Raw genomic sequence first — 47228 nt, 5'->3', positions numbered from 1 at the left:
GGTCTTGCCAACTTCGCTGCCATTGCCCAACCGGGTGCGATCGACGGCCGTGTCCGGCTTGACCTCAGACTGGGCTGGATCACCTGCCCCCGCCGCGCCGCCAAGTCCCTGCGCGCCATTGCCAAGACCGCCGCTAGGTGGCGTCTCAGTCCCTGCTTCCTGTGCCTGCGCGACACCGACAAAGGCGGCAGACAAGTCAAAAGATCGCTCTTGTGACCCTGTCGACAAGACAAGCGAAACCGTGGCGGCCAAGGCCGCAAAACCGAGCAAATTGTGACGCATGGACTCCCTCGACAGAACGCCGAATCTCAAGAATAGAGCCGCAGGTTATGAGAGCAAAAAATCGAAATGCAACTGCATCTCTGATGAAATCCACGGCTGTGTTTATATTAGCAATGCAAGCTGTGGATAGGGACGGACCAGCGCGCGCTCGAAGTGCTCACATTCCGCAAATGTCGAAGCTGTCTCCACTCCGTACACGGCATTCAGACTCCGAGCACCGAAAGCGCCGACGGCGGACGCTGTACGGCTCCAGGCATCCGCAGCGGGGGCAATAAGGTTTTCCGCCATTGTCGGCCCAGCGAAAGTCTACACAGCCCATAGGCGTCGTCTTCGCTGAGCGACCAGACCTTCTCAGGATCGAGATCGCGTCCATCCGGACGCAACAGTGGATGCTGTCCGAAGCCTTCCTTCGGGTCAGGCCAGGCGCAGTCTGGATGGCCTTGAGAACCAGAATTTGAGCGAGCCGCCCTTTTTGGCCTTGCTCCATAATGCCGGACAGTGCATCGGCTTGCAAAGCCAAGTCGATCAAGGTGCACCAGGAACGCATCGATAAGGTAGTCGGCATAAACCAGTGTCATCGGCAACATCGCATCCTGGAAAAAATGATTGTCTATGTAGTCGCCGGGGTCCCACTGTTTGCGGGTTAGCGTTTCGTTCTTAGGTTCGACCCGATCGACCACCTTTTCGAACACGCGGTTGGCTATTTCGATGAGCGCAGTTCTCTCCGCCCCGGTTAAGGGCAGGGCTTCAATCACGGCATGGGACTCCATGTCGAGTTATCCTTCGAGGAATGGCGGGAACTTGTCGTCAGCACTTTCGGTCGCCAACCGATGCTGGTTCTTAGCTACGCGGCCCATCTCAAGACGCCAGGCGGCCGCTTTATGCTCACATGCGTGACGGTAAAGTACGATGTGTTGTCGAAAACGCAAAGCGTCATGCCGATTTGTCCACTGTTCCGAACCCCGAGATCGCCTGCGGTGGGACACCGACCGACGGCAACGCAAACGGCCTTATATTCCCATCCGCCCGGACCGAGCTCAATCCTCGCGGTCAACTCGGTGTTAAGACTGGTTTTGGTATCGGAGCAGATGCGGGCGGGCGTAAACCTGACAAGCGTCCTACCAAACTGACTCAATCCAGATCTGGGTTCACTCGAATTGGTTTAGCAGAATCGGACGATGCTGCTGCCGGTCCGACAGGCGAATTTGACGATGGAATACGCACGACATCCCATCACACGGAACTTCGCCAATCAGCCATCGCTTTGAACTGAAATGGCGTGGAGGACATTTCGTCCGGCGTACTGACGATAGGGCAAGATGCCCTCCACGGCCAAGCAAAGGAGTTCGGCAGGGTGAGGAAGATGACAGCGAAAATCGTGCCTGTGGATTTTTCCGGCCTCGCGAGTCTATGCTGAAACACGAACCCGGCACGGGCCATCGAACGAGATATCGCGTGGTCCCTTTCCCACGGAAACTGGCGGTGTATCTACCAAGACGATCTGGCGGCCGCTGAAATCGCCCTCATCGAGAGCCTTGAAGCCGAATTTCGCGGCGCAAGAGAATGACGACGAACGTGCAGGAAGCTATTGAACGAACCTCGGAATTCCAATTTCAAGATTTTGGATTGACAGGTTGAACTGCCGATCGGCGTCTTGCTCGATCTGCTCAATGCTGGGATCAGCTTCGGTGATTTTCTTCTTAAGCGCTTGGAACTCGATCTCGTCGAATTGAGGCGTATAGCGCTCTACGAAATAAGGTACGGCCGCACAGTCTTTGCAAACCGGCTTGTATTGGAACGCCCAACGGGGGCCAAAACGATAGACCGCAGCATACATGATCTTCGCCTGCGTAGAATTGACACCATTGGCCATCATCCCGTCGAAGAACATGCGGTGGACTTCCTTCCAGTCCTTCGACTTCATCTCGCAATAATAATCATGGGTAACGGACGCCTCCCGGTAGAGACCGGTCCAGGGGCTTCCGATAACGCTCCATAGGCTCCAAGGGATCGATGCTCCGTCAACGACCGTTCCGCCAGGCACCTTCCAGACCACGCCCTTCGCGTCTTCGAAGCTGAATTCTCCTAAAAGGGTGGCCGTTCGCCCGTCCCCTGCCAACCGCAGATCCAGCGGCGAAGAAAACCTGCCGTACTCGGGTCTTGGTTCAGCGTGGGCCGATGAGAAAAGTGACAACCAGGCGAATAGAACGATACCAAGCTTGCCCGTCATTTTAGTCCCCGACAACGACCGCGAGTGCTACTATAAATTTATAGTATATAATTTCTGCACCCACTCAAGGGACGGCGATGCAGCTTTTCACTGTGATATCGGTAATGTTTGCCATTTTGGGCTGCAGCGGTTTGCTTTCGGCGGCTGCGAAGGACTTAACGACGCTGCGGCAACTCAGTTTCGACTTTCGGGGCATACTGGTTGAAAACTGCTTCGGGGAGACCGTCAGGACGTCCTGGAGGGTCGGACTACAGCTGCTCCCATCTGCGAAATGCTCCGCAATGATTGTCGAAAGTACTGAGCCAGAACTAACCTGCGTCAACCAGTTGGAAGTCTTCGAGGTCGCCTTCGTCGGCGGCTCAGCATCGGTCCTCGCGGAAAGCGTGGCGGCGAACAAGGAAGGCGTGGTGTTCGTCGATACGTTCGAGCCATGGGCGCGCTCCGCCGGAGACATCGCCGGGGTGCAGTCGATCACCAAGCGCCGTGTCTGCCGCGATTTGGTACAGGCGGCAGCGCGTGTCCCCGCGAGCTATTGCACCGAAAGCAGGATGCTAGCCGTAAACTTCAACTTCGAGACCCCCCTGAATAACCGGATCCTCACCAATGGCTTCTCTTTTAAGATTGTCGAGAACGGGATTCCACCAGCTCGTTATAAGCGTGAAGAGTTCGCATCCGAGGTTCGCAATGGCTTCCAGGGAGCCTTGACGCAGTGGTCCGTAGCGCTTGCCGACAATGATGCACTACTGACCCCCGCGGTTCGCCACTTCGTCGCATCGCGCACGAGTAGGAGTGATGGCGGATACACAATGCTCCTGCCCCCTCAAGTCGTTCAAGTCCAATGCACCCAAAACGCGACCTTCATCATACGACTTGAGTTCAAGAACAGCCCGATCCTGCCGCAACGGCCACTTATGCTCGCGCGCGCGAAGATCGAAGGGCGGACGATCGCTTTAAATATGGCTCAATTCAAGTGCTACCGGTCGGAGATGAAGTTCGACGAGAAGTCCAATCTACGCTTTGAACTGGACGACGGTTGCTTCAACATGCTGCCGATCCTGACACACGAATTGGGCCACGCTTTTGGGATGAGCCACCATGATCCCGACCCTACAGTACACGCGATCATGGATCCTTCATTCTCCCGAGATGCCCTTTCACCTCGCCCTCGTGACGTTGTCAGCTTGGTGAGCGCACTTGAAAGAACCTTAACCGGCGCCACGCCGGGCGAGCTCGACTTTATGGAAAGCAACGGAGTTGCGCCGCCGGCGGGGGTGGTGGAATATCGTGAGCCATAGGTCTGATCGAGGCGCAAGCTTCACCGGAATTATGTACCAAATGCCGCAAGCGCCAGATTGTTATTCGCCCTTCCGAGCTTCTCTTACGAGCCGAGTGGCTTCTTCCACTATCTCGATCTCTGTGGATTCCGCATTGGGTCCGCCGAAACGGTGCTCTGAGGCTATTTCCAATGCAGCTTTCTCAAAACGGGTACGCGCGGCGGCGGCTTGGCGCTTCCTTTCTGGAGAATCTAATACGGTCTTGTCCGGCACCGTTCTTCCTCGCCCCTAACGAATTGCCCAATCGCCATCCTAACCAGTCTTGTAGCATTTGCTAGATAATTCCACGCTTCACATGACGGCCGACCGCCCGCCCCCCCTGCGCGACTCATCGTACGGTTGCAGATTCGGGCAATCGTCACCTTTGGGAAAGAATCAATGGCAAGAGCTCAATACGTGGTCGTCCTTCATGGCGGGCAATGGAAGATCAGCTTCAACGGCAAGCACTACGGGCCTTACGATACCCAAAAGGCTGCGATTAAAGAGGCCGTGGACACGGCGCATAAGGCGGGAAAAGACGGTCATGACGCGCAGGTGCTCGTGCACGGACAAGACAATAAGTTCCGGACTGAATGGACTTATGGCAACGACCCGTATCCGCCGAAGGGTTGACGCCGCCCTGCCGCCTGCCTGACGCACGATGAATTAGCCCCCGAAAGGCCCGGACATGCTCCACCACTTAGCTAAGTGGGTAGGAGTAATGTTGGTAATATGACTAGCAGCAATTTTAAGATGGAAGTCCTCTCCGGGCCGGAACGTCGGCGGCGCTGGAGCACGGCAGAGAAGCTGGCGATCATCCACGAGACCTATGAGGCGGACGCGACGGTGAGCATCGTCGCGCGTCGACACGGCATTCAGCCGAACCAGTTGTTCGCATGGCGCAAGCTGGCGTCTCAAGGGGCGCTGACGGCGACGGCCGCCGAGGAGGAGGTCGTTCCGGCTTCCGAATACCGGGCGCTTCAGGCCCAGGTGAAGGAGCTGCAACGCCTGTTGGGCAAGAAGACGATGGAGAGCGAAATCCTCAAGGAAGCCCTCGAAATCGCCGGCGGCCCAAAAAAACATCTGTTGCGCTCGCTCTCTCTTCCGAGGGGAATTTTGGAATGAAGACCGTCTGCGAAACTCTAGGTGTCGCCCGCTCGAATATCGCCGCGCGTGCCGCAGGCTCCCCTTCCAGAGCCAGAGGACGTCCACCACTCCCGGATCGGGAACTGGTGGAGGAAATCAAGGCCATCATCGCCGACATGCCCACCTACGGCTATCGGCGCGTTCATGCCATCCTGCGTCGGAATGCCCGGAAAGATGGGCGTTCGTGGCCCAATGCCAAGCGCGTCTACCGGGTGATGAAGCTGCACAATCTGCTGTTGGTGCGCCACACCGGAGCGGCCGATGATCGTCTCCACGACGGTCAGGTCGCCGTCGAGCGTTCGAACATCAGATGGTGCTCCGACGGCTTCGAGATCGGCTGCGACAACAAGGAGAAGGTCCGTGTCGCCTTCGCCCTCGACTGCTGCGACCGTGAAGCAATCGCCCATGTCGCCACCACCGAGGGCATCAAGAGCCAGGACGTGCAGGACCTCGTGATCACCGCCGTCGAGAACCGCTTCGGTCGCATCAACATGCTATCCGAGCCCATCGAATGGCTCACCGACAACGGCTCCTGCTTCATCGCCAGGGACACCGCATCCTTGCTCCGCGAGATCGGCATGGAACCTTGCACGACACCGGTGCGAAGCCCACAGTCGAACGGCATGGCCGAGGCGTTCGTCAAAACCTTCAAGCGCGATTACGTCTCGGTGAATCCAACCCCCGACGCTGAAACCGTCATCTGCCGTTCTGGTTCGAGCATTACAACAATCTTCACCCGCACAGTGCTTTAGGATACCAATCGCCGCGCGAGTTCATCAGCTCGCAATCTCAAACCTGAGCATGTCCGGTCTTTTGGGGGCAACTCCACCTGCCTGACGCACGAATGACAATGGATGCAAGGCGACAGCCAGTCGGCGCAGTCCGTACTACGCCGCGGGGCGAACGCCGGAATGATGTGGTCGAAGCAGGTCGCGGCGGTTGGAGGAAGATGAGCATCAGGCGAAACCAATGTACGTCGATAGAAACGGGTCACGCGCCCTTCAGGACGGGAATTCCGCTATCGTAGCGTGCGTCGCTTCTCGATAGCTGACCTACAGCATCTATCCGGGCCTATTTCTGCCTTGAAGAACCTTGCGTTTTTCTGGGTTGTCCAGAAGTGGATGCTTCGTCAGGTCTGCAGGTTGGGCATCGATCAATGCCAAAGGGCGATTCTTAAGGCATTCCCGGCGCTCGAGGTAAGCAGTTCTGAGCTCGTCATTCATATAATGAGGGAATCTGGACCCGGTCGGCGCAGGTGGCTCGCTTCAAAGCGCCGCGAGCCTCCGTCGGTACGGCTCGGCGCAACGAGCTGGTCGCGCGACGATACACCCCACTATACCAAAGAAGGACTGGCTCCACGCAATAACGGAGCTTGGGCCCTTCTTCTGTCGCGCGAACGCGCCCTGCCCGAAATTTCGTTAGGTTAATCCTGCAGTAGCGTTTTTCAGGCGCGGTACTTTACACCTCCACAGGAACCCACCAACGCACCCACCAACGCAAGCCGAACGACTTAGCACTTCTGGGAGTAGACACCGAACTCCACTGGTAGCAACTTCGCCAACCATCGCGACTCACATCGGAGGTGACATCATGACTAATCCCAAGTCCCCAAACGAAGTCGACGTAACCGTCGGCCGCAACGTCAAACGTATCCGAAACATGGTCGGCATGTCCCAGGAGACGCTGGGCGCGAAACTCGGGCTGACGTTCCAGCAGGTTCAGAAATACGAGAAGGGCACCAACCGGATTTCGGCAAGCAAGTTGGTTGCCATGTCCCAGGCGCTCGACTGCAGTATCGGCCAGCTCTTCGCCGACGTTGATGTGAGCACTAACACTGTGCCCCTCCCCAACGTCAGCGCCGCAGCACTGAAGCTGGCGGGCGAGTTCGACAAGATAACATCTGGTACTCAACGTGGTGCCGTCGCCAAGCTGGTCGAGTCGTTGGCGCGTGACGGCGGCACGCGTCCGACACTCGCGGAAGAATGAAAGCAGTCTCGGCCGGCGGTCCGGACATCTCGGGCTACCTGGTCAAAGATCAGGAGGTCGCAACAGACCTGATTGTGGTCAGCAGTGGTCGCTGGCCGCAAACAAGGTCCCATTAACGCGATTAGGCTAGTTTATTCGCTGCCTCAGGTTGGGAAGTACACATCCTTGGTGGCTCTCAAAGCAAAGCAGCTCCATAATGTTCGCGGGATCCAGCGCACGCCAGATATCGCCTGCCTTCAGGTCAGTGCGATCGGATGCTCCCGTTGAGAGGTCGCGTTCGGTCAGCAGGCAGAGAAAGCGCGTTTCGATGAGGCAGTTGGCGGTTTATACGCTTCACGACCCGCTAGGTCGCTCAGCAAATTACGCCGCAGCCTCATTGAGGTACAGCGAGACAATCACCGCATAGTCGTTAAAGGTAACTTCGTTCTCCGCGAGTTTCCTCGCCGCAAATATTTTTGGCAGCTGCGTGGTGAACTCAGTGAACTCCTGATGGAGGACGGCGCCACCTGCGATTACAAGCGCAGGCTCTTGCAGCCTAAGCCAAGCCGATAATTTTGTGATTAGAACTTTAATGTCTGCAGAGTGTTCATGCACATCCTGACCCGCAATATCGGAGATAAATTGACGATATCGATATTCGTGGCGGTCGAAAATGATGCACGATTTAGTGAGGTGACGCTTGCCTCCAAATCTCTTCGCGCCGAGGAACAGCCCGAGTTCCAACGGCATGTTGAAGCGAGGAAGCGGCGGATCGCCGTTTGTCTCTGTCCTCGATACATCATGCACGCCGAGGCCGCACTCCGAGATAATTCGACAGATCTTGTCGAGGCGGTTGTCAGCCCCGTTGTCGGCTTCCAGGCCGCACCTTGCGCGAAATCCGCACCGAATTATAGTGAACACGATCGCGTAGAAGAACTCTCTATAGTCCTCATCGAACGGGCAGTTTACGAATACATCGAGATTGGCTTGCGCCATGAAGTCTCGTGACCTCTAAACTTCTAAATCTGAGTTTTTACGGAGGGCTTTAATCGTGGCCGCCATTTCAGCCTGAGTGAAATGCGTTGCCTTATGCTTCGGGGATAAAATCCTCGTGCCATCCGATGCCGTACCCACTAAACGATATCCCTTCAGGTTGGCGTTGCGCCGTTTTGCCTGAATAGCGTTCTTCATACTGGTCGGGGTGCTGCGCTTTGCCATAGACCATATATGGCCTAGTTTGCCGTTATGGACAAGTGGTCACTCGGAAAGTGCGGGAGCCATTGGACCATCATCCAGACAGCCTCTCTTCCGCAGTCTGCTTGATGCTACAGCAGTAGCGAACATAAATGTGCACTTCCTGAATAGAAGACATAAACCCGGTTGCGCTTACGCAAACTTGTGATTGAATTCGCAATCTTTTGTGGAGCGCGCTAAATGGCCAAGACCAAGGTTTTTATCAGTTTCGATTACGATCACGACGAAATTCTCAAGAACTTCCTTGTGGGACAAGCAAAGCTGCCGGACAGCCCCTTCGAACTCGCTGACTGGTCGATCAAGGAAGCGATCGACGTGCGATGGAAAGACAAGGCCAGAACGCGGATACGCTCGGTTGACGTGGTGGCAGTAATCTGCGGAGAGCACACCAACACAGCCACGGGAGTTAGCGCAGAAGTCAAAATCGCGCAGGAAGAAGGAATGCCCTATTTCCTACTCAAGGGATACTCCCAGAAGACCTGCATCAAACCTCTGGCAGCTCTTTCCAGCGACAAAATCTATGCCTGGACTTGGGACAACCTGAAAATTCTGATCGGGGGCGGCCGATGAGTAAACGGGCCCTGATTGTCGGTATCGACGCCTATGAAAGCTCGCCACTTAGCGGGTGCGTGGCAGACGCAGCAGCGATGGCAACGTTGTTGGAAACCGATGGGAATGGCGACCCAAATTTCGGCGTCAAGTTAATCACCAGCGATGACATGGTCGTCTCGCGAAGCGTCCTTAACGAAGCCATTCCCGCACTCTTCCAAGGCGATGCGGACATGGCGCTGTTCTATTTCGCGGGACACGGCGTCATCAACCCGGACACCAACAGCGGTCACATAGTGGCGCAGGATGGCGAACCAGGCGCCCTCGGATATTCGCTATCTGATCTCCTCGGACTTGCGAACGGCGCCTACCCCAAAATCAAGTCGACTGTAGTCATCCTTGATAGCTGTCATTCAGGGTTTGCTGGTCAGGTAGCAGCCATAAGATCGGAAGTTTCCGTGATTGGCAGCGGCGTGACAATCCTGACCGCTTCTCCTCGCGATGGCACTGCTGAAGAGACGGGCGGACATGGCGTTTTCACATCCCTCCTCATTGACGGATTGCAAGGCGCAGCATCCGATATCTGCGGGCGTATAACACCCGCGGCTCTATATACCCACGTCGACCAAACACTGGGAGATTGGGCCCGGCGGCCGAACTACAAGGCGAATGTGCAGACGTTCGTCATCCTGCGGAAGGTACCACCCAAGGTTCCGCTGGACGCGTTGCGGAGATTGCCGGAGTACTTCCCCGACGCGACGATGACGTTTCGCCTCGATCCGACATTTGAACCGGAGCGAGGCGAGGAGGCGGAGCGCTTGAAGGACATCCCAGTCAATCCGGACCATGTTCGGATTTATCGAGAGCTCCAGGCATTCCACCGTCACGGGCTGATTGCGCCGGTTGACCATCCGCATATGTGGCATGCCGCGATCAATTCGACTGGCTGTCGCCTAACTGCGTCAGGAGCACATTACCGTCGCCTCGCGCTGTTAAAGCGGATTTGAGCTGGCTTCCTTAGGCGATGCGCAGGTTGCTCGACATATCACGACGCGCCAGCGACGCGTCGAGATGCTGGCAACGGGGCAAGTCTTCGGCGCTCCGAGTGGCCGATAGATCAGGCCCATCGTCGCAAGGCAGGCCGTTGCTCACTTGTTGGACTATCCTCTTCCGGCTGCGACTATGGGTTCAGGAGAGACAGTACGAAGAATTGGATTGAGAACTATCACGGGGATGTCCTGGTCCTTGCAGTACCTGACGATATCCGCTGTCCCCCCACGACCTTTCGCGTTCTCCTCATCCCAAACAGCGATCATCAAATCAGAATGCGTGGCGACGTAAATGCCAGCCGCCATAAAGCACTCTTCAGGATCCTCGGAGGACACAAGATCGATCCGTTCGGCATGACGCAGTATTTTCTGGTAGTTCGCTAAAGCCGCCGGCTTAAAAAAACGCTCGTAGCCGACAAGGGGTATTACGGCACGAACTTGTGCCCCGTGATCCAGCAAACATCCTGCAAAAACCTGGTCAGAGCCCGCGGCCAGCGAGGAGTAGCCGACCAAGGGTTCGTCCACGCTTGTGACAATTTGATCGATCTCGGATCTGACCCAGTTCCAGTCGATACCGTCGCGCTCTTGGTGGCCTGTAATACCCAATCTCATGCGGCTTTGATTTCTCACGACTACCCAAACAACATAGTCCCACTCTCGTGATGTTCAAGCGCCGGTCAGGTTTAGGCGCGAGAAGTGCCGCGCAGAGCGCCACGAAAGGGGTACACTCGGAAACACTGGATCTCCGATATGCGTCGGAAAACCGTTGCAATCGGCGTTGCCGATCGATGCCAATTTCGTGCCTTACTATCCTTCGCCGCACACCTCTGTCCATTTTTCGCCGGGAAAATTGCGGCTCCTGGCTGCTGCAAGGTCACGTTTACCTTCAGCCCTCATGCGCGACGAGACTTTCCTGCACCAAGTAAAGCATTTCGTCAGAACTCCTCGCTAGACCAAGTCCAGATGAGGGAACGACTATGGATGCAGTAGCGATTGGCGACATACACGGTCGGGCAGACCTGCTCGAGCGACTGCTTGAATACATATACGTGCACCTTCCGCGCTCACGGATCGTTTTCCTCGGCGACATCATCGACCGCGGCCCGGATTCTCGGCAAGCCATGAACCTTGTCGAACACGAGCTCCGACGTCAGCCTACGTCAGTTCTCATACAGGGCAACCACGAGGAACTTCTGCTCCGCTTTCTTGACAATGGCCCGGCGTATTCGCGTGGCTGGCGTTACAACGGCGGCGACGCCACCGTCGCCTCGTACGGGCTTCAGGGTTACGAATACGAGGACGACGAAGGGTACGGTCACTTCACAGACGAACTGGCGACCCGATTTATCGAAGAGCATCCCACCCACGTGGCCATCCTTCGGAAGGCGCTGCCCTGCCTACAAACTGAAGACCACTTCTTCGTTCATGCCGGGATCGTTCCAGGGGTATCACTGGATGAGCAGGACCCCTACATCATGCGCTGGAAAAGTCGGCCGCTTGTTTCCCATACTGGGCATCTTCCGAAGATCGTAGTTCACGGCCACCACATCACCGAAAGTCACCGCCCCGAGGTCTTTAAGTCACGCGTTGGCCTCGACACGGGCGCATACTACAGCAACAAGTTGACGGCGATGCTGGTGCCCGATACCGGGGCAGCGCCTATTTTTCTCGTGTCGTCGGGTGCCAAGGATGAAGTTTACGCCGTGAAGGAGGTCCAACCCCGCGTACTGAGCGACAAACACTTGGTTGCGGTATGAGTACTCGTGCCTGACGCCAGTGCGTGCGCGAGAATGCTCAGCTTGTTCTTTTTGACACGTACTCCAAGTAGCCGCGGCTTGCGTTCTGGGCACCTTGCACAGGATGTGGAACGTTGCGCGCCCGGTCCCAAAACCTTGTCCCCTAGCGTTTGCGGTGCGATGGACCCTTGCGGCGATTTTGGAGCGCCGTCAAACGTTTAGTTGCGCTTCGAAACTGGACAAGGTGCATGAATCATCGCAACGTGCCCCTCGAAACGAGGACGACTAAAGAAACGCGTCCCGAAATACCGTCAGCGATTAAAGGGGGCGAGCGTGGGGGTGAATTACTGCCTCTCGATCGGAGTTCGAAAGAGTGGCAAGCTCCCGGAGCTTCCGAGTGCTGTCCCCGACGCCCAGAAGTTCGCTGCCTGGGCTGAAGCATGTCGGGACAAATATCGTACCACTCTTCTTACAGACGAACATGAGCCGGTGACGATCGCCGGGATCAAAGCAGTCATTCGGGCCATCGTTGAGGAGTTCCCTCAGCGTCTAATCATCTATTACTCTGGTCACGGCATCTATAGCCAGGTTGGTGATCAGTGGCTCTTGAGCGAATTCGATCGCGATGGGAATGAGGCAGTGAACCTCACCCCGTCGATGCGAAACGCGAGGCGGCTGGGCATCGGTCAAGTAGCTATATTCTCCGATGCGTGCCGTTCCTCGATTGCGACTGCCGGGCTAGTCGACGGCAGCAACATATTCCCGTTACCGACGACCGGGAAAGCGCCTGTGGCACCCTTTGACGAGTTCTTTTCCACAGACCTCGGCCGACCTGCGCAAGAAATAGACGGCGATGGGTCCGCCGGCTATGGCATCTTCACCAAGTGCCTCCTTGAGGCGCTCTCGGGGCTAGACCCCGGCGCCGCCGAAGTGCGAGACGAGAAGCTGGTGGTTTCATCGGAGGCTCTCGCGACGCGCTTGGAGAAAAGAGTACCCTATGAGAGCGGCCTAATCTCTAACGCGGCGGTGCAGTACCCGTCCATCACCCCCAGCTGGCGGCGTCCTAACGATACCTACGCGGAACTCCGACGATCGACCGCGACTAAGACGCGAGGCGGATTTTTGTCGCTTGGGGTCGGCCACAAAGATCCAGAGGTAATGCTGCAGGAGGCTATGGCGCGCCAGCGCGTTTCCGCTGGGAGGGCGGACCGTGAAGAGTTAATCGAGGAACGTACTCGAGCATTTGCGTTGGCAAACAAGATGAACGCTCCTGCGGACATCTTGCAGGGTTTTAGGGTGATAGGGCAGGATGTCCGAAGGATCGTCCCGGAGGATGTCGCTAGCAAAAGCGAGAATAACCCTTCTTACTTCAACATCATTAGTAACGCCACAACCGTCGCAGTCCAGACTGTAGACAATCAATGGATTGGGCTGCCCATCTTCCCATACTTTGTAGCGACTGTAGTGGTCGGTGAAGAAGGGGTGGAAAACATCAGCTATGCCCCAAGCAAATCTTTGGGCCGTTGGTCCGACCCCAAAGTCCAAGACGTCATTTCCGAATGGAACGCACTACTCAGCGTCGAACGCACGCCGGACCGCGGCAGACTGGGTAAGTTCGCCGACAGAATGCGCCATTTCAAACACGACAATCCCGCATTGGGGATACTCGCCGCTTACGCGTACGAGCGCGCGGGCATGATTGACGAACTGGCAAGCGTCGCCTGGTATCTGGCAAACAGGAACCAGTTCGTGCCTTACGATCTGATTTTGCTACTCGAAGCGTACGGTGAAAGCCGCCAGCTCATCGAGAGTATAGGCGAGACCGACGAATACAAGGTTATTGGCAAGTTCCCAATGCTGACTCGCGGTTGGTCGATGATCGATTACAGCGAAGCAAAAGAAACCTCGCACCTGCTCAATCTGCGGCGTGGCCTTCGCAATAGCGTTTGGACGAGTTTTGATGCCCGGGCCGGGAAACGGCTCGCAACGATTATCGGAGATTGATTGATGCGTTTAGTATTTGTGCACGGCATGCGCCAGGAGGGCAAAGAACCCTCGTCGCTTCTGTCGGAATGGAGCGACGCACTGTTCAAGGCGTGGAAAAAGTTGGACCTGCATGCGTTGAATGTGCGCCCGGAGATGCCGTTCTATGGCGACGAGCTGGATCGTTTGACACAAGAGGGCGGGTCCGCGCTCACAATTCGCCTACGCGGCGGCGAGGGTTTGGACCCTGACGAAGCTGATCTCCTCAAAGAGATCGCGGCGGCCAATGGAATTTCCGAAAGCGATGTCAGGCGCGAGGCGGGCGTCCAAGTACTAGAACGCGGGCCGTTAAACTGGGATGCGACACAAGCGCTGGTACGTCTCCTGGAGACTAAGGTCCCCGCGTTCGGGCGATTTGGACTCAAGTTCGTGGTGCAGGTGAACGCATACTTGCGCCGCCCGAACGTGACGGAGGCAGTTGATGGAATAGTGGCTCCCTTCCTCGCAGGCGACCCTGCTGTCGTCGTCGGTCATTCACTGGGAAGCGTGGTTTCATATCGCTTGCTTACCAGACTCGGCACCCCAAATGTGCCGCTGTTCATGACTCTAGGCTCTCCCTTGGGGTTCGGCACCGTTAAGGAATACCTGAAACCACCGAAGCTAGCGCGTCCCGGGCAGGTCGGCGCGTGGATCAACGGCACGGACGATCGGGACTACGTGGCCACCTTTTCGTCATTGGATGCGAAAACATTCTGCGACGGCATTGAGAATTGGATTGATATCAAGAACCGGCAAGAAGACGCCCACTCGATCGTCGACTATCTCTCAAACGAGAAGGTGGCTCGCAGCCTCCACGACGCGCTAAAATAGACATTTGTTGGGAAGGGCTGGCCGACGAAGACGAAGAAAAGCGATCAATGGCAGCCCTTTTTCACTCGTTTCGCTGGTAAAGAAGGGTCGATCTATGACGCAGATACTGTGCCCGGCTTTCCAGGCGGGGACAGTGCCTCGCGTGAAGTCGCAATGAACTCAGTGACTGTAAAGCTCAAAGGTGGCTCGCTACTCGGACGCAAGTCCCACCATCTTTCAACGACAGCGAGCTCTTCTCGACCGAGAAGCATGTAATTGTTCCGCCCTGAGGCACCCCAACTCGTCGCCTTTTCCAACAGCGACGTACGAAACCGTATCCAATCATCATGCTCTGTGACGACGTTAAACAACGCTGACCAATGATCGCCGCGCTCGATCAGAAAAGGCTCAGCAGCGGGCAGGAACTGTATAGCAGCTAGCTCCTGCGGAATTTCATCTGGATCGGTTTCCACCAATCTGACAGGCACGATGCGCTTCTGGAAACCGATAGCCTGATGCAGTTCCCAAGTGCATGTTTCAGACTTGGCGGAGTCAGGGCTGATAAACCACAGAACAACGTCGCAGGATCGGATAGCGAAAGACAGTTGCTGCTGCCACTGGCGGCCATGGGGTAAGACCCGCGTATCTATCAATGGCACCAATCCGACCTCTTCCAATCGGTCGGCGATCGCCTTGACAACACTTTCGTCCCTTCGCGAATAGCTGAAGAACACACGGAGCCGGCGAGCTTCGCTTACAGGCGCTGAATAGCCTGGTCGCCTTCCCGCCATGAGCGACGTCCAAATCATCCCGACAACGATGTAACTTGAAATTAGGTTAGCTGCAGAAAACGAGATGAGATCGGATACACTGAGTATTGGCAATATAACCAAAACCATCTCAGATGGCGGCAACATAATTTTGATATACTCTTTTGCCGATCCAACACTACCTGTCTTATAGTAACCAAAGACCAGCAATATCGCCGCCTTCACTAAAAATAGTACTGTGACTGCTACAAACAATAGAGCCGCACCATCGCCGATTGACTCTAAGTTCAAATTCCATCCGAGAAAAAATAAGAACAGACCGGCAAAAATACCAACGATCGGTTCGATAAACTTAATGATGTCGATGTTGTATGGCGACCTTCCTAGCGAAACTCCTGCTACGAGGAATAACATCTGCGGCGACACGCCGACGAGATGCGCAAAAAACAGTATCGCCAGCATGGAAGCGATGACTATCGCCAACAGAAGATCCTTATTATCCGTACCGACGGCATATGGTGTTATTGATCCGATCAATCCGTAAAAAATAATGATTATCAAAGCGATTGAAAACATCAGCACTGTCGCATCCCGAAGCACGTCTTCTAACTTAATCTCCTGACCAGAGAGATAATTCGAGAATATGAACAAGGATGAAAATATAAATAGCTGGAATATCAAAGAGAAAATCGCGAATTGACCGCCAGTACTCTTCATATTCTTAGATATATCCTGCGATTGGAAAGCTACCAACTGCGAGGAAAAGGCCATTGCCATGGAAACAGCGACGGTGGCTTTCATCGAGAACATGTCTACTGAGTATATTATTATAAAATATATCACCGAGATCGCGGCAAATGAGGCGAAGGCAGCGGAAGCGAACCTCTTGGAATTCCTGATCAGAAATACGGGATCGACTCTAATCCCCACCGAGAATAGCAGCATCAGAACGCCGACTTCGGCGAAATCTAGGAACTCTTCTCCTTCGACCACTATTCCTAAGACAGGCCCAGCTAGAATTCCGGCTGCAAGATATCCAACAACATTTGGTAATCTAAAATAGGTTGTCACCGATAGACACGCAGCTATCGAAAGAAAGCAATAAAGTATGGTTGTCAGCGCACCTTGCATTAAAAATTGTCTTCGACCTAATGACACCTTGGGGACGTCCGAAACCTAGCGTTGTTCGCCATACTAAGCAAATCGATGCGGCCCGTGCCATCGAGTTACTCAAAAGCGCGGAAGTCGGAGACCGGAAAACCGCCACTCCAGGGTAGCTTTAAATGGTCCTGAAAGCCTTTCGAGTGCGCTTTCCGTCACCGTTGGCACCCCGGTGAGGCGGCGCTCGGCCTACTGCATCGGTGTGCACCGGCGGACCGGGCAACCGCTCCCATCGACGCTTTCCCTATGAAAACCGTTCGCGAGACTGTCAGGCTCGTTGGCGCTCACCGCCCCCTCCCACTCCTCGGTGGAGGGCGCCGCATACTTATAAATACAATAACGCTCCAGCGCCTGACCCGGTTGAGGGCCTCATGCCCAAGCGCGTATTCGAGGCTCTGAGCGGCCCGCTATTTTATTGGAACGCAGTCTGCTAATATACCATTGGTAGAAAGCGGGGGCTTTTATGGACGAGTCGCCTTTTTCGAAACCTTCGCCCGATGCGAAAGCGCGGCCAGGGTTGATTGATAAACTAACCGGGCATGCCGCGAAGCTTACACTTCTGGTGGCAGCGTTGGTAGGGCTGATGACTGCCGCTTTGAGCGGCATACCTCGAGTAGCGCAGGAGTGGGAAAAAGCTCACTGCTCCTTTTTTGATTGTTCCGCTGTCGTCGATACAAAACGTCCCGGCCCTGAGCCAACTGATACTGCTGAGGCTGCGAGCCCGACTAGCGGCTCATCGATAAAGCCTGCTACCCAAACCGCATCTTCTGATCTTCCCGATGCCACCGCGGAACCAATTACGCCAGCTACACAGAGTCCCCAGACTCTTCCTGAACTGGTGGCGGCCATCGACGATAACGATGGCGACTCACAGCAGAAAGCAAAGTATCAGCTGCAGGCCCGCCACCTCGTGGCCGATCAGTTTTCGTTTGGGACCCTGAATATCCGCTTCGCCTCGAGTGTGGAGCGCTGGACAGGACGGATTGGGTTTATTTCCTACGAGCCGGAGACCAACGTCCTTAAATTGGAGCAAACAAAGAAGATCGAAGAAAACTACACGGGCTCCTGGACGTTCGAATACGAATGGGTCGCCACAGTAAAAATCGACCTGGATGGCGTGCGCCATCTTTACTACGATGAAGCACAGGGGGAGAATTTCTGGATCAAATGCGGCGGCGGGAGAAATGCATGTATACAGTACTTTGTGACGGTGGAGGACTGTAGCGGGAAATGCAGAACGCCAAGTGACGGGATCATGGAATTCCGGTTTATTGACGATGCCTCGCGCGCGAGGGCGCTGAGAGATACCTTTTCATACCTCATATACGACATAGGCCAAGCAGAGCGCGCGCCTCGGTAGAGGGCGCCGGTACCAGGCTTTGGCGATCTTTAGGTTTGAGGCTGCAACATCTCTTTCGAGGCTCTGAAGACGACCTGAACAACGTCGAGTACTCCAAACCCCTTTTTATCGGACGATGCCGTGCGCATCTGATGGCGTTCGACAGGTCAATCGTCCCTACCCCATCTTCGGTGCATTAGTAAAACGAACGACGGTCAGGAAGTTATCGAACGAATCTGGGGACGCCAATTTCAAGGTTTTAGATCGACAGGTTGAACTGCTGATCGGCGTTTTGCTCGATCTGCTCGATGCTTGGATCAGTTTCGCGCCCCGAACTCGATCTCCGCATGTGCCCCCTGCAAGAGCTCGCCCGCGCACGCGCAAGACGTGCTTCCGTCTCGCAACCCCCACTTGTCTTTGGTGCGCGGTTGCGTCAACTGTGGCATGAGCAACTGACCGGGGAATCAATGTTACAGGCGATTGTCAGTGGAAAGGCGGGCCGGCTGCCCGCGAGCGACGACACCATCAGCTGGCGGTCAGCCTTCCGCATGTCGGAGGATCTGCTTACCGCTTCGGTGTTCGGTCGCCTTGCCTACTTCAGCGGCCCCGTTTTGTGGCGGATTCTCAGGCGGACCTTTGGCCCTACGCTGCCGGATTTCAGTGTGGCCGAGCTCGATGACATCAGCTTCTGGCCAACCTGGGATGAAAGCGGGGAAATTAACGGCACCGTCGAACCTGACGTGTTCCTCGACTTCAAACTCGGCGACCCCGCAATTTCCATGCGGTTGATCGTAGAGGCGAAGTTCGGCACCTACCCTACGCAATATGCAGACCAATGGGTTCGGCAGTGGACGGCATACCGCGAAACCAATGGCGACGAGGGGAACAGGGTTGTCTTGGCCGCCATCGGAGGGCTGGGCAAAAATGTCGAGGCTACCGTGGAGAAAATCGTTGGGGAAATCGCTGCGTCAGGTCACGATATCTTAGTGGTCGCCGCCGGATGGGATCGTCTGCTGACCGCGATCGAAGAAGAACGGGCTAGGCCGATGGATCGGTCGGCGACCCGCGTTCTCGACGACATTGTAACCGCCCTCGGCCTAGCCGGCTATCAACACCTTCGGCTTCTGGGGGAGCTGCCCTATAGCACCCGCCCCTGGAACCCGATCACGAGCGTTTCGCTCAGAGATTTCAAATGAAGGTTGCGCCAATGTCCCTCGATGAACGCACCTTGTCGGCGTCTCTTGTCGATGTCCGTCATGCATATCGTCTCCTTTGGGATTTCCAGAGGAGGTGTCTGGACACGCTGAAACACGTGGCTCAGCAGTTCCCCGAAAGGCAGTTTTACCAGTGGCAGAACAACGTCGTCGGTGCTGTTCCGCCTGCGAGATCCGATCCCATGGACAGTTGGGCGTGGTCGTTCCTGCCTTGCTACAACATGTCGGTCCTCTACGCTCGTGGCGGCGACGGACGCGCCCATCCCAAGGTCGGTGATTGGCTGCTTGAAGTCAGGATCGTCACCGATACGGGTTGGGACCTCGCCGACCAGCGCATCGAACCGGACCCTTCACGGTTCATTTCCGTCGAGAGCGCCGACAGCAAATTGTCGATTATCGCTTTCAAATGCGTTGCAGATGTCGATCCCAATGACAATTGGTTCCATCACGTATGGGGGAATGCCTCCTGGCCAGAGGACGAGGTCGATCAGGACGGCGATGGTATCAGGTATTTAGCCGAGGACCCGCTCGTCGCCTGCCAACTCGACATTCCCTTGTCTAGCTTGACAACGAAGGATGCAGTCAGAGCATTTTGTGATCGCGCTAAACAAGCGATTTCAGACAAGCTGTTGATCCGGCTTGAAGCGGTCCGGTGATGCAGCTTCGGACAGAACTTGCTCGAACCGGCCGGGCGCGCCGGCGTCTTAGACAGTGTTCCTCAACAATGCGAGATCGGGAATATGTCTCGGTCGGGATGTACCGTTGCCCGTCATCAGTCGCTTCCCGACCGCGGCCACTTACTACGGCGAACAGCTGAGCGTTCTGGGTATGCCCCACCGGGTTGCTAACAATCTTGCGCCGACGCTACTGCTGCTCCCGATCATAAACGCGAGTAGCGTTCGCTCGATCGGTTTTCTCTTATTGCCAAACGTCCACATGCGCATGATCGGAACCAGACGCTCGAACCTCTGATCTGAGCCGGCGTAGGCGCAGGCGGCGCTATGGGTTCGCCCTCTTAAATCTCGAAGGTGCTGTTGTTCCCAAATGCCTGGTTGCGACGGATTTCGATAGCTTCCTTAACGTTTTGCGGGATGAAGCTTCCAGGAACCCTCGTCCTGGGAAATCCGGCTCGTAACACCGGATGGCCACCCACTCCCGGGACGCTAAAACCGTCCTGATCGAGGTCTAGGTCAGTGTCGATCGTTTCCCAGAACAAGTGATGTGATGGGCTGAGTTCTGCCGATAGGTTCTCCTCAGCATCATGGTGGCTGAACGCAGCCACAACCCAGTTCCGTTGCCCCTCAAACCCACGATCGAAGAGCATATGTGTCGCCATGGCCTTGAGCCGGGTAGTCGATCCAATGTTCGCGCTGGCAAATACCAAATCGTATGGCTCGTCCGGTATCGGGTCGTGATATGCTTGGTAGATCGGGCACACCTCTATGAGAGGCTCTTGCGCCAGCTTCTCGTACTGAGGCCACAGGCAAGAAAAGGTCACTTTCCCATTAAGGGCTAATTGAGTTCGAACCCCGGAAGCGAAAGTGTCGAAGTCATCGACCGCACTTACTACATGATACCGTCTTCCCGGTTCATAAAGACTGGAGATCCTTTCAGCGAGAAAGGACCCGAGATTGTACAAGCCGGAACGAAAATCGATCGATGAGGACAACCTTGAACGCACGCAGGCGATGTCTTCCGAGAGGTCTTTCATATTCATTCCGGGCGCTCCACGCGGACCGAACCGATGTCCGCCACTGCTCGCTCCAATTGACCAGGTTCACCACTTGATAGGTTCGCTGCCCAATCCGCGAGTGCAAAAACTTTGTTCTCGTCAGACGGTAACAGGAATGTCTGCAAGAAACCGAACGCTTCAAAGTGAAGTATGCGTCCCGATATCTTGATTACGCACCCCTTGAACTTTTCTCGGAGGGAGTCTTCCAAGGCCGCATACCTGTCACAGTGGTTCAGACGGGACAGGTAATCAAAGGGCCGTTTGGCCGCACCCGCCAGGAAAGCGACAAAGGATACCTTTCCTTCAGCTTTCCAAAGCTCATACATCAATGCTCGGTACGCGGTTTCTTGCTCGCCGTAGCCGGAGCTTCCTGTGAGCTGTTCCATAGCTTCATAGAAATCGGGATGTTCGTAAACGTACTGTGTGTAGGTCTTGGAATAACGGAAGATCGAGGCCTGGCTGTTCGGGAGACCTTCTTTGTCCAATCGGTCGCGAAGCCACTCAAGAGTACGTTCTGAGCCATTAACGAGCCGGTATGTCGTGGCATTTTTGTGAACAACGTCCAGCCGTCGCTGAACTTTAAAATCAAAGACGATCTCGTTCCAATCTATTTGGCCCTTCTTGAGCTGTATGAGGATTTCTCCCAAGACTCCTCGAATTTGCAAGTCATCGACGTAGGCATCGGGGTTCTGATCGAAGTAAAACTTCTCGAGGTCTTCGATCTTTATCCCGCTCCTAAACTGCGACAGCTGCAATGCAAGCTCGAGGACGATAACATGAAGTGTATAGGCAATCTCGTAATCGCGGCCGTCTCTGAATGCCGCTCCACCCGTCGCCTTGTTTTTCAGCCTTTCGAAAAGATAACTTCCGCCGAGGCGCTCGATGATCCACCGATGAAAACGGGCCACTTTGATATCCATGTTGTCAAACCCGCTCCGCACTAGCCCCGCAGGGTTGCAAAACCGTTTACATTCTGTCCACGTGTTTGAGATCAGCGCCGGGCTTGCACAATACTCCTCGATCCAGAAGCCAGACAAGATCCGCAAGATCACCGGACATCTCGCGCAACGGTGGCCAGAAGAAGCGCATGGTAGCGAGAGTTCTGACGACGGAACGTGGCGCCGTGAGATGTCGTCCGCCGGCGCACCATTTTTGTCGTAGTTGCGCTGGTGAGCGATCACAATGTGCAGCTAGCACCCAAAGGGGACTATGCGTTCTCGTTGAGTTCGGGAATTCACATCTCACCGCACGGTGGTATATTAGTCCAATTGGAGAGCTGCGGCGCTAAACGCCCGGGGAACTATTGCACCCCATGCGTCGGATAGCATTGCGCCATGGTGCGTCAATTGATGTTTAACAACATTGTCTCGCTGCAATTGGAAATCGTTGTCATGAAGGTTAGCATCCTTGCAGTCGTATCGATATCTATACTTGTCGCGGCCGTAGTTTTTGCAAACGCGGATACGTCGACATTTCGCGGCGGTGCTGGCGAGGAACTTTTCCCGATCCCTGTCTTTTTTGTGATATTGCAGGGTGTACTGTTAGTCTTGGGAATGTTCTGCGCGTCGTTTCATCAGCGGATGAGAGCGCAGATGGAACAGGGCGTACAAAATATCAGACTCCGGCGCGATCTAAGGCAACTTACAAGCGCACCGTCATTCTGGTTAGCAATGTCTGCTGCCCCTATCATATTTTGTGTAATCGTTAAGCTCACTGACGGAATGTCGGTCGCGGCTTCCTGCATTGTCGCATTTCAAAATGGCTTCTTCTGGCAGAAGGTCCTTCCGATCTCGGAACGACAAATAGCGCCGATTGGCTACGGCGAACCGTCGCCGACGAGAGAAAAAGGTGCCCAATAGCTTGGGTGCGTTTCCACCGGCCTCCCGTTATCGATCAGGTCCAGCATAGCCATACTCAATCCATCGGCTCTATTGAGAGCTGGTCGTTTCTGGCTGGACGCGAACATCCGCGTGGTGATCTTTACCGCGGCGGCCGACGCCACCGGCCAATTCGAGACCAATATTCCCCGCGCACCGGCATAGAAGAATGCTCTCGCCAAGCCCGAAAGATGGGCACCAGCCTTAGTCTTACCGGCGGCAGTGTTACATGCAGAAAGTACGACCAAGTCTGCGTTCATGTGGAGGCTGACGATTTCCGATGCGGTCAATAGCCCGTCATCTGAACTGCGGTTGAGATCCTTTTCCGCCACAGATGGCGGCGTTAGCACAATCCCCGGCTCGACTAGAGATTGCTCTAGTTCAGAGTCTGCGCCCGCCACCAGTGCATGTGTGGCGAATTGGACAATCCGATAGTCAGAGAGTTGTCCGCTGTCTGACAACTGCCTCAATGCGGATTCGGTCGCATTCTGTGCGAGATAGATGTCGTTATCCGATGCGTTTAGCTCGCGCCCGATCGCGCACAATTCGTCCGCAGAATCCGGAAGAGACGGCAACCCCGAAACCGGATTTGTATCGGCGCGACTTGCGAACATCTTCGCAAGGTACGAAACCGAGCTCATCGCCTGACTAGTCAATAACGAAAACGGATTTGCGTCGCAGCGGTCCTTCCCTTCAGCCCGCACTTTCTCCCAAGCCCAACCGCCATTAAGAATAGGGTTTCCGAAGCCAAGAAACTGCTTTGACGCCGCGCTTCTCTTCGCCGTCGCTCTAACCGCCCTCAAGCTTGAGATCGATGGAAGAATGCTTGTCGCATGACGCCTTACGAGCCATGCAGCCTTCCGGTATCCTCGGATGTTTGGCTGTGCCTCTGCCGCTTTCTGTGTAACCAATACTTGGAGAGGCAACGTCGCCAAGGACGATGACGGAACAACGAGAAGCCTCTTTCCGGCTATGTCTCGTTCAACTTTATTGAACAAAAGATCGTAAAGTGCGAATGCGGTGTTTAGATCGAAAGGCAGCCATCTCGCCGCTCGCTCTCTCTTGTGCAATCCCAGCAAATCTCGACATATTGCTTCCTGCTGTCCCCTATCCCAAACGGTGTGATCCAAACCACACCTTAGCGTTTTGACTTTTCGTGCGATGGCGTCCGCGCTTTCGCCGAGGCGCACGAAACGCGTGTGGCCTTTAGTTAAGACGAAGACAAAAGTTTCCTCCGGCAGCCCAGCGAAGGACGGAGTATCGATGAACAGAACAAGAGCCTCATCAGGCCTCAACAGTTCCTTGGCCTCTGCTGCGGTCAATGGCCTGCTGTTTGTCAATTCTGCGAAGGTAGCGGATTCCGCTGCAATTCGACGATCTATGTCCGCAATAGTCGCATCGATAGAGCCCATTCGCATTCTGAGGTCAGCTACCTCGGTCGCCTTGCCAAGCGATATTGCCGCAACGAGTTCAATCTCTTGCCGTTGCCAGCTTGAAACCAGATCCTGCCGTCGCCTGACCAGACTCCCAATATCCTTGGAATTGACCGCATATCGAGATGCCATCTGGGCGATGGACGCGGCGGCCTCCGACTCTACAGCGCCTTGTGCGGCGAGAAAGGCACGATCGGTCAGCTTATCGGGGCGGCCGGTCTCCTGGACTTTCCGGAAAGCCAGCTTAATGTAGGCCTCCAGAGGTTCTTTGAACGCTCGTCCAGTGCTCTCGTTCTCACCAGAGAATGGATCCAGGGAGCCTTTCTGGAATGTGTTCGGGTGCGCCAGAAATATCTGCAGGACTTCTTCTAAATAATCAAAGGTCTCAACGAGGCGGTTCATTCTAAGGTTGATCCAGGCGAGTCTGCTGTAGATCAGTGCCGCATCACGGCTTCCTTCGCCATAAACATTCGATACGATTGCCAATTTGCGGCGCTCTGACTTTACTACGTCCTCAAAGCGAAGCTGCCGCTCATATATCTCAGAAAGCACATTCAAACTGGATATAATAGTGGGGCGATCGTCCCCCTTCCGCGTTATCATCAACCCTTCATTAGCGATAACCTCTGCCTCAGATTGTTTCCCTTTCTTCGAAAGAATGGAGGCGATCCCGCCCTTCGCTACTCCTATCCAATAATAATCCGAAGTCTCCACCGTCTTAAACAAGGCAATTGCTTCATTATATTTGGAAAGCGCGTCGTCATATTTCTTTTCGGCAATATCCATGGAGGCTAAATCGATTAGCGCGATGCCAGCGCTTGCTCTCTTATCCGCCCGCCGATAGATCTCCAGCGCGCGAGACGTTAGCCGGCGCGACTCTACCGATTTCCCCCAACCGCTATACAGGCGACCAACCCACGCCAGCGTTTCAGCTAACTTTGCATCTGACTCCGCGAAAACGCGCTCGGCGATCTCCAAACTCCTTAAATATGATCGCTCTTGCTCGGCATTCTTTCCCAATGCGCCTTGCACCCCACCCAAGACACGCAATGTCGTTGAGGTGAATTCAGAATCTCTTCCGTAGGCAATTTCTGATAGTTCAAGCGCCTCTTTGTACCTTTCCTCCGCTTCTGGGTAACGCGCTTCAGAATTGTACAAACCTGCTATAGCAAAGGTTATACTAAATACTCTCTTCAAGTTGACTGGCGTTTCACTTTTCGCCATTTGCAGCGCCGTTATCTTTAACCTAGCGGCGCCATTAACCTCTCTATTTGCATGCAAGGCGTCACTAAGCCCAAGCAGAACCTTTACAAGTCGTGGATCGTTTCGCCCGTAAGCAACTTCCAGGACTATTAATGAACGCTCAAACTCCTTTCGTCCGAAGGAGTGTATTTTCTGCTTGAGAAAGGCGTACCCTCCAGCCAAAAGTTCGTTTCCAAATCCTTCATCCGCCGGCCTTGTAAAAGCGCGATCTGACTTTTCCCAGTTTTCGAACGAAAAATTGTATAGAACTCTAGCATTGTATAAGAAATTTTGTTCTCGATAGATCTTTGCAAGCATCGCCCCTAATGTAAAATTGGCAGACGCTCTATCGATGTCCGATCCGGGTGCCTCACGGATGATTGACAGCAATTCCTTTGCAGAGTTAGTCGCGTTCTCGTAATCCTTATTGTTGTAATATACAGACAAGCTCTTGATCTTTTCTTCAAAAGTCGAAGCAGCAATCGCCATGCAAGGAGTCAGCGACGCCAAAAGCATCAAAAGAATCAAAAGGCTGCGGTATCGCTGGGGTCGTTTGCTAACCACGAGCAGAGTCCTTTGCTACACAACTTTCTGCGCATGAAACGAAAAACTCGGGTGCTTAAAGCTCCCTTAGAGTACTTTTGCTCAGGTTAGCATAATCAACCCACAAATCCCTCCCCGCTATCGGTCTTGCCGCTGGTAGTGCGGAATTCGGTCGGCCCGGATCTGATCGAGTCGTTCGCGATTGCCGCGATCTGGCGTGACGTCGCAACCGTTCAGCAGAGCATTTTGAAGCAACCTGCTCGTCGAATTCGCCAGGCCAACTCGCTCCCCACAGCTCCAGACCAGTCCGAGGACCGGCCGGCTGCTTTTGCCCGCCACGAGGGCGGAGCCCTTGCGAGCAAACCCTGACCTGCCGTTAACTTTCACAGCTGCCACTGGAGCCTCGGTCGTTTTTTGAATCGCTCCCAAACGTTGGACCGCCGGCGTTTGAGTTTTCCGACATCATTCAGGGAACTAGGGATTCCCTATCGCCGGACTGGCGCCGCGTAAAACGTGAAACCAAGGCGGAAAGTCTATTCCTCCGGTTGCGCTTTCGCGCCTGAAGCGCTTTCGTCGTCCGGCTTTACTCGTTTCCTTTTCAGCTCTACCTGATCTTTCCCTGATCCGATGACGATCCTTCGACCAAGTGGGTAAAAGTCGGGCCCCATTCCGGCTCCAAATGGTTCATCCCCCCTTGCCCGCTGCTTGCGTGGCTTCTTTCCCTCAGGCATGAGTGTTCCTTTCGGCGGTCGATACTGAAGTATGGTCCTCGGAAGGTTTGTCGAGCCGCATTGGCTATTCCTTGTGACTAGATCTCAACGACGAGGTCTGGATCAAAGCCGGAGCTTTCTCCCGGGTAGCCCCTCGGGTTCGAGATCACTCTGGTTTGGCCGATCTGGTAATCAACTCTATGGTGGACGTGGCCGTGCACCCATACCGCCGGCCCCTGCTCAATTACGAGGTCATCCAGATCCGACGCATAGCAGGCGGAGAGCGGATCGCCGCTGAACGCCTGTGCGATAGATCTACCAGACGGAGCGTGGTGGGTGACGACCATGGTCTTCCGCTCCGCGGTTCGACTGAGCGTTGAAGTAAGAAACGAGCGCGTCTCTTGGTGCATCCGATAGGCGTGGATTGGCTTGAACTTCCTATAAGGCTGCTTCGAGAGTTTGATTTTGCGGTAGTCATTCATTCCCGCCTCGGCAGCCGCCATTGCAATGGCGGGATCCCTTCCAGACACTCGAAAGTCGGTCCAAAGGGTTCCGCCAAGAAATGTCACGTTTCCGATGGTCACCGCCTCGTTTTCGAGGAAGTGAACATTGGGGTGCCTTTCACGAAGTAAGCGTCCGTCCCGGATGCCTTCCTGAACGGAGCCACCATAGTATTCGTGGTTCCCAGCGACGAAAACCACCGGGATCGAAGTGGCGATCTTCGCGAGCCATTCGATACTTGGGACGATTCCCTTGGTAAGCAGATCGCCCGCGCAGATCAGAATGTCGGCGTCACGTGGTGGTGATACGGAGAAGGCCTCGCCGAACTCCAAATGCAAGTCTGAAATGATCCAAGCCTTCATAGCGTGCCCTCCTCGCGCGGCGGTTCCGGTGAGCAAGCCTTTTGCACATCTTCGGCCGTCAATTCCAGTTTCACCGACAGCAGTGATGCCAGACTATCGAGTGCGCTTCGTTTCGACATCAGAATTTCAATCGCATGATCGAGACCTACTCTCAGTCGTTTTTGAACGGCCACTCGCAAGATTGCGTCGCCCCGGCGCAGATTTTCTAATCGGCGTCGCCCCGAACCCATTTCGCTGAGCAAGTCGTCGCCGAAACCGAAGCTCCTTTCCATCATTGTGGCGAAGTCAGTCGCGACACAAAGATCGGCCTGAGGATCGCCGCCGGCGGCAGCTGAATGATCGCCGAACACAATCCGCTCAGCGGCCATGCCGGCGAGGAAGATCGTAATGTGATCGGAGTAGAATTTCGCCGTTGCCAGCGCCGGATTTTGGCTCCGAAACTCGGTGGCACCAATCCTCCGCCAGTTGCTCGCAGCAGGTCTTTCGCTGTCGATTGAGACCTTGACGAGGGTATGCGGCTGCAGCTCATGCCCGACAATTGCATGCCCAGCCTCGTGAATTGCTAGTCTGAACCGCTCTTCTTCGGTGAAGCGTACTCTCGGAGGCAGAACGGCATTCACTTCTGCGTCCGTCACGGTTTTGCTCCCGGCCACCCGGGCAATACGCCGCGCTTCCCGTGCAAGCTTCTCGATGTCTGCGCCGGACCAACCTTTCGACGCCCTTAGAAAGTCGGGGAGATCGCCGAGGACGGCGTCCGGCAGATGATATCGCAGGATCGCCATCCGGTTATCATCATCCGGCAAGGCGATGGAGACAACTTTGTCGATACGCCCCGGTCTCAGCAGTGCCGGATCGATCGCATCGGGTTTGTTCGTTGCGCCGATGATCACGACACCTTCGCGTCCGTCGATCGGATCGAGGCATTCCAGCAGCCCGTTGATGACTTGGCGCTTGTAGTCATGGTGCGCGTGGTCAACACCGCTTTCCCGATCGCCGAAGGAGTCGAACTCATCAAGGAAGAGAATCGAGGGCCGACGCTGAAATGCTTCGGAAAACGACTTCCGCATAGCTTTGAGCATGTCTCCAAGGTGTCCGCGAGCCTGCCAAGACGCAGCCGAAGCGTGGAGCAGCGGGATGTCACAGCTATTTGCAAGAGCACGTGCAAAGGTCGTCTTTCCGCTTCCTGGCGGACCGCTTAATAGGATGCCACGGTCAACGTCAGACCAGTCGATCATACCGCGTTTCCATTCCCTGATATCCTGGGCAAGTTGCATGCCCCAGTTTTTCGCTTCGCCAAAGCCGGCCAGTTCCTCCAGCCGCGCCTCGCCTTTATCGCGACGCTTAACCGGCGGTTCACCAGGATCGGTGGACATCGCCTTCAACTGACGGACGACGCGCGCGACCGATCGTCCGGGGCGGATCGCCAGTCTGAGTTCGTGCAAGCCCTTCGTTGCCAGAAATTGGGCTTCCGCTTCGGTCATTTGCAGGTCGAGTTTTCGAGCGGCCGCCATGAAGTGATTTGGCGAGGGCAGTTGCATGACAGCCCGGCAGTCGATCAAAAGCGACAGATCAGCGGAGACTTCAGCTTCCTCGGTGCAGAATAGGATAGCACGACGGATGTGGTGAAACGTTGTGAGCAAATCCGTGCTGGACCTCGAGAAGTCCGTCGCCACGTCGACAAAGGCGGTGCGAGCGCCCTCGAAGTCCAGAGCGTTGCTGACGTCCAGGAGTTGCCTTGCCGCATACTGATAAACGTTCAAGTCGCTCGCATTCGGCACGACGATTGAAGCCACAAAGTTGGCACTCGGTCGGCGGAGCAAATGCCTGATGGCAGTCCGGATGCCGAAGGACGCGACAACAGTTGCCAAGTTCTGCGGGATCGCATCCCGCACTTTCAATTTGAAAGTCATGGTGAGCCTCGATGATGATGATGACGATGGGGTGAAGGCTCACGCCCGTATTCGTCTCACCATCGTCTCGGGCCCGATAATCTCCTCATCCAACTTCACTTCGACGAAGCCCTGAAGGATCAAGGAAGCGAGCGCTGCGACAGGCTGGGTCTCACGGATAGCCCCAAGACAATCCGCGAATGAGAGCGACCCGTGTTCATCGAGTGCCGACAACACTCGGACCCTGTCCCCCAAGGGAACGTTGCGTCCCGCGTAGCGCAGCAGGTCTTTGGCGTTCCGCAATCGAAAACCATCGTAGATTTCTGAATTGGTGGCCTGCCGGTAGCGGTGGGCCTGCGCGTCCGCCGCGTCCGCCAGATCTTGCGGGCTATCGGGCACCTTGCGGTCGGGAGCATCCATCAGCCACCAGACGCCTTGGGTGTCCTGCATCCTGAAATCCGGGATGTGCTCCCCCCGCGGCGTCACCAATGGCTGCGGACTACCGCTCCATTGGAGGACGTATGGATCTAAATCCAGAATACATGCGAGGTCGCGAGCGACCTTCGACCGATGTGTTGCGAACGCTGGTCCTTTTACTGAAGGACGACTACTGGAGAATTGCGCGGCAGTACCGCCCTCGCGTGCGGTCTGCTGAGTATGATCGTGGGATGCCATCTTTGACCTCGATACAAACCGAATGGACACCTCTCCGCTTGCGCGGCAGCGTTCAACGTATTCGTATCTGGAATAGGACGAGCGTGATCATGGCCGGAACATATAGAGAACAACGATCTCGAAGTCAACGGGTGTTGTGCGACACACCGCTTGCAAGACTAACTTGGGTTATCCGCCGACTCGGGAACGACACGCAGGCGGCACTGAGGAGAGACTATGTACACGAGGCAATGGGCCGTAGATCGAAGGCAGAAGGTCTTCCAAGAGGCCATTTCCGATCGAAATTTCTACGCGCTGAGGAAGGCTTGGACCACCGAAACTGGAGACACATCCCTGACGTCCAGGGTATCGCAGTACATTACTGAGGAGATCGACCACTTTAAGTACCGGATGGTCGAGATGCGTGTCGCCGTTCGAGAACAAACAGTCGCATTCGCTCTCTTCCACGAATGGTCACTCGTCGATGGCTGCTTCCCGGGGCACGAGCACTTTATCGACACGGCCGATTCCGTTTCCCAACAGGATTACGAGATGGCCGAATTCCTCTCAAGCTGCTGGGATGAAGACGATCACCCGCTCGAATACGGCAACATCGTGCTCTTTGACCGGCTCTCTATCGTCGTACCGAACCCGGTTGTCTGGCCTTGTTTGCTGAGAGGTATCGATCGACAGTTCGCCAGAAACGCATCGCTACTGGTTCTCAAGGCTTTTCCGCTGGAGTTCGAAGCTCATCGCGAAGATCGGCTAGGTACGGATACAGGTGATCTTCCAGAGTTCGCTAGACGTCAGGCCGCTATGAGGCGCCTTTATCGGCGACAGCTTGGGGTCACCGATGGCACCGGAGACTTCGGTAAACGGGATTGGATGTGGCGCGTCATACGTGGACCCGTTGCGGATTTCGGCTAACTGCCCCGACTATTGAGACGAGAGCGAGCGGGCTTGCGTGTCGCGCCACTATTGCCAACACGAAATGCCTTCGTGCTTTACGCGGCGTTAATCATATCGAGCGACCGTGAAGAGATGTATTTGGCTGACGCGGGACCGCAAGCATGGCCGACGACATTTTTCTGCTCGATACAAATATCATCAGCAATGCAAGCAAACAGAAGCCCCATCCGGTTGTCTCGGCGTGGCTGAAGGCACAAACCAGGTTGGCCATACCCTTTGCGGCCATCCTAGAAATCGAAACAGGTATCGCCGAGAAGTATCGGTCGGATCCAATAAGGGCCCAGGAACTTTGGGATTGGATGGATGGGGTCCTAGACACCGATTTCGAGTATCCGGTGCCGACACCTGAGGTAGCCCGGGTACTCGGGCAGCTCACATGCTGCAGACCGCTAACCAATCTCTGGTTTGCAAATCCTCAGGCAGACAAGCGCAAGCCAGGCCAAGACCTATTCATCGCCGCGACCTCAATAGTCTACGACCTGCCCGTCGCCACACTCAACGTCAGGGATTTCGAGCAGATAGACAGTCACTTTCCCCTCCCCGGTGTATATAATCCAGCCTTCGATGTCTGGGCCGTATCGAGACGGAGCCCAACGGCCACCGTTTTTGACGACATCATCCCGATCATGGTCGCATGACACGGACACCGGATCTGCTTCAATATAAGTGTTCGAATTTCGCGTTGGCGCACGAGCCGGACTTGCGGCGTTTCACCCACAAGTCCTAGTTTAGGATTGCATCGGTTCGCGAACCTGGTGCGCGCACGGACAGCCACCATTCGGAGATCGACCGCGGGCGCGTGCTTCGGTGACGCCTATCGGAGATCGTATGAGTACGCGCAATGTCCCTCTGAAACGAAAATTCCTGCCTGTGGCCGCCGATGCCGAAACCGCTGAGCAGCTGAGGTTCGCAGCGTTGTGGGCAGCGGACGAGGCTACTAGCTGGTCCGACTTGGAGTTGGAGTATCGATCTGTCTTGCTGGCAGCAGCGGGAAGCGGGAAGACGTACGAGATGTCCGCACGCGCAAAACATCTCGAAAAGATCGGCAAGGCATCGTTCTTCATTCGGATTGAAGACATTGGTGATCGCTTCGAGGATGCGTTTGAGGTTGGTACGTCAGACCAATTCCGACAGTGGATCGAGGGAACGGACGAGGCTTGGTTGTTTTTGGATTCCGTGGACGAGGCACGCCTCACGAATCCCAGAGCTTTCGAAACGGCGCTTAGACGTTTCGCGCATCGCATCAGGTCGGCCGGCCAGCGAGCGCACATTTACATATCGAGCCGTCCCTACGCCTGGCAGTTTGTGGCGGATCGCAAACTAATCGACCAACTTCTGCCGTTTGCTCGCCCCGGCGAGGAAGGTGCTGCAAACGACGCGATTGATCTCCACGATGACGATGAAGAGGCCCAGCAGCCTCGCAGCGCCGTACAGGTTTACTCGCTTCAGCCTTTGGCTCCCGAGGACATCCGATTGTTTTCAGAACATCGCGGCGCCACTAATGTGGACCAACTTGTTCGCGAGGTAGAGCGCGCCGGCTTGTCGGCGATGGCTACTCGGCCATTCGATCTCGAGGCATTGCTGGAGTACTGGAGAAAAGACGGCAAACTCGGGAGCCGTCTGGAGGTTTTACAACGATACATCGGTCGGCGGTTGGATGAAATCGATCCGTCGCGGAAGCGTAGCAATCCTTTGAACAGCGAGAAGGCGCGCGAAGGTGCGCGCCTTCTCGCTGCCGCCGTGACGCTGACGGGCGAACCTGGCATCAACGTGCCCGATTGCACCAGCAGCTTGGTGGGTATCGACGCGGAGGCCCTGCTTGCTGACTGGCATCCGACAGATGTTTGGACTCTGCTGGAGCGGGGCCTGTTCAACGATGTCCTCTATGGCGCGGTACGGTTCCGTCACCGTGAAATCCAGGAACTTCTGACCGCCGAATGGCTGCATTCCTTGCTTGAGAAAGGCAACTCCCGCCGCGCGGTCGAGAACTTAATATTCAGGCAGCAATACAACGAAGACGTGATCGCCCCTCGCCTGCGACCGGTTCTGCCATGGTTGATTTTGTTCGATGAGCCGATCCGAAGACGCGTGCTGTCCATGCAGCCTGAAATCGCCGTGGAAGGAGGTGATCCGTCGAGGCTGCCATTTCATGAGCGACGGAACATCCTGCACGACATCGTAACCCGGATCGTGGAAAGGTCCGACGACCGCTCCGCACGCAGTAACGACGCCATTGCCAGGATCGCCCATCACGATCTGAGTGGCGACGTCCAAAGTCTCATCGAAAAGCATGCATCGGACGACAGCGCCATTTCCTTCCTCGGCAGGCTAGTTTGGCAAGGGAACCTGGCCGGCTGTCTCGGCAAGTTGGAGGATATCGCGCGCGATCCCGAGCGGGGCATATTTGCGCGAATTGCGTCTGCACGGGCAGTTGTTACGGTCGGCACCGAGACGCAGCGGCGGGCACTCTGGGAAGACATCAATAAGGATCCAGCGATATTGCCACGTCAACTGTTAGTCGAACTCGTCAACGGAGCGAGCTTTAACGAGCAAACAGTCAGGCTTTTGCTGTCCTCTTTCGAAAAGCTCCCGCCGCACAATCGCATGGAAGCCTCGGGGCTAACGCAGGCCCTACTCCGGTTTATCGACCAGGCGGACATCGAACATGATCTGGCGCAGGCCACACTGCTGGGTAGCCTCGTCAAGCACCTTCATGACTCCGCGAGCCACAAACCACATATCGAAGACCGAGATTGCGCCGTTTCACTCGAGTCTTCGTGGCTCATGGGACCTGCGGTTTATGCTGTTGAGCGACTGGTTCGCAAGCGCAGTTCCGAAAGCTTCGCCATCCCAGCGATAGACGCAGCCATCAAGGCGGCTCAGATCCGCTACTGGAGCTCGTCCCACTTGGAAGGATACGGTGAAAAGCTTCGCGAAATCATCCCAGCCTGGTCCAAGCTAAACGATGCAGTCTTTTGGCGCGATGTCGAATTGGCGCGGACCGCGCTCGACGCTAGCAGCGGCGAGAGATTGAACGACGTCTGGCCGTTGCTTGCGGTCGACCCGTGGTGGCGGTTTAAAGCGGACAGCTTCCCGCGGGTGCTGGACTGGGTGAAAACGCGGCAGCTTGATGAGGACCGAATGGTCGCCGTCTCTCTCGCGTTCCATATCTGCACGGAAGCGGGCAGAGATCGGCAGATGGCGAGTGACTTATGCGCCGCTGTCGAGGACGAGCCTGACCTGGCTGCGAGCCTTGATCAACTTATTGGGACTGAAGCATCCGACAAGAAAAGCGCGTGGGAACGCCGAAGCCGCGAATACGCTTCGAAGCGTTCAAATGAAATGCTTGAGGCGCAACGAAAACGGTCCGAAACGATAGCCCGCCTGCGGGCTGATCCGGACAGCATCCGCAGCCCGGACGGTGTGCCCCCGGGCAAGATCAGCACGGATCAGTGGCTGCTATTCGAGGAGTTGAGAGGGGATGGGATCCGTGCGGCCCAGGGCTATGGGTATGATTGGAATGCCCTTTCAGCGGACTTCGGAGAAGAGGTAGCTCGTGCCTGCCGCGACGCCGCGGTCGCACATTGGCGGGTGTTTTCTCCCGGACTTAGATCGGAAGGCGCGGACCGCTCGATACCGTCTGCCCTCCTCTTTGGCATGGGCGGCCTGGAGATAGAGGCGCGCGAGCGCGCAGATTTCCCGACGTACATGACCACGGACGAAGTCCGCCATGCGCTTCGCTATATCACCTGGGAGATAAACGGTTTCCCGAATTGGTTGGAGACCATGCATCGAGCGTTCCCGCAATTGGCAGAGGACGCAATCTGGCGAGAGCTTTCATGGCAGTTGGACAACGCCGCGGTCAGCGGTTCGCGCCACTATATTCTGGAAGACATCGCGTCGTACGCACCTTGGCTTCATGTCCACCTTGTCGAGCCGCTCATGGAGTGGTTGAGCGCCAACGAGGTGAATAACGGCGAGGTTCTTCGCTATTGTTTTCGCATCCTCGAAGGAGGTGCTCTCGATCCGGCAAAGCTGGCGGCGCTTGCACGTTCGAAGGTCGCCAACGGCGGCACAAATGCAATGCAGGCACACTGGTTTTCTCTCTGGGTTGCCACAGACCCAGAGACGGCCATCCCTGAGGTCGGGCAATGGCTGAGTGAGATGGACGCCGACTTTGCCAGCGAGTCCGCACAGCGTTTCGTGACTGGGTTGGTGGGCGGCCGACGCTGGTCGGGGATATCGTCCAATCAGATTTATACGGCATCGCGTTTGAAAGCCCTCTACGTCTTGATGCACAAGCACATCCGCACCGAGGATGACATCGAGCGTGTCGGGACGGGAGTGTATTCGCCCGACTTACGAGATGACGCGCAGGATGCCCGAAACCACCTGTTCGAACGATTGTCGAAACTTCCCGGCAAGGAAACCTATCTTGCCTTGGCTGAGCTTGCCCGGGAACATCCAGATGAGGTCCGTCGGGCATGGATGACCAAGTACATGAGGGATCGGGCGGTAGAGGACGCAGATCTCGAACCGTGGTCGGCGCAACAGGTGCGCGAGTTCGGAAGCGACCTGAATATCGCCCCGGCTACCCACAAGCAGCTCTACGAGATTGGGGTATCACACCTAAATGACTTCAAGGATTGGCTCGAACGAGGCGATGACAGCCTCGCCGAGACGTTCCAGAAGGCTGATGACGAAATCGAGATGCGCAAGATTGTAGCCAATTGGCTGAACAAGCACTGCCGCGGCCGCTATACCTGTGCTCAGGAAAACCCTCTGGCCAACAATCAGCGGCCGGACATTTGGCTGCAGAGCACCAACATCGCATCACCCGTCCCCATCGAGCTGAAACTGCTCGACAAACAATGGTCAGGCCCTAAGCTTTGTGAGCGCCTACGCAATCAGCTCGCGGGAGATTACCTTCGCCAAGACAACGAAGCGTGCGGCATCATTCTGTTGGTTTGGCAAGGTCACAAAGATATCCGCCATTGGGAAATCAACGGAAAATCGGTACCCCTCGAAGGATTGCGAGACGCCCTTGCAAACTACTGGGCAGGAATTTCCAGCCAGTTTCCGAATGTTTTGGCGGTCGAAATCCTGACGATCGACCTGACACTTCGCACAAAAAAGTCCACCGTACTGTAGCGCTGGAGCCCGCAGCTCCCTGAACGGTCATTCGCCTGGCGAGCGTGGAGCGAAGCCGGCTCTCAAAGTTTTAGGTCGAAACTGGGCTTCGAGAAGTGGCTTTGCGCTCATATCACGAGGAACGCTAGGATGTCGCGCAGAACGATGGCGCCTCGCCCGTCCTTCGGCGGGCTAAGTCAAAGGGGGTCGCCCGAGATCAGCGGACCATTACCTGAAGGCAATCAAGCTGACCAGGGCGTGCCCACTTGCCGCGTGCGCGTCACCGCGAACGGCGCAGCCTATCTTCACAGCAAGCCACACGCCTCCACAAACCGCTTGCCAAATCCGGTCAGCTGCACCTCCAGATCAATCTGATCGCCGAAGTTTGGTTTGGAAAACAACGTTCCGGGTTTGGAAACGCGCCTCTTGGAAGTCTGCTCCAGATTTCCAAGCTGCCGGTTCAAATGATCGAAAGCGCGGATGATCCCACGCTCGTCCAGTTTGTCTATTCGAAGATTCCCAACATGAGTTTGTCGCAGAGGGGTGAGCTCTATAACTCCCTGTCTCAACAGGTTTTCGGACCAACCGGGGCCAAGGTCCGCGGTGAGGCCGCTATCGAGGGCCCTGCTCTTAATCACCCTAACCGCATTGTCACGGAGTTCGGCGTTCGATTTTCTAATCTCGTCTATTTCCGCTCTTTTCTCGGGAGTGACTTTCGTCGGGTCCTTTGGCATGAAACTCTTGCTTGCGGCGCGAAGTTCATTGTCGGTTCGCATTCCGAACGCGAGAAAGTCGATGACTTTTGCATCCAATGGCGACAGGCTTCCGAGGACGCTCAAGAACGGGCGCTCTGCGGTGATGTCGGAACTGGGCTCGAGTACCTTGGCAAAGAGACCTGCCCACAAATCACGTAAGTCCGCATCTCCGGCAAGCGACATTCCCGTGACGAGGAGATGAAGTTCCTCCTCCTTGGGCGACGCGATATGGTCGATGTCGACGTTGTTCGCCTCGAGTTTCCTACGAACTTCGTCCATGCCGAGCCGCAAATTGAGTTCGCGGCGCATCTTGATCCGATCGCCGAGAATGCCAAGCGCATCCGACGCAAGATCCCCGAGCGCCGACGCCGGCTTCACGAAAAGACCGCGAAGCGCATCCCCAAGCGCAGCATCGATTTCCTTGCCGATATTTATCGTGAGTTGGGCTTTATTGCCTTCGCCGCCGCCGTCTCCAGTCATAAAACCTCTCTCACCTCTGCCTTACCGTACTCGCTGTGGTTTCCGGCCTCTCCCCGAAGAAGCCCTAACGGCAACCCCTGGCGTCTTCTCGTCAGCGAAGCTGCTTTACGCCGCTGACGACACCTTCTGCGAATGTGAGCCCCAGTCCGAGATCAAGGGACAACTTGAAGAACTCCTCGGCGGCTGTGGCCTTGTCGAGACCCGCTTTGCGGCAGAGGTCCCGCGCGTGTTTTCCGAGAGGGACGACGTCGCTGGAACTAATCCACTCCGGATTGCCCACTCTCTGCTCGAAGGCATCTACAATCGTTTCCGGAAGGTCCGCGCCGAATAGAAAGTATCGCAGGTGCGGGATGAAATGCGGGTGGACGTAGATGTCCGCGCCGCTACACCCATTGCGCTCGAAGAGGCCCTTACGAGAGCTTTTTATCCGGCCGGAGTTGTATCGGGGATCGTTCCACCATTTCAGCCTCACCTCTGGGATCGCTCTGCGCTCGCTCAAAAGTCCCAATAACGCCAGTATTGGTTTTTGATTGCTGAGGTAGGCCTCCCGCCCCGAGTTGTGATCCGGATGCTTCGCCCTGAGATCGATCTCCCCCAGAAGGGCCGTCTCTTCTTCTGTCAGGTCAATGTGGAACTTCGTCTTAGGCATCGTCGTCACGTCTTCTCGCGTAAGCCCGTTACACCTTCAACGTGCGATCAAATACTGCTCGGGACAACCAAAGTTCGATCTCTTCAACAGGAAATTGAAGCTGTCGCGCTGAGTAGCCTCGCTATCCAACACTGGACGTCAGCATCCCATCTCGCTCGGCAAGGACACCGTCGTCTTTTAGTTTCTGGACCCGCGTCAAGATAAGCTCCCGCAACTGGCTGCTCGTGGCCTTGAACCCCATAGCTCGGGACACAGCATTGATCGCTTCATCCGGGGTTGCCCCGAGGCTCGACGACACGATCGCTTTAAGGCCCTCGTCGATTTCCATAGGAGGCAGCATTTCGACGCGGCGCAGCCCAAGCGATGTAACATTGCTTCTGTCTCTGAGAGCGATTTCGCTTCCCGGCCACAGCAGAAACTCTCCAGATCTATGGATCTCACCGCCGTTGACCGCGACACGGATAGCGTTGCCGACATGACTGTCTATACGATTGCCAGCTCGCTGCAGGCCCCACGCACTTCGGATTCGGGTGACCACTTCATCGCGATGGATGGGTCCTTCGACCGCGACGGTTTCCTTGATTAACTCCACCATTCGCCCGGTGGGTAGTTCGTGCAATTCGCCCGAGATTTCAGGGCGCAGTTCCGCTTCCTGGTAGGCAGTGTCAGGCTGAGGAGTTTCGACTTGCTGCAAGCCAATCTCAGTCACGTCATGACGCTCGATGGACACGATCTCCACCGGAACGGCAGGAGTTCCCGACGATGCTACCCCACCAGCAAGCGCATCCGCCTTTGCCCGCGCGATCGCCGCTATCAGACGATCAAGCTCGGCCTTGGGGCGCTGGAACCAGTCCGTGCTCCAAATCCGATGGATGGACCACCCATGATCTTCAAGGACCGCTTGCCTAAGCCGATCGCGATCTCGAGCCGATCGGGATTCGTGATAGGACGCGCCATCGCACTCGATGCCGAGAAGGTATTTTCCCGGAACCTGGTCGTCTGCGACGGCAAGATCGATAAAGAACCCGGCAATGCCGACCTGCGGGTGAACCTGGTAACCCTTCTCCTGCAGCGCCACCATCACCTGCTCTTCGAACACGCTGTCCATCGCGCGGTCGGTACGCTGCGTTATCGATAGCCGCCCTGTACGGGCATAATGCAGGAACAGCTTGAAGGCGAAGACCCCTTTACCCTTCCCGCGTTCGAGATCGATGTCCTCGTCCGTAATGGAAGCGTAGACCTCGCAGCGCCTCTTCGCGCGAGAAATGAGGACGTTGAGCCGCCTCTCGCCCCCTTCCGCTCCGAGTGGTCCGAAGCGCATACCCATGTATCCCTGCGCATTCCGGGCATACGCAACCGAAATGAGGATCACGTCTCGCTCGTCGCCTTGAACGTTTTCGAGGTTCTTCACGAAGAAAGGCTCGTTCGGGTGAGAGTGGAAGAACTGCTCGGTTTCTGGATGATGCCGCCTGAGCAGTTCCAATTGGTCTTGGATCTCTCGCCGCTGCTTGATCGAGAATGCGGCCACACCGAGAGAAAGGTTCGGCGATTGAAGCGCGTGTCGGATGATGGCTTCCGCGACCACCTTGGCTTCAACCTTGTTCGCGCCGTCTTCGAAAGTGCCGTTCGGCACGTGATGAAAACGGAGCCCCATGCCCGCTTCCTTGGTGTACGGGCTTGGCACGATAAAGAGCTTGCTGTCGTAGAACTGCGAGTTCGATACCGCGATCAACGACTGATGTCGGCTACGGTAGTGCCAACGAAGCATTCTCTCCGGCAGTCCTCGAGCAGAGAAAAGGCCGAGGATGCTCTCGATATCGGAAACCTGTGCACCGTCCTGGTCGTCTTCCTCTTCAGAACTTCCGGACGTCATCTTCGAGAAGAAGCGCGTCGGCGGCAACTGCCGCTCGTCGCCGACGATGACGACTTGCTTCGCCCTTGCGACGGCTCCGAGAGCGTCGACCGGCTGAATCTGACTGGCCTCGTCCATCACGAGGAGGTCGAACTCCAGCACGCCCGGCGGCAAGAACTGGGCGATCGACAAAGGACTCATCATGAAGACGGGCTTCAAAGCCTGTACAGCGGGGGCTGCCCGCTGCATCAGTTGTCGGATCGGCATATGCCCGCGTCGGCGCGCCATCTCCCCGCGCAGGATACCGACCGGCCCGATGCCGCTTATTGCCGGAATGCGCTTGTGATGCGCCCGAACGACATCAAGTCGAGAAAGGGCCATCCTGCTCCGATCGAGGGTTGCGAATTCGCTGACCAATCGATTGTGGACTTCGCCATCGAAGCGCGAAAGTTCGGTATCTCGCCTGTGTTGGTCCTTGAGGATGGCTTCGTAGAATGCCATCTCGAACGAGACGATCGCGGCGTCGGGGACAATCCTTCCGTCTTGGAGACGGTGGACGAGCTCACCGATGCCTGCCCCGATCGCGTCCTGTGCGCGCCCGTTGTAGGCAGCCCATTTCGATAGCTGCTCTTCGGCGGCAATCCATTCCGCGAGCTTCGCATCCATCCGGGAAAGGTCGGTCTGCTCGATCGTAAATGCGCCGTAGACAATGGATAGATCCGCTTTCAGATGTGCGAGGGTCTCTAACATCGATGCGGCAAACGCTTCGCTCGCGGTGGCCGTTTTGGTGGCCCGTGCCGCGAGGTCCGCCCGGTTGGCGACCTCGGATGCGAGAACGCGGATGTCGCGGTTACCGGATATCCATGTGCTGATCTCGGTCAGGGACGCCCAATTCGATCTCGGGCCATGCCAATCCGATCCGAATGCGGAACGCCCAAGCTCTTCAGCTCCCTCGACAGTAGCCTTGAGTTTCTGCAGAGAGGCCAGAAGCCGCAGCATTTGCACACGACCGCCGGCAGTGTCCGGCATTGTCCGTGTCAGGCTGGTGTAATCGCGGTCAGCTTCGGCAATTTCACGAAGCGTGGCACCCGCATTTACCAGGCCCACCTCCTGCGGATCGACCGCGTCTGGAAAAATGGCAGTGGTCGCTTCTCCGAGGTCGGTCCACAACTGAGCCAGATGACGACGTGTTTCATTCAACAGTGATTGCGCTTGCTCACAACGAACTGCGACGGCCTGCCTGTCGGTCAATCTGCTGGCGATCAGGCGCGCCTCGGCACCGACGCCGCGCAAACTCCGCATCCATAGGACGAGGTCCTCTAGCGGCTTGGGTTCGGTACGCTCTCCGCGCCAATCGGCTCCAAATGCCGAGCGTCCAAGGGAATCTCCCTCTTTGATGACGGCGCGTGCTTGCTTGCCCTTGTGTAGTAGATCAAGCGTCCGGACGGTTTCATCTGGAGACGTTTCAGGCATAACGGTCCTAAGGAGCGCCTTTGCCTTACGCCAGTCGCCCCTGAGGAACTTCAGGGGGCGATTTCCGTGCATCGCAACCGCTGTCCGCGCGGCGGTCAGATCCATTTCCCAAGCCTGATCGGAGATTTTTCCATTCAATTCCGCGTTGACCTGCCTGAACGTGGCGACGGCATCAGCGAGATCGCTCGCTTGGTCCAGGCCGCGTTCCCAAATCGCCGCAACAAATGCATCGGGGCTGGCGTCAGGGGCCTCGGCGACACGCTGGCCGATGGCGATGAGCCGTTCGATCGAACCCAATGTCGGGGAAGCGTTGACTCCGAGTGCGGTCCTCAAAACACTGGCCGCATTCAGGAAGCGCGGAATAAGCCCCGTTGCCTGCGTGATTGTTTCGAAGCCAGAATTCGGAAACTCCTTCGGCAGACGTTCGAATTGCGAAAGCAACGGCCCTGGCGAAGCGCTCCAGGCTTCTTCGTTCATGAGGGTCCCGAATTGCTGAGATAGGCGCTCGAACGTCGTTCCGTCCTCAAGCGCCTTTGCTATCTCCGGTCGGCGGTCGTCCCACGCGGGGCTCGCCAACAGTTGGCTGCTTGCATCTTCTGGGCATGTAGCGAGCCGCTTTGCTATCTGTGTCTCGGATGCGAAACCAAGCATCGTCCCCGCCGGAGGGCGGTTCATTTCGCCGGCGATATCGCGCATAGCTCCCGTAAGGTTAGAAAGCTCACCTCTCGTATCCGTGAGGCGTTTCATCAACCTTTCCAGGTCGAGTGGGGTGATTCCCGTTAAGCCGACACCATGCCAGGGGTGCTCGGTTGGCTGGCCAATATCTCTAATCCTGTCCGCGAGCTCGGTCAGAAGGGTAACCGCCCGCTCTTTCAACCCAGGAGTCCACGCTGTCGCGCCGGAGAGTTCGATGTCCGAAGGCGGCATTCCTTGCTGGCGCAGCCGCGCCAGATGACCTATTACCTGATATGGGGACAGCCCATACGGCTCGTAGACATGGTGCAACCGCTCTGGATGTGCGTTCAGCGCGTCTCTGGCTTCTGTGAGTCTTTGATCCAAGGCGCTCCCGTTTTCGCCCCTCGGGGCCCCAAGTTCCCATGTGTGTTGCAACTGGGAAAGGAGCGCGCGCTTGTTCGACTTGTTGCTGTGCAGTTCCAAACAGGCATCACCGACCCCAGCCTGATCGAGCCGACGCTTAACAACCTCGAGTGCCGCCATCTTTTCGGCCACGAACAAGACTGTCTTTTGGTCGGCGACCGCGGCCGCGATTATGTTTGCGATTGTTTGAGATTTTCCGGTTCCGGGCGGCCCCTGGATAACCAGGTCCCTGCCGCGCCGCGCTTCGTGAATTGCTATCGTCTGCGAGCTATCGGCGTCAACGATATGCGTCGTGTCCTTCGGGGAGATGTGGTCGTCAATCTTGACATCCTCTCCCAACAACTCCTCGGTACGCGAGAACCCGTTCGAAACGAGCGACGTGATGAGCGGCCGGTCCGTGAACCTGCCGCCGGCGGGCCACAAGGTCGGGTCGAGATCGCGGTACATCAAGAATTTCGCGAATGAGAAGAAACCGAGGACGATGTCATCGGGCTGCACTGACCATGTCGGTTTGACCGACACTGCTTGCGACACCTTCGAGACATAATCCTCCAAGGAGAAGTCCTCGTTGGCGTCAAAGTTCGGCATCGTGATCTTGTGCGCCCGATCCAGAAACGCCTCGAGAGAAAGGTTGGACGCGAAATCGTCCTGGCGGGCCCTTAGCTTGAACCGCTCGGCGGCACTACCACGTTCGAGCGCTACCGGCACCAGGATCAGGGGTGCGTAGCGGATGTTCTCGGCGTTATTGGGGTCTATCCATTTCAGGGTCCCCAGACCGAGGAAGAGAATATTGACACCCTGTTCTTCCTCAAGCGTTCGCGCGTCAAAATAAAGGTCGAGGAGCCGCTTTTGAAGGGCGCTCGGCGTCATCCGAGTCTGGAGTTTCGTGTCCGCGTGACGCACGAGGCGCCCACTTTCGTCCCTGTCGTCGTCATCAGGAAGCGCTAGTTCGATCAATTCCTCTTCCAGATCGCCATCCGCGGCTGATCGGCCTTTCGCGCCGGCCAGGAAGGTCATCGCCTTGCTTTCGCCGACGAGGATCCGGAATACTTCTGCGGCTTTCTCATCGACGATATCGATCGTCTTTGCACTCTTCGAGAAACGGGGCACGTTCAGCAACCGATTACGCGCCGAAAGATCGAGCAACTCAGTTCTGGCCCGTTCGATCTTTGCCTCTACCGAAAGGCTGCTATCAAAAATGGACTGCTCCTGCGCGCCCGTTGCCTGGTTCAAAACGGTGTCGCTCATTTTCCCCCTCACGGCGATGCCCACCGAAGTCATGCAACAAACACATCCGTGGGTCTAGTATGCAAAGCGGTCAACTTACACGTTTATAAGCAATGCCCTTAATAGCGATGCGATGCTGCACGCTCCCTTGCACCGCTAGACTAAATGTTCGCCTGGGGACTGGGTGACCCGTCTCACAATATGCAGGTATCGAGGGTTGCGTGAGTTATCCTCGCACAGAGCCTCATGCATAGGAGACGGGCCATGGAAGAGACTACCACATATGTCGGATTGGATGTTCACAAGGAAACGATTTCGGTCGCGCTTGCTGAAGGCGGTAAGCGCGGTGACGTGCGCGCGTTTGGCCAGATCGTCAACACACCAACGGCCTTGGCCCGCATGCTGGCCAAGCTTTCGCAGTCGGGCCGGACGCTGAAGTTTTGCTACGAAGCCGGACCTTGCGGCTACGGCATTCAGCGGCAACTGTCTGCCGCTGGCCATCACTGCGTAGTCGTGGCCCCGTCTTTGATCCCTCGAAAGCCAGGCGATCGCATCAAGACGGACCGCCGGGATGCCAACAATTTGGCAAGGCTTCATCGCGCTGGTGAACTGAGCGCCGTCTGGATCCCCGATCCCGCCCATGAGGCGATGCGCGATCTGGTGCGGGCACGCCTGGCTGCCGTGCGCAGCCTGCGACAGGCGCGCCAGCAGCTCAGTNGTCTGGATCCCCGATCCCGCCCATGAGGCGATGCGCGATCTGGTGCGGGCACGCCTGGCTGCCGTGCGCAGCCTGCGACAGGCGCGCCAGCAGCTCAGCGGATTCCTCCTGCGCCATGGCTGCCATTATGGCCGTCCAGCCTGGACGCAGATGCACCGCCGCTGGCTGGCCGGTCTTCGCTTCGCGCAAGCGGCCCACCACATTGTGCTTGAGGATCATATCGCGACGGTCGAGGCTGCTACGGACCGGCGCGATCGGCTGACGAAGCAAATCGAGATGATGTTGAGCGATTGGTCATTGGCCCCGGTCGTCCATGCACTGCAATCACTGCGCGGCATGGCTCTGGTGACCGCAGCAACGATGATTGCCGAATTGGGTGATATCAGTCGCCTTGCCAATCCGCGTCAGCTGATGGCCTATCTGGGGCTCGTACCATCGGAGCATTCGAGCGGCGGCACTCGACGCCAGGGCGGAATTACAAAAGCGGGGAACGGAACTGCACGTCGCATGTTGATCGAGGCGGCCTGGAGCTACCGGTTTCCCGCAAGGGTGAGCCGCGAACAATTGCTGCGCCAGGAGCAGCTCCCAAAAACGATCCGCGACACGGCGTGGAAAGCGCAGGAGCGGCTCTGCGGCCGCTACCGCAAGCTCACCAGGGCCGGAAAGCCGGCCACGACCGTAACCACGGCGATCGCGCGCGAACTATCGGGCTTCGTCTGGGCGATTGCCTGCCAGGTCGCGCGCCCGTTGAACACCGCCAAAGTGTAGATCAGCGAGGAGGAGAAGAGCCGATCAGAAAGCCATGTGCACCTGGGCAAGGCTGGGGGCACGGTCACGGCAGGAGAACCCTCGTTTCGACTATCAGCCGGTTTAATTCCGACGCTGCCAACTAGACTGAGGACGCTCCGCGACGCATCAGGTCCGGCGGTAACCAACCCGCGCATCAGAGCATGATCAACCGTCGTTCATTGACCGTGCCTCCTGCTTTCCCCAGGACGCGCTCATACGAAACACGACGTCCGAGAACATCGGGCGGGAGAATTTCTATTCCTGCGACTTGAAAAGGCGAACATGAGAGTCGATTGATTCCAACACTTGGTGCCCTCGTCTGACGGCTGCGATGATGTCGTCAGGGTCTGCYTTCCAGATGAAYGGCTTGGGCTGTTCGTTGTGCTCTTTGATAAAGCGGTTGATGGCTGCCTGAAGATCAACAACGGAATGGAAGACGCCRTTTTTCAGTCGTCGCCGGGTGAGCTTAGCGAAGAACCCCTCGACGGCGTTCARCCAGGAACAGGATGTCGGAACGAAGTGGAAGGTCCAGCGTGGGTGCCGCGCCAACCAGGCCCGGACTTTGGGCTGTTTGTGTGTGGCGTAGTTGTCCAGNCTCTTCCGATCTAGAACCCCTCGACGGCGTTCAACCAGGAACAGGATGTCGGAACGAAGTGGAAGGTCCAGCGTGGGTGCCGCGCCAACCAGGCCCGGACTTTGGGCTGTTTGTGTGTGGCGTAGTTGTCCAGGATGACGTGAACCGCCTTGTCCTTCGGCAACTGAGCCTCAATCGTGTTGAGGAAGCGGATGAACTCCTGATGCCGGTGGCGCTGCATGTTGCGGCCGATGACRGAGCCGTCGAGAACATTCAGGGCAGCGAAAAGTGTCGTGGTGCCGTGGCGCTTGTAATCATGGGTCATCGTGCCGGCACGACCCTTCTTCATGGGAAGACCCGGCTGCGTCCTATCCAGCGCCTGGATCTGACTTTTCTCATCGACGGAAAGGACAATCGCATGGGCCGGCGGCGAGACGTAGAGACCGACCACATCNCCCGGCTGCGTCCTATCCAGCGCCTGGATCTGACTTTTCTCATCGACGGAAAGGACAATCGCATGGGCCGGCGGCGAGACGTAGAGACCGACCACATCRTGAAGCTTCTCGGCGAAWGCCTTGTCGTTCGATAGTTTGAAGCTGCGCCACCGATGCGGTGCGAGACCATGCTCGTGCCAGATCTTGACGACTGAGGATGCTGCAATCCCCACGGCCTTTGCCATCGCACGAACCGTCCAGTGCGTGGCTTCCTGCGTGGGCGGCTCCTGCGTCAGGGCCACAACCCGGTCGACAAGGTCAAGCTCAAGCGGCGCAGTGCCGGGCGGCCGGCTCTTGTCGCGCAAAAGGCCGTCTACGCCTTCCGTCATAAAGCGCTCCTGCCAACGCCAGACGCAGGTCTTCGACTTGCCCGTGGCCTCCATAATCGCGACGGTTCCGAGACCCGCGTCGCTCATCAAGATGATCTTCGCCCGCCACACATGCTTTTGCGGCGAACTGCCCGCCGAAACGATTGCGTTGAGTCATCAAGATGATCTTCGCCCGCCACACATGCTTTTGCGGCGAACTGCCCGCCGAAACGATTGCGTTGAGACGAACCCGGTCGTCAGCGGAAACCTCAAACGTGATACCTGTGCGCATGCCAGATCGTCGCATATCCGCGCAAAAATTGGAATCCTAAATCGGACTCTTTTGTCTCGATCAAACCACTAGGACGAGTCCTCTGGGAGTATTGGAAGAGATTCAAAGGGCGTCGACATTGAGCCGATGTACAAAGAGTGTCTGCACCCATTCTACAAACGCCCGCACCCTTTGGGTTTGGTGGCGGTTAACAGGATAGGCGCCGTGAAGAGACGCGGCGCGATTTGACCAATGTGGCAGGACTGGCAGCAATGCGCCGCGGGTCACATAATCGGCAGCGCTATGGACGTGGCCTACGATCAACCCGAGGCCAGCGCGACCTGCCGCCGTCACACCGAGGGAGTCGTTCACTGTGAGATGGCTGAAGCCGTGGACCTCGACCTGTTCTTCGCCACGCGTTAGAAGCACCGGGAACGGTTTTCTAGTTTTAGCAGATAGCATCCGCACGACAGAATGTGACCCGTTAAGGTCATCTGGGTGATCGGGATAGCCGTTGCGTTCCAAGTATTCTGACGAACCTGTAGAGTTGGGCGGAGAGCCTAGTACCGCGCCACAGAGATTATGACGGTTTGTCTTATCGTAGAATGGGCAGGGCTTCTGGTGGGATGAGAAGCTGGATGCTTCGTGCGGCGCCTGG

Annotated in this window: 32 protein-coding genes and 5 pseudogenes; 19 read left to right on the top strand and 18 right to left on the bottom strand. The window is 56.4% G+C overall.

What is annotated here, in order from left to right; genetic code table 11:
- Positions 1 to 216: hypothetical protein (locus ASD02_RS39425; RefSeq protein ID WP_210178852.1), on the top strand; the 216-nt coding region annotated here is incomplete at its 5' end.
- Positions 217 to 485: 269 nt separating this feature from the next.
- Here the strand turns inward: ASD02_RS39425 and ASD02_RS40010 are convergent.
- Together ASD02_RS40010 and ASD02_RS25985 are read right to left on the bottom strand one after the other, a co-directional pair.
- Positions 486 to 1052 (bottom strand): hypothetical protein, encoded by a 567-nt coding sequence (locus ASD02_RS40010; RefSeq protein ID WP_057221383.1) that lies wholly within the window; start codon positions 1050 to 1052, stop codon positions 486 to 488.
- 815 nt (positions 1053 to 1867) lie between these two features.
- Entirely contained in the window at positions 1868 to 2512 is a 645-nt protein-coding gene (locus tag ASD02_RS25985) for a DUF1353 domain-containing protein (RefSeq protein WP_057221382.1), read from the bottom strand.
- A gap of 77 nt (positions 2513 to 2589) precedes the next feature.
- Between ASD02_RS25985 and ASD02_RS25980 the strand changes: the two genes are divergently transcribed.
- The 4 genes and pseudogenes from ASD02_RS25980 to ASD02_RS25960 all read left to right on the top strand — a co-directional run bounded on the left by ASD02_RS25980 (position 2590) and on the right by ASD02_RS25960 (position 6957).
- Complete coding sequence (locus ASD02_RS25980; RefSeq protein WP_057221381.1) at positions 2590 to 3807, top strand: matrixin family metalloprotease; 1218 nt, start codon at positions 2590 to 2592, stop codon at positions 3805 to 3807.
- Between the two features lie 417 nt (positions 3808 to 4224).
- The gene (locus ASD02_RS25975; protein ID WP_057221380.1) at positions 4225 to 4458 is read left to right on the top strand and encodes a DUF2188 domain-containing protein; all 234 of its coding nucleotides are present in this window, start codon (positions 4225 to 4227) and stop codon (positions 4456 to 4458) included.
- 99 nt (positions 4459 to 4557) lie between these two features.
- A pseudogene (locus ASD02_RS25965) lies at positions 4558 to 5770 on the top strand (IS3 family transposase).
- 791 nt (positions 5771 to 6561) lie between these two features.
- The gene (locus ASD02_RS25960) at positions 6562 to 6957 is read left to right on the top strand and encodes a helix-turn-helix transcriptional regulator (RefSeq protein ID WP_057221379.1); all 396 of its coding nucleotides are present in this window, start codon (positions 6562 to 6564) and stop codon (positions 6955 to 6957) included.
- Between the two features lie 360 nt (positions 6958 to 7317).
- On the opposite strand, the gene ASD02_RS25955 is transcribed toward ASD02_RS25960, so the two are convergent.
- Positions 7318 to 7932 carry a hypothetical protein gene (locus tag ASD02_RS25955; RefSeq protein ID WP_057221378.1) on the bottom strand — a complete coding sequence of 205 codons (615 nt, stop codon included), beginning with the start codon at positions 7930 to 7932 and terminating at the stop codon, positions 7318 to 7320.
- Positions 7933 to 8370: 438 nt separating this feature from the next.
- Between ASD02_RS25955 and ASD02_RS25950 the strand changes: the two genes are divergently transcribed.
- Positions 8371 to 8760: a TIR domain-containing protein gene (locus ASD02_RS25950; protein WP_057221377.1), complete on the top strand. Its 390-nt coding sequence runs from the start codon at positions 8371 to 8373 to the stop codon at positions 8758 to 8760.
- Positions 8757 to 9746, top strand: a complete 990-nt coding sequence (locus tag ASD02_RS25945; protein WP_057221376.1) for a caspase family protein — start codon at positions 8757 to 8759, stop codon at positions 9744 to 9746. The genes ASD02_RS25950 and ASD02_RS25945 overlap by 4 nt, the downstream gene beginning before the upstream one ends.
- A 153-nt stretch (positions 9747 to 9899) precedes the next feature.
- On the opposite strand, the gene ASD02_RS25940 is transcribed toward ASD02_RS25945, so the two are convergent.
- Positions 9900 to 10400: a hypothetical protein gene (locus ASD02_RS25940; RefSeq protein WP_057221375.1), complete on the bottom strand. Its 501-nt coding sequence runs from the start codon at positions 10398 to 10400 to the stop codon at positions 9900 to 9902.
- 365 nt (positions 10401 to 10765) lie between these two features.
- Here ASD02_RS25940 and ASD02_RS25935 point away from each other — a divergent pair, with 365 nt between their 5' ends.
- From ASD02_RS25935 to ASD02_RS25925, 3 genes are all read left to right on the top strand, one after another.
- The gene (locus ASD02_RS25935; protein WP_057221374.1) at positions 10766 to 11545 is read left to right on the top strand and encodes a metallophosphoesterase; all 780 of its coding nucleotides are present in this window, start codon (positions 10766 to 10768) and stop codon (positions 11543 to 11545) included.
- Between the two features lie 312 nt (positions 11546 to 11857).
- On the top strand, positions 11858 to 13528 hold the full coding sequence (locus ASD02_RS25930; RefSeq protein WP_057221373.1) for a caspase family protein: 1671 nt from the start codon (positions 11858 to 11860) through the stop codon (positions 13526 to 13528).
- Positions 13529 to 13531: 3 nt separating this feature from the next.
- Complete coding sequence (locus tag ASD02_RS25925; protein WP_057221372.1) at positions 13532 to 14377, top strand: hypothetical protein; 846 nt, start codon at positions 13532 to 13534, stop codon at positions 14375 to 14377.
- Positions 14378 to 14469: 92 nt separating this feature from the next.
- On the opposite strand, the gene ASD02_RS25920 is transcribed toward ASD02_RS25925, so the two are convergent.
- Positions 14470 to 16257 carry a TIR domain-containing protein gene (locus ASD02_RS25920; protein ID WP_082555644.1) on the bottom strand — a complete coding sequence of 596 codons (1788 nt, stop codon included), beginning with the start codon at positions 16255 to 16257 and terminating at the stop codon, positions 14470 to 14472.
- A gap of 493 nt (positions 16258 to 16750) precedes the next feature.
- On the opposite strand from ASD02_RS25920, the gene ASD02_RS38560 reads away from it, so the two are divergent.
- The 3 genes from ASD02_RS38560 to ASD02_RS25905 all read left to right on the top strand — a co-directional run bounded on the left by ASD02_RS38560 (position 16751) and on the right by ASD02_RS25905 (position 19496).
- Entirely contained in the window at positions 16751 to 17647 is an 897-nt protein-coding gene (locus ASD02_RS38560; RefSeq protein ID WP_156408469.1) for a hypothetical protein, read from the top strand.
- 446 nt (positions 17648 to 18093) lie between these two features.
- Positions 18094 to 18822 (top strand): hypothetical protein, encoded by a 729-nt coding sequence (locus tag ASD02_RS25910; RefSeq protein WP_057221369.1) that lies wholly within the window; start codon positions 18094 to 18096, stop codon positions 18820 to 18822.
- An 11-nt stretch (positions 18823 to 18833) separates the two neighbouring features.
- Positions 18834 to 19496, top strand: a complete 663-nt coding sequence (locus ASD02_RS25905) for a hypothetical protein (protein WP_057221385.1) — start codon at positions 18834 to 18836, stop codon at positions 19494 to 19496.
- Between the two features lie 359 nt (positions 19497 to 19855).
- Here ASD02_RS25905 and ASD02_RS25900 read toward each other — a convergent pair whose 3' ends face one another.
- Both ASD02_RS25900 and ASD02_RS25895 read right to left on the bottom strand, forming a co-directional pair.
- Complete coding sequence (locus ASD02_RS25900) at positions 19856 to 20557, bottom strand: hypothetical protein (protein ID WP_057221368.1); 702 nt, start codon at positions 20555 to 20557, stop codon at positions 19856 to 19858.
- Positions 20554 to 21492: a hypothetical protein gene (locus ASD02_RS25895; RefSeq protein ID WP_156408468.1), complete on the bottom strand. Its 939-nt coding sequence runs from the start codon at positions 21490 to 21492 to the stop codon at positions 20554 to 20556. Before ASD02_RS25895 ends, ASD02_RS25900 begins: the two co-directional genes overlap by 4 nt.
- Before the next feature lie 414 nt (positions 21493 to 21906).
- On the opposite strand from ASD02_RS25895, the gene ASD02_RS25890 reads away from it, so the two are divergent.
- Entirely contained in the window at positions 21907 to 22431 is a 525-nt protein-coding gene (locus ASD02_RS25890; RefSeq protein WP_057221366.1) for a hypothetical protein, read from the top strand.
- Here the strand turns inward: ASD02_RS25890 and ASD02_RS25885 are convergent.
- From ASD02_RS25885 to ASD02_RS25870, 4 genes are all read right to left on the bottom strand, one after another.
- Positions 22389 to 25613 carry a CHAT domain-containing protein gene (locus tag ASD02_RS25885; RefSeq protein WP_162255924.1) on the bottom strand — a complete coding sequence of 1075 codons (3225 nt, stop codon included), beginning with the start codon at positions 25611 to 25613 and terminating at the stop codon, positions 22389 to 22391. The genes ASD02_RS25890 and ASD02_RS25885 overlap by 43 nt on opposite strands.
- Before the next feature lie 862 nt (positions 25614 to 26475).
- Positions 26476 to 27240 (bottom strand): metallophosphoesterase, encoded by a 765-nt coding sequence (locus ASD02_RS25880; RefSeq protein WP_057221364.1) that lies wholly within the window; start codon positions 27238 to 27240, stop codon positions 26476 to 26478.
- Positions 27237 to 29150 (bottom strand): AAA family ATPase, encoded by a 1914-nt coding sequence (locus tag ASD02_RS25875; RefSeq protein ID WP_057221363.1) that lies wholly within the window; start codon positions 29148 to 29150, stop codon positions 27237 to 27239. The genes ASD02_RS25880 and ASD02_RS25875 overlap by 4 nt, the downstream gene beginning before the upstream one ends.
- 39 nt (positions 29151 to 29189) lie before the next feature.
- A complete protein-coding gene (locus ASD02_RS25870) occupies positions 29190 to 29579 on the bottom strand; it encodes a hypothetical protein (protein WP_057247475.1) in 390 nt (129 codons plus the stop codon).
- Positions 29580 to 30020: 441 nt separating this feature from the next.
- On the opposite strand from ASD02_RS25870, the gene ASD02_RS25865 reads away from it, so the two are divergent.
- The 3 genes from ASD02_RS25865 (at position 30021) to ASD02_RS25855 (ending at position 35903) form a co-directional block, all read left to right on the top strand.
- Complete coding sequence (locus ASD02_RS25865) at positions 30021 to 30710, top strand: hypothetical protein (RefSeq protein WP_057221361.1); 690 nt, start codon at positions 30021 to 30023, stop codon at positions 30708 to 30710.
- Between the two features lie 143 nt (positions 30711 to 30853).
- On the top strand, positions 30854 to 31390 hold the full coding sequence (locus tag ASD02_RS25860) for a type II toxin-antitoxin system VapC family toxin (RefSeq protein ID WP_057221360.1): 537 nt from the start codon (positions 30854 to 30856) through the stop codon (positions 31388 to 31390).
- A gap of 190 nt (positions 31391 to 31580) precedes the next feature.
- The gene (locus ASD02_RS25855) at positions 31581 to 35903 is read left to right on the top strand and encodes a hypothetical protein (protein WP_057221359.1); all 4323 of its coding nucleotides are present in this window, start codon (positions 31581 to 31583) and stop codon (positions 35901 to 35903) included.
- A gap of 284 nt (positions 35904 to 36187) precedes the next feature.
- On the opposite strand, the gene ASD02_RS25850 is transcribed toward ASD02_RS25855, so the two are convergent.
- The 3 genes from ASD02_RS25850 to ASD02_RS25840 all read right to left on the bottom strand — a co-directional run bounded on the left by ASD02_RS25850 (position 36188) and on the right by ASD02_RS25840 (position 43437).
- Positions 36188 to 37117, bottom strand: coding sequence for an Abi-alpha family protein (locus ASD02_RS25850; RefSeq protein ID WP_057221358.1), 930 nt, complete (start codon positions 37115 to 37117; stop codon positions 36188 to 36190).
- A gap of 91 nt (positions 37118 to 37208) precedes the next feature.
- Complete coding sequence (locus ASD02_RS25845) at positions 37209 to 37766, bottom strand: hypothetical protein (protein ID WP_057221357.1); 558 nt, start codon at positions 37764 to 37766, stop codon at positions 37209 to 37211.
- 121 nt (positions 37767 to 37887) lie between these two features.
- Complete coding sequence (locus ASD02_RS25840; protein ID WP_057221384.1) at positions 37888 to 43437, bottom strand: DUF3320 domain-containing protein; 5550 nt, start codon at positions 43435 to 43437, stop codon at positions 37888 to 37890.
- Between the two features lie 243 nt (positions 43438 to 43680).
- Here ASD02_RS25840 and ASD02_RS40005 point away from each other — a divergent pair.
- A pseudogene (locus tag ASD02_RS40005) lies at positions 43681 to 44133 on the top strand (transposase); the annotation flags it as partial.
- Between the two features lies 1 nt (position 44134).
- The coding region (locus ASD02_RS40000) for an IS110 family transposase (protein ID WP_244494288.1) at positions 44135 to 44902 on the top strand (768 nt) is incomplete at its 5' end.
- A 276-nt stretch (positions 44903 to 45178) separates the two neighbouring features.
- On the opposite strand, the pseudogene ASD02_RS25825 reads toward ASD02_RS40000, so the two are convergent.
- The 4 genes and pseudogenes from ASD02_RS25825 to ASD02_RS37435 form a co-directional block, all read right to left on the bottom strand.
- Positions 45179 to 45517: pseudogene (locus tag ASD02_RS25825) on the bottom strand (transposase); the annotation flags it as partial.
- Between the two features lie 14 nt (positions 45518 to 45531).
- Positions 45532 to 45951: pseudogene (locus tag ASD02_RS39995) on the bottom strand (IS630 family transposase); the annotation flags it as partial.
- Positions 45952 to 46050: 99 nt separating this feature from the next.
- A pseudogene (locus ASD02_RS39990) lies at positions 46051 to 46591 on the bottom strand (helix-turn-helix domain-containing protein); the annotation flags it as partial.
- A 102-nt stretch (positions 46592 to 46693) separates the two neighbouring features.
- The coding region (locus ASD02_RS37435) for a LysR substrate-binding domain-containing protein (protein WP_244494287.1) at positions 46694 to 47228 on the bottom strand (535 nt) is incomplete at its 5' end.

This window comes from Ensifer sp. Root1252 (genome assembly GCF_001425885.1).
GTDB classification, from domain to species: domain Bacteria; phylum Pseudomonadota; class Alphaproteobacteria; order Rhizobiales; family Rhizobiaceae; genus Ensifer; species Ensifer canadensis.
Note: the sequence above shows the minus strand (reverse complement) of the source record. Positions and strands in the feature narration are given on the sequence as shown.

What these genes read in the sequence shown, in the direction of transcription:
- ASD02_RS25910 (WP_057221369.1), top strand. Translation starts at nt 18,094, where the DNA reads ATGTTACAGGCGATTGTCAGTGGAAAGGCGGGCCGGCTGCCCGCGAGC.
- ASD02_RS25850 (WP_057221358.1), bottom strand. Translation starts at nt 37,117, where the DNA reads ATGACTGGAGACGGCGGCGGCGAAGGCAATAAAGCCCAACTCACGATA.
- ASD02_RS25945 (WP_057221376.1), top strand. Translation starts at nt 8,757, where the DNA reads ATGAGTAAACGGGCCCTGATTGTCGGTATCGACGCCTATGAAAGCTCG.
- ASD02_RS25855 (WP_057221359.1), top strand. Translation starts at nt 31,581, where the DNA reads ATGAGTACGCGCAATGTCCCTCTGAAACGAAAATTCCTGCCTGTGGCC.
- ASD02_RS40010 (WP_057221383.1), bottom strand. Translation starts at nt 1,052, where the DNA reads ATGGAGTCCCATGCCGTGATTGAAGCCCTGCCCTTAACCGGGGCGGAG.
- ASD02_RS25980 (WP_057221381.1), top strand. Translation starts at nt 2,590, where the DNA reads ATGCAGCTTTTCACTGTGATATCGGTAATGTTTGCCATTTTGGGCTGC.
- ASD02_RS25905 (WP_057221385.1), top strand. Translation starts at nt 18,834, where the DNA reads ATGTCCCTCGATGAACGCACCTTGTCGGCGTCTCTTGTCGATGTCCGT.
- ASD02_RS25895 (WP_156408468.1), bottom strand. Translation starts at nt 21,492, where the DNA reads ATGGATATCAAAGTGGCCCGTTTTCATCGGTGGATCATCGAGCGCCTC.
- ASD02_RS25860 (WP_057221360.1), top strand. Translation starts at nt 30,854, where the DNA reads ATGGCCGACGACATTTTTCTGCTCGATACAAATATCATCAGCAATGCA.
- ASD02_RS25885 (WP_162255924.1), bottom strand. Translation starts at nt 25,613, where the DNA reads ATGGCGATTGCTGCTTCGACTTTTGAAGAAAAGATCAAGAGCTTGTCT.
- ASD02_RS25940 (WP_057221375.1), bottom strand. Translation starts at nt 10,400, where the DNA reads ATGAGATTGGGTATTACAGGCCACCAAGAGCGCGACGGTATCGACTGG.
- ASD02_RS25845 (WP_057221357.1), bottom strand. Translation starts at nt 37,766, where the DNA reads ATGCCTAAGACGAAGTTCCACATTGACCTGACAGAAGAAGAGACGGCC.
- ASD02_RS25880 (WP_057221364.1), bottom strand. Translation starts at nt 27,240, where the DNA reads ATGAAGGCTTGGATCATTTCAGACTTGCATTTGGAGTTCGGCGAGGCC.
- ASD02_RS25900 (WP_057221368.1), bottom strand. Translation starts at nt 20,557, where the DNA reads ATGAATATGAAAGACCTCTCGGAAGACATCGCCTGCGTGCGTTCAAGG.
- ASD02_RS25985 (WP_057221382.1), bottom strand. Translation starts at nt 2,512, where the DNA reads ATGACGGGCAAGCTTGGTATCGTTCTATTCGCCTGGTTGTCACTTTTC.
- ASD02_RS25960 (WP_057221379.1), top strand. Translation starts at nt 6,562, where the DNA reads ATGACTAATCCCAAGTCCCCAAACGAAGTCGACGTAACCGTCGGCCGC.
- ASD02_RS38560 (WP_156408469.1), top strand. Translation starts at nt 16,751, where the DNA reads ATGGACGAGTCGCCTTTTTCGAAACCTTCGCCCGATGCGAAAGCGCGG.
- ASD02_RS25950 (WP_057221377.1), top strand. Translation starts at nt 8,371, where the DNA reads ATGGCCAAGACCAAGGTTTTTATCAGTTTCGATTACGATCACGACGAA.
- ASD02_RS25920 (WP_082555644.1), bottom strand. Translation starts at nt 16,257, where the DNA reads ATGCAAGGTGCGCTGACAACCATACTTTATTGCTTTCTTTCGATAGCT.
- ASD02_RS25865 (WP_057221361.1), top strand. Translation starts at nt 30,021, where the DNA reads ATGTACACGAGGCAATGGGCCGTAGATCGAAGGCAGAAGGTCTTCCAA.
- ASD02_RS25840 (WP_057221384.1), bottom strand. Translation starts at nt 43,437, where the DNA reads ATGAGCGACACCGTTTTGAACCAGGCAACGGGCGCGCAGGAGCAGTCC.
- ASD02_RS25890 (WP_057221366.1), top strand. Translation starts at nt 21,907, where the DNA reads ATGGTGCGTCAATTGATGTTTAACAACATTGTCTCGCTGCAATTGGAA.
- ASD02_RS25975 (WP_057221380.1), top strand. Translation starts at nt 4,225, where the DNA reads ATGGCAAGAGCTCAATACGTGGTCGTCCTTCATGGCGGGCAATGGAAG.
- ASD02_RS25955 (WP_057221378.1), bottom strand. Translation starts at nt 7,932, where the DNA reads ATGGCGCAAGCCAATCTCGATGTATTCGTAAACTGCCCGTTCGATGAG.
- ASD02_RS25875 (WP_057221363.1), bottom strand. Translation starts at nt 29,150, where the DNA reads ATGACTTTCAAATTGAAAGTGCGGGATGCGATCCCGCAGAACTTGGCA.
- ASD02_RS25935 (WP_057221374.1), top strand. Translation starts at nt 10,766, where the DNA reads ATGGATGCAGTAGCGATTGGCGACATACACGGTCGGGCAGACCTGCTC.
- ASD02_RS25870 (WP_057247475.1), bottom strand. Translation starts at nt 29,579, where the DNA reads ATGCAGGACACCCAAGGCGTCTGGTGGCTGATGGATGCTCCCGACCGC.
- ASD02_RS25925 (WP_057221372.1), top strand. Translation starts at nt 13,532, where the DNA reads ATGCGTTTAGTATTTGTGCACGGCATGCGCCAGGAGGGCAAAGAACCC.